Raw genomic sequence first — 54,591 nt, forward strand, 5'->3', positions numbered from 1 at the left:
TCGAGCTCGGTGTCGCCGGCCGCGGCCTCGCTCACCGAAGGCTCCTGAGGTTGCGCGGCCAGCAGCGCCACGGCCGCCTGCAGAAGCTGGCCCTGCTGCCCGGCAGTCCGTGCGTGCAGGCGCTCCAGGAGCGCGTACTGCTCTCGGTTCGCGTTGGTGATGACTTGCCGGACGAAACCGAAGGACCGATCCGCGCTGGAGACGCCGGACCGGGCATCTCCACGGGCCTGCCACCAGGCACGCCAACGCTCGCGCCTGGTCAGCGGCTCTTCCGGCGGCTGACTGCCCCGCTCCCTGCCGACGCTCATAGGCCCCACCCCAGGGTCTTGCGATCGAAGGAGAAAATCGTAGCTCAGAAAACAACGATGTCCAACTGGATCTTTACGAAGCTCTACATCTCTGTCAGACTGTGACCTGGCCCAGCCTGCAGGCTCACCCAAGGATCGGATCGAGGTGAACCGTGAACCCTGCTCAGGAGGGTCGCCTGGCTGCCATCGGTGCGGCAACAGCCGCGCTGCTGAGGCACACCGACTACCACGCGCTACGCGCAGAGGATGTCGCCGCCGAGGTACGGCTGGAGCCCGAGGCCGGCCGGAGCGCTCGAAAGGGCGGCCGGAGCGCCGTCTGGCTCTACAACGAGGTGCGCAGCCGCCGCACGCTCGTCGCGCTCGCGGCGTTCCAGGCCTGGCAGGACTTTCTCGAGAGCGTTGGACCGGCCGCCGCGCTGCCCGGCGCGCCCGTCGGATCCCTGCTGGAGGCTCAGGCACTGGTGGCCCGGGCGCTGCGCCTGGTCGCCGGCTTCCATCGGGCGGAGGGCACGCTGGTCGCCCAGATCCGTTCCGGCATCGGCGACATTGCGAGCTCGGAGAAGCGCCGCGACGTCGAGACCACGACACCGACCTGGCCAGAAGGTCCGTACGGCCGGGTCGCGGCCGCCGGGTTCGCCGGCCGGGTGAGTGCGTTCGCCGACTTCCTGCTGCCGGTCCTGAGCGCGGCCACCGCGAGCGTCACGTACGCACGCGACGACCAGCTCGCCGTGAGCGCGACGCTGCTGTCCGACCTGGCGTTTCGCGCGCTGGCCGAAGACACCAAGGGCCCGGTCGACCGGATCGCCGACGGGCTGGCGGCCTACTGGTTCGAACGCGACCTGCTGAGACGCGCCGGCAGCTGGGTCTCCGACCTGCTGACCGCGGAGCAAGGGCTCGCGACGGCCACCCGGCGGCGAGGCCACGAACGCGCCCGGGCCTGGGCGAACGAGACGCTGGTCTGGACCATGCTCAACAAGGGCGTGCTGCAGGAGCGGGCCGCCCGCGAGTGCGCCGCCCTCGTCACCCAGCTGCGCGAGCTCACCGACTGGTCCAGATCGCGCGAACGGGCCGAGCACACCGACCTGCGCATGCTGTGCGACGCCGCCGCACACCTCGGCGTACTCCTGATGCGTTACGGCGATGTCGACGCAGCGGCCGAGGCCGTCCGGCTGTCCGAAGAAGTGGCCACGCAAGGCATCGCGCGGTTCGACCCGGAGGAAGCGGAGTCGTTCCAGCTGCGTGCCGAACACAACCTCGGCGGGCTCGCCGGCATGTCCGGGCGCTTCGTGGAGGCCAGGGACCGGATCGCCGAGGTCCACCAGAGCCGGAAACGCCTGTGGGAGAAGGAGCGGGGTGGGTCCGGCGAGACCGCGGCCGGACCGGCATGGCGGCGGCTGAGCCAGACCGACGACGAGCTGACGTGGGCCACGTTCAGCTCGGGGCAGGTCGTGGTCGGCGTCCAGCGCGCCGAGCGGCTGGTCGCCGACCGGCGTACCCGCCTTGGAGGACAGAACGTCCAGGTGGCGTCCGCGCAGGTCCGGTTCGGTGAGGCGCTGCTCGCCGCCGGCCATCCGCTGGAGGCACGGCACCAGGTCGAGGAGGCACACCAGCTCCGCGGTGCCCGGCTGGTCGACACCGGGTGCTCGGTGCAGCAGGACCTCGTCCTACTGGCGCGGATCGGCTTGGAGCTCGGTGACGCCGCCACCGCGATCCGCCTGCTGTCGGACGCGCCGGTGACCACGCCATGGTTCAGCGACCGGGTCTCGTTCCGGATCGGGTTCGCCGCCCGCGCCACGCTGGCCGTCGCGCGGGCGACCGCGGAGCCGGGCCCGGAGCCGGTCGACGAGCTCTACGCCTTGCTGGACCAGCTCCCGAGCTACCCCATCTGCCGGCCGGAGGATCCACTGCGCAGCGGCATCCGCGCCGATCTCGCGGCCGCCCTGCTGAACCGCGGAGAGGCCGAGCAGGCCCGCAAGGTCATCCTCGACGAGCCCCAGCTGACGACTGCGAGCGGATCCGATCCGGCCGGCCTGGCCAGGAGCCTGCTGGTGCTCGGCCGGTGCGCCGATGCCGAGCGCGACGACAGGACGGCCGCCGACTCCTACCGCCGGATCGTCGAGCTGGCCGGCGGCGAGCACGCTGCACTCGACCTGACCCATCCGACGGTGCTCGCGAGCCGTTACGACGAGGCGGAGCGCTGCCTGGCTCGCGGCGACCTGGCCGGCGCGGGCAAGCTGCTCGCGATGGTCACCGACCGCGGCCCGCTCGAGCACGGCCGGCCCGCGCTCGGCGAGGGCCATCCGTTGCTGGCGGCCGCCCGCTCGCAGGCGGCCCGGCTCGGCGTGGAGTGGAGCGGCGAGCCGGCCGACGACGACCAGCTCTGGTAGCGATCAGGGGAGGAAGGGACACCAGATGTCGGAGCATGCCGTGTTGCGCGTCCTGGCCGAGCACTGGCCGGAGATCGTCGCGGCGGTGAGCCCGAACGCGGTGGAGCCGATCAGGGCACGGGCGTGGGCGTTGGCGTCGCCGAGCCCGGATCTGAGCGAACGCGACCGGGCCGAGATCTGCGACCAGATCGAGGAGTTGCTGATCGTAGAGCTGGCCGAGGACCACCCGGCCAGAGTGGCACTGCGCCGGCTCGACTCCTTGCTGTACAGCCACGGCGGGCAGGTCGATCCCGAGCTCGATCTGGAGGCCGCACTGAACGCGCGGCTGATCGCCGAGGCCGACGATCCGAACGAGCTGCTGCGTGAGGTGGAGCAGAGACTGCTCGCCGAGCCGGCGTTGTCGGCGGAAGACGTGCGCTCCGCCGAGGTGGATCCGGACCAGCCGAATCTGATCCGGCTGACCCGCCCGGACGGCACTGTGGTGCTGCCACGCTTCCAGTTCGACCTGATGGTGCAGCCGCATCCCATCGTGCTCGCGGTGAACGAGACGCTCAAGGCCGATGGCGATCCGTGGGGTGTAGCCAGCTGGTGGCTCGGCCGCCACTCCTGGCTCGACGCGAAGCCGGCGGATCTGCTGGACCAGGACCAGGACGCCAAGCTGCTCACCGCGGCCCGGGCAGAGCGGGAGGACTGACCATGCCGCTCGGCGCACCACCGCGAAACTACGACGCGCGCCCCAACCAGGAGCTCCTGCCCGCCGGCACGCGACTGTGGCGGGTCCACAGCCGGCGGTATCCGTCGACGCAGTTCCGCCCGCCGCCCGCCGACACCGAGCTGAGCCTCGCGTCCGGCGGCCGGTTCGACGCTACCTGCGAGGACCCGTTCCCCTTCCTGTACGGCGGTTTCGACGACACCACCGCGCTGGCCGAGGTGCTGCTGCGCAGCGTGTCGTTCGAGCGGGGCGGCGAGGTGCGGCAGCTCACCTACGAACGGATCAGCGGGCGTCGCCTGGTCGCGGTCAGCACCACCCGGGACATCCAGTTGGTCCGGCTGCTGAGCACACCCGACCTCGCGGCGGCCGGCCAGGACGACTGGGTGCTGCACGCCGAGCAGGACCACTATCCGTGGACGCGGGCGTGGGCCCGCTGGGTGCGAGAGAAGGCGAGCTGGGCGGACGGCATGGTCTGGCTGTCCAAGCGTGACCTACCGCAGCGTTCGGTCCTGTTGTTCGGCGACCGGTGCCCCGACGATGTCGTGGCCGAGCTTCCCGAGTCGGCGAGGGACCTCGACGACAAGGCCGGCGTCGACTGGCTGAACGCCGTGCTGAAGCCGTACCGCGTTTGCGTGCGCATGCCCAACCCTGGCAGCTAGAGCTGGCGCGCGAGCAGCTCGGCCGCGCGTACGCGAGCGCAGACCGCCTGCCAGCGTTGAAGAAGCGGACCGGTCAGATCATCGGGCAACGCGGGTCCGAGGGCGGCGCCGCCGAGGATGCGCAGAGGGCCGGTCAGGTACGCCCCAGCCAGCGCCGGAAGCAGCGCGAACTCGCTGACCTTCACCGCCGCCAGCTCCTCGTGCGTCGAGGAACGCGCGCCGGACGCCAGCAGGATCGACGAGATTCCTGGCGTTCGGCCGATTCGTTCGATCAGTCCGGTACGGAGCGTTCGCGCGGTGTCCAGCTCCCCGGCGGCCAGGCACTCGGCCGTTGCCAGCAGCTCGACCGCCATCGCGTACGCCTCGGTCACCTGCAGGCCGGCGCCGTACTCGATCGCGGCCGGCGCTCGATCGCCTTGCCTGGCGAGCGTTTCCAGGTGGTCGAGGTGGCTGCCGTCGTGCACGCCGCGCCAGATTCGCTGCGTGGCCGGATGCGCGTGCGCGCCGAGATCCGCGACCACGTTGACCGGCCCGGTCGCGCCTGGCAGCCGGTACCACGCGCGCCTCGCCAGCTGCCGGCCGAGCCGGCTCGGCAGTACCACGGGCCCCGTTGTTTCGTCGGCGGACGGGCGGAATCGGGCGCCCCAGCGCAGGTCCTCGGCGACCGACGTCAGCCGGCCGGCGGTTGGCGACGAGACCGGCCGGCCGAGTTGGTCCGAGCTGTCCTCGCAGAACGTCAACAGCAGGCAGGCCGCTCGATGCACCTCCGGCTCGGCACCGTGACTGGCCGGTGGCTGCTCACCCGTCGCCGGATAGAACGACGGAACCGGCCCGGCCGTCCGGCGAAGCCGCGAGAGCCTGGTCGCGAACGGTTCCACCGCCACCAGGCCGGCCTGCCGGACGAGGTCGTCGAAGGCTGCGAGCGCCGCGGGCTCGTCGAGCAACAGCGCACCCGCGGCCACTTCGCAGATCCCCCGCGACACCCAGGCATCGGCTTCGAGACCGATCGCGGGCACGGTGCGGGCGGCCGCGAAGGCTTCCCGCACCCAGCTGACGACCTGATGGACGTCGATCCTCACCACACCGCCCGCAGCCGTACACGCAGCATCAGCCGGTGCCGATCGGTGAACGCCGTGCGGCCGTGCAGGACCCGCCGGTTGTCGAGCACCATGAGGTCGCCTGGTTCGAGGTGAACGTATGCGGTATCCGGAGCCGAGGCCAGGCACTCGGCGAACTGCCCGGCGACGCGCATTCCGTCGGCACCGGGCGTTGCCGCCAGATTGTCGGCCCTCCAGCGGATCGAGCCGTCGCCACGCAGGACGCGCGTCGGCGTCGATGTGGCGTTCCCGCCGAAGACCGCGGGCACCTGCCACGACCAGCCGGGCTGGACCAGCCGCTCGAGGATCGCGGGCCCGTTCGGATGGTCGAGGACGGAGGTGATCGCTGCTTCGACCGGCAGCACGCACGACGTCCCGCCATCCGTCGCCGGCCGTACGGCGAACATGCAGATCAGATCTTCTGGTTCGTCGTGGTACTGCGAGTCGGTGTGGAGTGCGGCTTCGCCGTCCCGCACGGAGAACGTCGCATCGGCCTGTGACGTTACGGGGCGTACCGGCCAGACGGCCTTTCCCCCGTCCCGCGTGGACGGTTCGCCGAACAGCCTCGAAATCTCCAGCACCGCTTGCTGGTCAGGCTGTCCGTTGTCGAGGAAGGGGAGGTCGTGCGCGACAGTCCAACCCTGGAGCGCCAGCTCGTGCAGGCATTCCGGTGGGAGGTTGTACCCGGTTTTCCCTGTGTGGGTTGGATCCTCGGCGATGGTCTGCGTCGTTGACATCGTTCGACGACCTTTCTGCGTGCCGATGTTGCGTTGCGTGGTCCTTCCCTTCCAGGAAATAGGACGCAACGGTTGTCGTTCGGTCACAGAGAGGTCATGAGCCGGGCGATCCCCGGTTGTTCGCGGTTATCGGACGCGCGGCCGGTACACCCGAACCTGCAGAGTCGCAGAGAGCCAGTCGGCGGAGCTCGGGTCTTCGAGGTCGGTGAAATCACCGGATACGGGCTTGAGCACGTCATCCGGGCACCGGTCGGCGAACAGCACCAGGGCTCGCTCGGGCCGATCACGCAGCGACTCCCAGACGAATCCTTGCGCCCACGGATGCCGCCTTCGAAGGTAATGGCCCCAGTGCCGCGTGAGCGGATACGTCGTCGGGCCGTCCGCAGTCACCAGCCACTCGTCCTGGCAGATCGCCCTGAGGTCGTCGGCGGTGACCAGCGGGAGCAGCCGCAACCTCGATGTGACCTCGACCTTGGACAGCCGGCGGTTCTTCAGGCCAGCGCGCGGAAGGACCCGCGTGCCGGTCTCGGAGTAGGGCAGGCTGCGCAGATACCGCTCTGACAGGGCCGTCCTGGGCTGCGTGCCGAGATAGACATAGCCGTACTCGTCCTTCTCGGTGCTGTCGAACCTGCCGCCGCCGAAGAACAAGTGCGCGGGCACGGGGCTGAACACGGACGCGGGCCGCTTCTTGTTGTGCACGCGCCACAGCGCGGTCCCGGCTGGCAGCAGCTCCTGCTCGGGCCTGCCCGGGCAGTGCGTCGGAGGAATTCCGGCCGGCATCGCTGTCAGTCCTCCAGTTCCGCACGGGCGGCCGCGAGCAAGGTGTCCGGATAGTCGGGGTCGATCAGGTTCACAGGCCGGTCGCCGAGCCAGATGTTCTGTCCGAGCCACCAGTCGGCGACTCCCCAAGGATCGATGTCGGCATCCAGCAACCGGTTGATCTCGAGCACCAACGGCAATGGGTGCCGCTCGTTGTCGAACTGAAACGCCGGCAGCCGGATCGAGCCGTCTGGCGCCTCGAGCCGGATCAGGTCAGGCCGGGAGGGATCCACGCCTGCCCACTCGATCTGGTCGGGTCTGTACGCATCCACCTCCAGCAGCTGACTCTCCGACGCGCCCACGTTGAGATAGCGCCGGAGGCCGGCGGCGATCTGTGGCCAGGCTTCCTTCGACGAGGTGAACCGGACCGCCTGGTCGGCGTACATCGCGACGAAGATCGGGTGGTCGACCGGGAGGTGCTCAGCGAGAATGTCGAGCAACTGATCGGCGACAGGAGCCGCCACCGCCGAGGACTTCGCGGCGACCAGCTCGGCTGCGTGCCGCTCGAGGAGCTCGGAAGTCTCCGAATCGAGGCCGGCCAGGACCTCGTCCCAGCGTTCGGCGAGCACCAGGAGGGCTTCCGCGAGCGCCATGTGCTGATCCTAGTCAATCGTGGTGAAGTCAGCTACATTCGTTGAGGTCGGATCGACTTTACCTTCGACAAAATCGGGGACTCGGCGATGAGCGAGCTCGATCTTCAGATAGTCGACCAGCGGCTGGCACTGGGTGACCTGCTGTTCGAGAGGTATAACGACCGGCACGAGTCCGCGCAAGCCGATCCGGCCGACCTCCACGAAGCGATCCGGCAGGTCGAGCAGGCCCTGCCGCTCGTACCACCCGACTCCGAGATCAGGCAGCAGGCCCGCGAGTTGCTGTGCATGGCCTACACCGCCCGCGCTCACCTCACCGCCGACATCTCCCACGTCGAGGCCGCGCTCGGCCTGCTCCGCGAGCTGCTCGCCGACACCCCGGCAGACGCCGAGCTGCGCCCGCTCGTGCTCGCCGACCTTCTCGGAGTCTCCGACCTGCTCCCGGTTCCGGCCGACGGCAACGAACGGATCGCGGACCTCGACCTGCGAATCGGCTGGCTCGAGGAGCTGACCGGACGCCCGTCCGCCGATGACGACGACCCGGCACAACGGGCCTGGCTGCTCGGCTGGCTCGGGCTGAACCTCACCGAACGCGAGCTCAGGCGGCACGACGACGAGCTGGAGTCGCGCGCGCTCCGCGTCCTTGCAGACGCCGAACAGGTCCTGCCGTCCGACCTCGAGCTGAAGGGACGGGTGAGCCTGTCGCTGGGCGTCCTGCTCGCGTTCCGGTACATCCGATCCGACAGCTCCGAACGCAGCTTGCGAGACCGGGAACGTGCGATCGCCCGCTTGGAGCGGCCACCTGGCCCAGAACGTGACACGGAACCGCACGACCCGGACGACTTCCTGCGGAACGAGGCCGACTTCATGCTCGGCTTCCTGCTCTACTTCCGCGCCTGCCCGACGCCCGACGACGTCAGGTCGTGGGACGGGTCGCAGCTGCTCACACCTGGCGCGCGCGCCGACTTCGAACGCGCCGGGCAGCTCCTGAAAGCCGGGCTGGACCGCGGCGACGGTCCCGGCGAGTGGCGCGAGCTGGCCCGCGAGATGCTCGAATTCGCTGACCTGATCCGATCGGAGAAGGTGACCGATCGGGTCCTCAGCTTTCTGAGCGACAGTTCGTTCCTTGACGAGGCGCAGCAGACGCCGGGCATGCCGGACTTCGCCGTGCCGCTCGCTCGCGCTCTCGCGCTCGCCACGCGGGTCCAGCGAGGTGTCGTGGCCGAGACGTACGCCACCCCGCAGTTCAGGCAGGAGTGCGACCAGGCGATCCAGGCGCTGGACGAAGTGGCACCACTTGTCCAGCGGGAGTCCGACGACATGCGGGCAGCGCTGTCACACGGCCGGGCGATCGTACACAGCGTCAAGGGCCTCAGGTTCGGCTCGCCCGAGGATCTCGACGCCGCGATCGCGGCAGAGACCGAGGCACTGGAGCTGATGCCGCCCGGCCATCCTTCGCGAGTCGAAGCGCTGGCCCAGCTGGCGATCTGTGTTGGTGCCGCACGTGACCTGGGGCATCTCACCATCCCGCTCGATCGCGCGGTCACGGCGCTGTCCGAGGCACGTGACGATCCCGACGTTCCGGCGGCGCTCGGGCCGACCTTGGAGCTGGCGCTGGGGATGCTCGAGATCATGCGCTGGCGGGAGGCTCCGGGATCGGTCGACACCAGGACGGCGCTGAGCCACCTCAATCGCGCTCTGCAGCAGTCGGAGCCGGGCACCGACGGCCACCTGTCGGCGAGGCATCTCCTTGGCGTGGCGCTGATCGAGCGGTCCCGGATGCGCGGTGACAACCGTGACCTGGAGGCTGGATATCACGAGCTCAAGGCGGTGGAGGGCGAGCTCACCAGCCGTGCAGCCGGGCTGACCGCTGGGTGGAAGAACGTCCTGAATGACGTGAGGAGTGTCCTGGCGTGGGCCGAGATTCGCCGTTCCTCCATCGGCCTGGCCCCTGGAATCCCCTCTGAGCAGAGTGAGAACGCTTTCGTCCGGCTTCGTGCGACGCTCGCCGGACTCCCCTCCGACGATCCCAGGCGGCCGATGCTGCTGAGCATGCTGGGAATCACCTCCATCACTCTCGGCGTCCGGCAGGAGGAGCCGCGCAGGTTCGAGGAGGCGGTGGCCTACCTGTCCGCCGCGGTCGACGCGGCGACGCCTGGAACCGCGGTGCGGGCCCAACTGCAGGCCGAGGCCGGCAGAGCCATGGTCATGCACGGTGAGAGCAAAGTCGGCCGGAAGCTGATGGACCAGGGCATCGCGTTCCTCACCGAAGCGGTGGCGTTCGACGGATTCATGCCGGACGAGCGGAACCGCGCGATCTCGGCTCTGGGTGACGCACTGGTCCAGCGATATCAGCGCACCGGCGATCCGCGCGACCTCGACAGCGGCATCGGCTGGCTGGAGCAGGCCCGCGCGATGCGAGCCGGCACCCTGGGTGCGCCGACGACCGCTCACCAGCTCCGTAACCTCGCGATGGCGTACCGGCTCAAGGCCCACCGCACCCAACGGCCCAGCCGGCAGGCCGTCGACGCGGCTCGCGCGGCGCTGGCCGAGCAGGCACGCAACGTGCTCCTCCAGACCGGCGCGGAGCACGGGATCAGCGAGGTCAGGACGAGCCTGCACGACGTGTCGGAGTTCGCGTTCTGGTGCATCGACGACGGGCGGCCCGAGCTGGCGGTCGAACTGCTGGAGGTCGGCCGCGGGATGGTGCTGCACGCGGCCACCGCGGCGACGACCGTTCCCGCTCTGCTTCGCGAAGCGGGCAGTCCGGAGCTCGCGCAGGAGTGGGAGACGACGGCGGCGGAGTCGGACAGCGGGCAGGTCTACAACGACCTGCGCTACCGCGCGCTGGCACGGCTGGTCGGAAGCCCGGCCGACACCAGGCTGCAGGCTCCACCGCAGGTCGGAACGATCATCGACAACCTGCGGGCGGTCGGAGCGGACGCGCTGGTCTACCTCATGTCCGGCATCGACCAGCTGCCCGGCCGGGCGCTGCTGGTCACCGCGCAGGGCACGACTCCCACGCTCCGGTTGCCCAAGCTGCACGTCGAGCGGCACACCCAGGTGGCCAGGTACGCGCAGGCGCTCGGCGCCCGCGGGTCGGCGGGCGGAGCCGAGACCGGGCAGTGGCGGCAGGCGCTGGAGGACGTGTGCGACTGGGCGTGGCAGGCCGCGATGTCGGACCTGCTCGAGCTGGCCTCGACCTGGGAGCTGGGCAGGCCACCCCGGCTGATTCTCGTTCCGTGCGGACAGCTCGGCATCGTGCCGTGGCACGCCGCGCGTCATCGGGTCCGGAGGCAGCCGCGGTACGCCGTCCAGGATGCGGTCTTCTCCTACGCCGCATCAGCGCGTCAAATGGGGGACGCGCTGATGCGGCGGCCGCGTCCGTTCGGTGAGGCACCCGTCGTGGTGACGGGCTCCGACACCGGCCTGTCCGGCGTCCGGGTGGAGGCCGAGTTCCTGCGTTCCCGGATCTATCCCGGTTGTACGTTCCTCGACGGCGCGGCCGAGGCCGACGTACCCGACCAGATCCTGGCCCGCCTACCGGGCGGCACGGGACCGGCGGCGACCATGTTGCACATCGGCTGCCACGCACAAGGCGGCAGCACACCGGCGCACTCGCGGCTCACGCTGGACGAGCAGCAGCAGTTGCGGGTCGACCGGATCCTGCGGCAGGCCGAGGCGAGTGGCGGAGCAGGCGGAGGTCAGGAGGGTGCGCTGGTGGTGCTCGCGGCCTGCGTGAGCGACCTGGCCGAACACGACCACGACGAGGCGCTGACGTTGGCCACGGCGTTCCTGGCCGGCGGAGCGGCCAGCGTGGTGGGCACCCGCTGGTACACCGACGACGTGTCCACGTCGCTGCTGATGTGCATGTTCCACCACTACCTCCTTCGCCACGGCCGGCGGCCCGCCGACGCGTTGCGGTCTGCTCAGCTCTGGATGCTGGACCCGGACCGGGAGATGCTCGACGACCTTCCGCGGCGGATCACGGCGGCGCCGGCGTATCGCGACCTGACCGCGATCGAGTCGTGGGCGGCCGCCATCCATCACGGTTTGTAGGAAGGCTGTTCCGTGGCTCCGGACTCGAGCAGCGTGCGTACGATGACGGCCGTTCTGGACTCGCGCCTGGAGACGAAGTGGACGGTCCAGGTCGGGTCGGCCGCCAGTTCCTGCCGCACTGTCGACCAGATCCAGCCGAAGCTGACCTCGGGACCGAGGCCGCCACGTCCCGCACCCAGCAGGGGGAAGCAGATCGACCGCAGGGTGGGGTCGACGGCACGGCGTTCGCGGGCCGCGAGCTGGAACGTGTTGTGCGTGGCCCGCGCGATCGCCGCCGGGTCGACCTCGTACCCGCCTTGGAGCGGGACGACGACGGCCGCGTGGTAGATCCGCCGGATCGACCGCTCCGCCAGCTGTCCCGCCGACGTGGCCGCGACCGTGCCCGGCGCGACCGCCAGACCGGGACTGGCGTTGGCGTCGACCCAGGCACGCAGCTCCCGTTCGATCGTGTCCTCCTGGATCTCTCCACTCATGCCACTTCGTGCACCCGCTCGCCGGAGGGTCGCCGAAACCGAGGTGCGATAGGTCTTGGCCATCTCCAGGTAGACGTTCTCGGACGAGACCAGGATGTCGATGCCGCTCAGCAGGTCGATCGATGTGGTGTGCACGTGGAGCTCGACCTCGGCGTCTCCGAGCCGGAGCTGGAGCCGCCGGTCCGGCCGTGCCGCCGGGGCGGGTTCGCCGGCCGCCGCCGGCCCGGGCCGCGGTTCGCCGCAGAGGTTCAGGATCGCCTCCGCCACCTGGTTGACGACGGTGTGCTCCTGGGCCTTGCGGAACCGTTCGGTGCTGAGGCCGTAGATCTCCGCGGCCTTCCTGCGCCGGTCCTGTGCCGGCCAGTCCCTGGTTCCCTGCGCCAGGCAGAACGTGTATTGCGCGGCTTGCCCGAGTTGGCCGGTGCCGAGTCGCTCGACGGCCGTACGCAGCAACGCCTCGATCGCGGCCGGACGATGCCCGCTCGCGTTGGTAGCTCGCGCATGGATCTCGGCGGCCCGGCTCAGCGCGGGGAGCTCGAGCCAACGCAGCTGGACGAGGCCCCTCTCACGAAGCTGCCGAAGCTCCGACGTCAGATCGTCGTAGGTCGGCATCCCCGAGTCGCCTGCCACATTCGTCATCGTGCCCCAGGGTCGCCCGGCTGGCAACCGGCCCACGACCAGGTCCCGCACGAAGATGAGAACAGAACCCAGAGGAGGAGAAAGTGACATGGTTGAGTTCTCTGTTGTGGTCGGGCTCACGGTGGTCAGCTTCCTGGCCGGCCGGACCTGGCAATGGGTCGCTGACGCGCGCAAGGTCATGACGTTCCGCCGCAGGTCGCTCCTGTAGCGCCCGGCAGCTGGTCGAAACGCCTTGCTTCGTTGGGGTATCGCTCGTTCGTCTACCTGTCCAGGCCAGGGCTACGTAGACTGCGTCGCCTATGCTTACCGTCACCCCTCGTCCGGTCCGGATCGGTGTGCAGCTGGCACCGCAGCATGCCGACTACTCCGCGATCCGCCGCGCCGCCGCCCGGGCCGAGGAGCTCGGTGCGGACCTGCTCGTCAACTGGGACCACTTCTTTCCGCTCGGCAAGGTGCGGGACGGAAAGCACTTCGAGTGCTGGACGATGCTCGGCGCCTGGGCGGAGGCGACCTCACGGGTCGAGATCGGGCCGCTGGTGTCGTGCAACAGCTACCGCAACCCCGACCTGCTCGCCGACATGGCGCGGACGGTCGACCACATCAGCGGCGGCCGGCTGGTGCTTGGGATCGGTGCGGGTTTCAAGGAACGGGAGTTCCTCGAGTACGGCTACGAGTTCGGTACGCCGGGGGAACGGGTGGCCGGGCTGACCGCCGCGCTACCCCGGATCCGGCGGCGGCTGGATCAGCTGAACCCCGCACCGGTACGCCGGATTCCGATCCTGATCGCGGGCGGCGGGGAGAAGAAGTCGCTGCGGGTCGTGGCCGAGCATGCCGACATCTGGCACACGTTCGCCGAGGGTGAGGCGCACGCCCGCAAGGCCCGCGCGCTGGCCGAGCACTGCCAGGCGATCGGCCGCGACCCGGCCGAGATCGAGCACTCCGTGCACGTCGGCGGCGACCCGGTGGCGGTCGGTACGCCGTTGCGCGAGCTCGGCGTCTCCCTGTTCACCATCAGCACCAGTGGCCCCGACTACGACCTCGCCCCGGCCCGCGACTGGCTCGCCTGGCGCGACGAGCAGAACGCGAGCTAGACCTCAGCCGCGGCCGTCGTACCAGCGCAGCACGCGCAGGGCGCGCAGCGTGTTCCAGCGGCTCGGCTGTCCCTCGCCGTTGTCGATGGCGAAGTGCACCTCGCCGGGATGTGGGTTCTCCAGCGGCCAGCGCCCGTCCTCCGCCTGCTTCGAGCGAACGAGGGCGACGGCCTCCGACATCCGCTCGTCGGGTTCGACGCCGGCCGCGCGCAGGTGGTCGAGGCCGCGGAGGACGTCGTAGAGGTAGTACGTCGGGAACGAGAACCGCGTCCAGTCCTCGTCGATCGGCTCGCCCGTCGACAGGCGGCGGAGCAGCCGTCGATCGAGGAGATACTCCTGACCCGCCCGCCGGGCCGCGGCCAGCTCCGGTGTGTCGCCCGCGGCCCCGGCATACTCCAGGAGCCCTTCCAGCACACAGATCGTGGTGTGGAACGAGCCGCGCTTGGAGCCGCGTTCCTGGTCGCAGTTCCAGCCGCCGTCGGCCATCTGCTCGCCGAGCAGCCGGTCCACGATCGTCCGCACATCCTGGCCGAAGTACGCGCCGATCGCCACCGCCGTGCCGTTGATGCACGGTTCGATCTCGCCCTGGAAGAACGGCAGGTCGTCGCACTCCCATCGGGCGTTGGCGTCGACCAGGGCGACCGCGCGCCGGGCCGGGTCGCTCGCCGGGTCGAGGCCGAGGTCGCGCAGCAGTGTGAGCGTGTACGCCGTCGACGTCCACAGGGGAAAGTAGGTCCCGCCACCCCACCGGCCGTCCTCCGCCTGCAGGGCGAGGAGCCTCGCGCCCCAGCCCGAGGTCGTGACCTTCGAGCGTTCGGCCGCGACCACCTCCGCGGGCGTGTCGGTGAGGTCACGCATCACCTGCCAGCGGATCGACGGGTCCGAGTCGAGCAACCAGGCCAGCACGTTCTCGTTCATGAACCGCACGCTAGGCCAGGTTCCGGACGCTCGGCTTCCGGAATGCGACCAGCCGCTTCAGGAAACCGATCCGAGCCGCTCCGAGAGCTGAGCCGCAGCCTCCTTGGCGACCGGCACCAGCGCCAGCAGGTCGTCCCGGCCGGCGCGGACGGAGGGAATCGAGATGCTCAGCGCGGCCGCCACTCCACGGTGGTCGCGGACCGGTACGGCGAGCGCCACCACGCCCGGCACACGTTCCTCCAGCGAGAGCGCGAACTCCTGCTCGCGGATCAACGCCAGCTCGGCCGCGAACTCGGCCGCCGACAGCTCGCCACCGTCGTTGGCCTTGGGCAGCGGCCCGTCGAGCACGCGCTGCCGTACGTCGTCGTCCGCGAACGCGAGCAACAGCTTCCCCGGCGCGCCCTGGTGTGGCGGCCGGGGTGCGCCGAGGTCGGTGTAGGTGCGCCGGAGCGGACGCGGCGACTCGGCCTGCGCGATGGTCCGCCGGCTGGGCAGCCCGTCCATGATGTGCAGCCCGACGGTCTCGCCAGTACGGTCGCGCAGCCAGGCCATCACCGGCCCGGCCTGCCGGTCCAGCGACAGCTGCTGCCGGGCGACCTCGGCGAGCCCGAGCAGCCGCGGCCCGAGACTGTACGAAGCGCTGTCGGGCACCTTGGCCAGCAGCCCGTGCGAGACCAGCGCGGTCACCAGCCGATGCGTAGTGCCACGGCTCAGCCCGGTGGCCCGGGCCAGCTCGGTGACGCCGACCACCGGCCGGGACGTCGAGAAGACCGCGAGCAGCGAAACCGCGCGGTCGATCGACTGCACGCCCGGCAACCCCTGCCGTTCGCCGGCCTGGTCACCCACCTCGCTCGACATCACCGCGACCTCCGAATCGCAACAGTACTGGCGAGCCCGCCAGCGCCTTTCGCACTGGCCAGCGCCGGACGCCGGGCTTGTCCCGGTACGACCGGCCGCCATAGTCTGCCCGTATTGTAGGCAAGGAGCCCACATAGCGGGCACCAGCGAGGAGGCTGGAGCGTGGCGGTCAGCGACCAGCAGGAAGCGGAACACCCGAAGACTCAGACGACGAACCCGGAGCCGCAGGCGAGGTTCGACACCATCCGAGCCCGGGTCGGGCTCGTGGTCGGCCCGCTGGCGTTCGCCGCGATGGCGTTGCTGCCGACCGGCCTGAGCGGCCCGCAACGTTCGCTCGCGGCGGTGTTCGTGCTGGTGATCGTCTGGTGGATCACCGAAGCGGTCCCGCTCGCGGTGACCGCGCTGCTCGGCATCGTGCTCTGTGTCCTGCTCGGGGTGGGCGACGAGGACACCGTGTTCGGCGCGTTCGGCAGCGACACGATCTTCGTCTTCCTCGGCGGCTTCGTGATCGCCCGCGCGATGAGCGTGCACGGACTCGACCGGCGGCTGGCGTTCCGCATCCTGTCGATCCGGGGTGTCGCCCGGTCGCCGGTACGCATGGTGGTCGCGTTCGGCGCGATGACCGCGCTGGTGTCGGCGTTCATCTCGAACACCGCCACGGCGGCGATGGTGTTCCCGATCGGCCTCGGCATCATCGGTGCGGTCAGCGCGATCAGCACCACGACGACCGGCCGTGACCTGCGCCAGTCGCGGATCTCGATGGCGCTGATGCTGATGATCGCGTACGGCGCCAGCATCGGCGGCCTGTTCACGCCGATCGGCGCACCGCACCAGCTGATCGGCCGCGACCTGGTGGAGAAGCAGAGCGGCCGGACGATCGGTTTCCTCGAATGGGTCACGCTGTTCGCGCCGATCGTCATCGTGATGTTCGTCGTGCTCTGCGTCGTGCTGCTGTGGATGAACCGGCCCGAGGTGAAGCAGCTGACCGGCGCGGAGGAGTACATCGCGCGGGAACGCGCCAAGCTCGGCGGCCTGAGCCGCGGTGAACGCAACACGCTGGTGGCGTTCGTGCTGGCCGTCGTGCTGTGGACCGGCCCGGGCTTCCTGCAGCTGATCCTCGGCGAGGACAACGCGCTCGTGGAGTGGGTGCTCGAGCACGTGACCGAGGGCGTCGCCGCGATCCTGGCCGCGTCCGTACTCTTCCTGCTCCCGCTGGGCAAACCGGCCCAGGCAGGTGCACCGCGCAAGGCCACCCTCGGCTGGTCGGACGCCGCGCGAATCGACTGGGGCACGATCCTGTTGTTCGGTGCCGGCATCGTGCTCGGCAAGCTCAGCTCGGAGACCGGGCTGGCCAAGACGATCGGCAACGGGCTCGCCGATCTGCTGGGCGTGTCCGGACTGGTCGGTGTCACGATCCTGGCTGCGGTCACGGCGCTGCTGGTGTCGGAGACCACGAGCAACACAGCGAGCGCGGGCATCGTGGTGCCGATCGTCGTACCGATCGCGCAGGCGATCGGCGTCGACCCGCTGATCCCTGGTCTGGTGGCGACCGCCGCCGCGGGCTACGGCTTCATGCTGCCGGTGTCGACGCCGCCGAACGCGATCGTCTACGGATCCGGCCTCGTACCCATCACGCGGATGGTGCGCTCCGGCATCGTGTTCGACATCCTGGGCGTCACCGTCCTCGTCGCCGGGGTGCTCCTCCTGGCACCGATACTCGGCCTATGAACGAACGCACGCGTGTGGTCTACGACCAAGCCGCTCCCGAAGGTGTCCGCCTGGTTCGCGAACTTGCCCCTGCGCCGGGCGAAGGAGAGGTGCTGCTCGCCGTCCGGTACGCCGCGCTGAACGCGGCCGACCTGCACCGCCGCGACGAGCGCGGGCCTGGAATCGAGGTCGCCGGAACGGTCGTCGTCGGTGCTGGTGCCTTGCCGGGTGCGTGGTTGTTCGGGCTGGTGGATCGTGGTGGACTCAGCGACCTGGTGCTCGCGCGTACGGACCTGCTGACGCCTGTTCCGGTCGGGCTCGACGAGCAGGCGGCGGCCGCCGCGCCGGAGGCGTTCATCGTCGCCGTGGATGCGCTGGCCGACGAGGACAGCGGACCGGTGCTGGTCACCGGTGCGTCGAGCGGCGTGGGGCTGGCGTGCGTCCAGCTCGCCGTCGCCGCCGGGCTTCCGACGATTGCCGTGGCGCGGCATGCCGCCGGGCGCGAGCTCCTCACCGAGCTGGGCGCGGTGGCGGTCGACGGTCCGGAGGCCGCCGCTGCGGCTTGCGAACAACGTGGCGCGCCTCGCCGGCTGGTCGACTTCGCCGGCGGACCGGACCTGGCCCGGTACCTGGAGGTGCTGGCACCCGGCGCCGAAGTCGTGCTGATCGGCGCACTGGCCGGCCAGACCGTACCGCTGCACCTGCCCACAGTCATCGGCAAGCAGCTCCGGCTGCGCGGAGCCACCATGGGCCGGCGGGGTCACGAAGCTCGCCGGGCGGCAGTGGCCCGGTTCGCGGAAGCGGTGGTCCCGCAGCTGGCCGCGGGGACGGCACGCCCGCTGGTGCACGCGGTCATCCCCGCCACGAAACCCGAGACGGCGTTCGCCGAGATGAGGCGGTCCGGCAAGACCGGCAAGGTCCTCATCACCTTCGACTCCGACAACCCAGGAAGGCCTGCATGACGATCGACGCCCTCGCCGAGGCGCTCACGGCCGCGGCGGACAAGCCGCTCCCACCCGATGTGGAGGCTGCGGCCCGTCGCACGCTGCTGAACGTCGTCGCGACAGCGGTCGGTGCCAGCCGGCAGGTGGCCGTGGATGCCGTGGTGGGGATGTCTCTCGCCTCCGGCGGCGGGCTCGCATCGGTGCCGGGCCGATCCGAACGTGTCGCGCCGGCGGACGCCGCGCTGGCGACGGGCGTCGCCGCGCACCTGGACGACTTCGACGACACCCACCTGGCGACCGTGATCCATCCGGGCGCTGCCTGCCTCGGCGTACTCACGGCGCTCGCGCCAAAGATCGGCGCGCTGCCGGCTTCGGACGTCCTGCACGCGTTCGCCTGGGGCTGCGAGGTGCAGCTCCGGCTGGGGATGGCGGTGTCGCCGTCGCACTACGACCTCGGCTGGCACATCACCGGTACGTGCGGAACGATCGGCGCGGCCACGACCGCCGGGCTGTTGCTCGGGCTGCGCGGGCGTTCGCTCGCCGGCGCGATGGCCTGGGCGCTGGAGGGTGCGCTCGGTACGCGGGAGGGGTTCGGCTCGATGGCCAAGCCGTTCCATCCGGGCCGGGCCGCCGCTGCCGGGCTGGCGGCCGCGCGGCTCGCCGTCGCCGGCGCACCCAGCCCGCGCGATCCGCTCACCGGGCCGGACGGGTTCGTCGCGCGGCTGACCCGTGCGTACGAGCCCGACCAGTTGCTCGGTGAGCTGGGCGAGCGGTTCGAGCTGCGCCGCAACACGTTCAAGCCGTACCCGTGCGGGATCGTCACGCATCCGGTGATCGAGGCCGCCGAGCTGCTGTCCGGTGAGCTGCGGGATGCCGGCGGGGCCGAGGCCGTCACCGAGGTCGTCGTGCGGTGCCATCCGCTGGTGCCCGAGCTGACCGGCAACCTGCAGCCGAAAGACGGGCTGCAGGCCAGGTTCTCGACAGCGCACGGAGCCGCGGCCGGGCTGCTGCTCGGCACCGTGGACCTGCGGGCGTACGACGACGAGTTCGTTCAGTCGGCCGCGGCGTCCCGGATGCGCAGGCTGGTCCGGCTCGAGCCCGACGGTGGCTACGACCGGGCGGAGGCGACGGTGACGGTCAGGACGGCCTGCGGGTCGTACTCCCGGCACGTACCGGTGGCGCGCGGCAGCCTCGACCGGCCGCTCACCGACGAAGAGCTGTGGACCAAGGCGACCGGGCTGGTCGAGCCGGTCCTGCCCGGTCGTACCGACGCCGTGGTCGCTGCCGTCGCGGCCGACGGGCCGGGCTATCTCACGGCCGTCCTCGACGCGTGTACGCCGGCGGCCGGCGTCGCAGATGCCGCAGGTGTCCAGGCTCCGAGCGCTGTGCTCTCAGGTGATCTTCCTCCGGACGACCCGCGCGCCCGCGCGCTGGCGGCCGTGACCGGCGACGGCCTGCAGGCCGCGGTCGCCGCCGCGGTGTCGGCCGGCGGGGGTGCCGGAGGAGGTGCCGGAGGAGGTGACAGCCAAGGAGAGGACCCGGCCAGGGCAGTGGTGTTCGGCGTCGAGCAGGCCCGCCGGCTGGCGGACCGGCTCGGCGCGCCCCCCGACACCCTCGCCCTGGCCGGGTCGGCTGTCGCGGTCTCTGCCGCGCGTGGCCTCGATCCGGCAGCGAGCCTGCACGCACTCGGCCTCGCCGCCACCCAGTGCACCACCGTCCGTGGCACCCTCGACGGCCTGCCGGACGACGCCGCGGCCGAGGTCCGGGCCACCCGCACCAGGCTGGCCGCCGCAGCCGGAGTGGAGGCCGTCCTCCTTGCGGAGCGGGGATTCACCGGCCCGGCCGATCCGCTCGAGGGCAGGCGCGGCCTGATCGCCCTCCTGACAGCTTCGGGCTGAGCGGGGCTGGCCAACTCCCTTGTCCTGTGGGACATTGCGGCGGGGGCACCGACTTCAGGGAGGGTCGTGCCGATGTCGCTGCGGCGGATTGTGCTTGCCAGCTTGTCCCCTTTGCTCCTGCTGCCACTTTCGGCAGTGCCGGCCGTGGGAGAAATGTCCGGCGAAATCCGCGTACAGGAAGGGAGTCCGGAAGGCCCGGCCCGTCCTGGTGAGTGGAAGGCGCGGCAGGACACCTCGGGTGGTGCCGGTCTTCCCGCCCATGCGCTCACCGATGCCGCGAAGCAGGCGAAGCGGATCCCGTCCGTCGGGCCCGCCTGGCGGCTCGAAGGTCCGACCAACGTCGGTGGGCGGATCACGAGCCTGGCCGTCGATCCCACGCAGCCGGACACGGTGTACGCGGCGGCCGCGAGCGGTGGCGTGTGGAAGAGCACCGACCGCGCGACCACGTTCAGCTCGGTCTGGCCGCACGACTATCCGCAGGCGATCGGCGCGATCGCGGCCGCACCCGACGGCACGATCTACGCCGGCACCGGGGAGTCCAATCCGGGTGGCGGATCGATCACGTACGAAGGCGACGGGATCTACAAGTCCACCAACGGCGGCCGGACCTGGACCAACCTCGGCCTGCGCGACTCGTCCACGATCTCGCTGATCCAGCTGGATCCGGCAGACCCCAGCCGAATCTTCGTCGCGGTGACCGGCTCGCTGTTCCGGCCGGGTGGCGAGCGCGGTATCTACCGTTCGCTGAACGGCGGCAGGACCTGGCGTCGCGTGCTCGCCGGCACGACCTCCACCACCGGCGGCAACGTCGTCGCGATCGATCCGGCGAATCCCAACCGGGTCTGGGCGACGCTGTGGGATCGGCAGCGACTGCCGGACCTGCGCCGTTACGGCGGAACCGGATCCGGCGTCTACCGGTCGGCGGACGGTGGCGACACCTGGACGCGGCTGGAGAACGTGGTCACGCCCACGCCCGGCGACGACATCGGCCTGCGTCCCGACCCTCGGCTCGGCCGGATCGGGCTGGCGATCGCGCCCGGCAACCGGGTCTACGTGCTGACGTCTACCTACACCGCGTTCGGCGACCAGAAGGGCTTCTACGTCTCCGACGACGGCGGCGACACGTTCGACACCCGCACGCTTCCCGGCGGCGGAGCGCCGTACTGGTGGTTCGGCCACGTCTGGGTCGACCCGGCCGATCCGCTGCACCTGTTCGTGCCCGCGGTGCAGCTGCGCGAGTCGACCGACGGCGGCACCACCTGGACGACCAACGCGGGCATGCAGGCCGACAACCACGCCATCGCCTGGGATCCGAAGGTGCCGGGCCGGGTGTACGAGGGCAACGACGGCGGCGCGTACCGATCGGACACCAACGGCTCGAGCCGGAGCTGGGTCAAGGCGACCTACGAGCCGTACACGCAGTTCTACTCCGTCGCGGTGAGCGCGCAGGACGCCACCCGGATCGCCGGTGGCACCCAGGACAACGGATCCCTGCGTACGTGGGGCGGCGTGCGCTGGAACTCCTACGGCGGAGGCGACGGTGAGCAGAACCTCATCAACCCCGTCGACCAGGAGACCGTCTACAACTGCTCGCAGTTCGGCGCCTGCCGGCGTTCACTCGACGGCGGGACGACGTTCACAGGGCTGCAGGGTGCGGAGTCGGACCGGTGGAACTGGTTCAGCCCGCTGGAGTTCGCGCCGGACGACCCGCGGGTCGTGTACTTCGGCGGCAACCGGCTCAACCGCTCGACCGACGGCCTCACGTTCACGCCGATCAGTCCTGACCTGAGCGGCGGTCCCGGACAGGACCCGGCGTACCCGTTCGGCACGCTGACGACCGTGTGGTCGGCGAAGTCGCAGCCGTCCCGCATCCTCGCCGGCACCGACGACGGCCGGCTGTGGCGAACGGACGACACGGGCGCCACCTGGCAGTTGCTCCTCACCGGCCGGCCCTGGGTGACCCGGGTGAAGATCGACGACCGGCGGCCGAGCCAGGCCTACGTCACGCTGTCGGGCTACCGCGCCGGCACGGGCGACGGCCACGTGCTGTGGACGGTCGACGCGGGCCGGTCGTGGCGTGACATCACGGGAAACCTGCCGAACACTCCGGTCAACGACGTGGTGATCGGACCGTACGGTCTCCTGTTCATCGCGACCGATGTGGGCGTGTTCGCCGGTCCACCGGCGGGCAGGTTCTGGCTGCGGATCGGGCGCGACCTGCCGCTGGCTTCGGTGACCGACCTGGAGTACCACGCGGGCACCGGCCGGCTGTTCGCCGCGACCTTCGGCCGAGGGGTCTACAGCCTTCCACTCACCTCCCAGCTCACCGCGACCCTCCGAACGGCGGCCGGTGCCCACTAGCCACCACGGCGGCGCGGCCTGCCCACCGGATCGCGGACCGGGACACCTACCAGGCCGAGCTCGACGCACTGCGGATCAGGGAGAAGGCGCACACCCGCGAAGGCGACGCGATCGCCGCGGCGCGGAGGCGGCTGCCGCTGGTCGAGTGCGGGGGCTGCACGTTCTTCACCGGCCAGGTCCGTGAGCTGTCCTACCTGCACGCACGTGACGTCACCTACGCCACGTTCTGCCAGGGCCCGTACGAGGCGAGCGTCCGCTACCGCGACGTCATGGGCCGGGACCACCTGCCGTGGTACTCCGCCGAGCCGTCGCTCGGCACGCTGCTCGGCGGGCGCGGCCCGTTCGTCCTGGCCTGCTACCTCCGCGACGGCGACCGCGTCTTCGAGACGTACTGGACCACGGGCCGCGGCGTCGAGGTGATGGGCCCGGTCCTCGGCCTGCTGGACCGCTCGATCTACGGCCGCCAGGAGGCCTGGGAGGACTCACCCGAGGGCACGCCCCGGATCAACGGCGACTCCTGACGGATCGACGGGCGGCCGGCCGCTTAGTAGCAGCGGCTGGCCGCCGGTCACTCCGACGCGTAGTCGTACGCCGCGCGGGGCACCTGGGTCGCGTACTTGCCGCCGCTCACGTCGACGAGCGTTCCGGTGATGTACGCGGCCTGCTCCGACGCCAGGAAGCACACGAGGTTGGCGACGTCCTCGGTCGCGCCCCAACGGCGCAGCGTGAGCATGTCCAGCAGCTTCTCCTGCTGCTCCGGTGGCCGTTCGTCGAAGTGGTTCATCTGCGTGGGGATCATGCCGGGCGCGTAGGCGTTCACCGTGATCCCCCACGGACCCAGCTCGCCGGCCAGCACCCGGCTGAAGTGGGCCACGGCGGCCTTCGCCGAACCGTAGGCCGCACCACCGACCGTCGGCATGATCGCGGCGAACGAGGCGGCGTTGATGATGCGGCCCCAGCGGCGTTCCTTCATCACCGGCACGACCGCCTTCGACAGCAGGAACGTACCGGTCAGGTTGACGTCGTGGCAGCGCCGCCAGGCCTCCTCCGACAGCACGTCGACAGCACCACCTGCCGTGATGCCCGCGTTGTTGACCAGGATGTCGACCTGCCCGAACGCGGCGACCGCCGCCGCGACGCACTCGGCGGCGCGTGCGGAGTCGGTGACGTCACATTCGAACTGCAGCGAGGGCGGGCTCCCCGCGGCCGACAGCTCCGAGCCGAGGTCGGCCAGGCCCTCCTCGTTGACGTCGAGCGCGACCGTACGGACGCCCTCCTCGGCGAACCTCCGCACCAGATCCCGGCCGATCCCGCGGGCGGCTCCGGTGACGATGGCGACTCGTCCTTCCAAGTTGATGTGCATCCCTCCAACGTGTCAGAAGCTTCCGCCCCAGGTCACGGCCTGCTTCCCCACTCGGCCGACCGTTGTCGGCCCAGGGCCCGCCCAGGGCCGGCTCGGAGTCGACGGAGAAAAGTCAAAACTTCTGGAGGCGGGTGTAGAAATCGGCGCTTGGTCGTTCGACGGGGAGGTGAAAGCAAGCAGGCGAGAGCTACAGAGAGCTGGGAGACACAGATGAAGGTCATGGTTCTGATCAAGGGCACCGGCGCGGACGAGGACAAGATCGCCCCGAACCAGGAAATGATGGAGGCGATGGGCGCCTACAACGAGAAGCTGGTCAAGGCCGGCATCATGCTCGACGGCGGCGGGCTCAAGCCCAGCTCGGCAGGCGCCCAGGTCGTCTTCGAGAAGGGTACGACCTCCGTGGTGGACGGCCCGTTCACCGAGTCCAAGGAGATCATCGCGGGCTACTGGGTGTGGCAGGTCAGCACATTGGAGGAGGCTATCCAGTGGGTCAGGCAGTGCCCGACCGACCCTGACAGTGGCCTGCGCGAAACGATCGAGATCCGGCCCTACTACGAAGAGGCCGACTTCGAGAACCTTCCGGCTTCGGGCGCTCAGGGCGCCTGATGGACGTGCGGCGCACGGTCGAAGCGGTCTGGCGGATGGAGTCCGCGCAGCTCGTGGCCTACCTGGCCCGGCTGGTCCAGGATGTCGGGCTGGCCGAGGAGCTCGCGCAGGACACGTTCGCCGGCGCGCTCGAGCAGTGGCCGCGAGACGGGGTGCCCGACAACCCCGGCGCCTGGCTGACGACGACCGCCAGGCGCCGGGCGATCGACCTGATCCGGCGGGAACGGCTGCGTGACGACAAGTACGCCCAGCTCGCCGCCGACCAGGACGCGCACGCGCCGGCGGCGGGATCGAGTGAGGACCTGCTGTCGCTGGTGTTCGTCGCCTGCCATCCCATGCTGGCCCGCGAGGCCCGGGCCGCGCTGGCGCTGCGGATGGTCGCCGGGCTCAGCACCGAGGAGATCGCCCGCGCGTTCCTGGTGCCGACCGGCACGATGGCGCAGCGGATCACCCGGGCCAAGCGGACGCTCGCCGAGGCGGGCGTGCCGTTCCGGCAGCCCGACGCAGAGGAGCTGCCCGCCAGGCTCTCTGCCGTCCTCGAGGTCGTCTACCTCATCTTCAACGAGGGCTACACCGCCTCGGCGGGCAAGCAGTGGATCCGCCGCGAGCTGGCCGAGGACGCCATGCGGCTCGGCCGCGTGCTGGCCGGGCTGATGCCGGCCGAGCCCGAGGTGCTCGGGCTGGTCGCGCTGATGGAGTTGCAGGCCTCGCGGTTCGCGACCCGCGTCGACGCGCGCGGGGCAGCCGTACTCCTGGAGGACCAGGACCGCTCGCGCTGGGACCGCACGCTGATCGCACACGGGCTGGCGAGCCTGGCGCAGGCGAAGCGAGCCGGCCGGCCGCTTGGTCCGTACACCATCCAGGCGGCGATCACGGCCTGCCATGCCCGCGCGCCGAGCTTCGCCGGCACCGACTGGCAGGCGATCATCGCGCTCTACGACGCGCTCAGCCAGCTCGCGCCGTCGCCGATCGTCGAGTTGAACCGGGCTGTCGCGCTGCTGTACGCCGACGGGCCGGACGTCGCGCTGGCCGCCCTCGACCCGTTGCGCGACGACCCTCGCCTGGCCCGCTATCACCTGCTCGGCGCCGTCCGCGGCGACGTCCTCCTCCGGCTGGGCCGGCACGCCGAAGCGGCCGAGGAGCTGGAACGCGCGGCCGGCCTGGCTCCGACCCCGCACGAGCGCCACCTCCTGATGGGACGAGCGGCGGCCGTTGCTGCCAGATCAGCCGCTACTGATGAGTAGGAACCTCTTGACTTTTCGCCTCCGAGCGCTCACCAAGAGGAGGTAGCAGGTCCTCACAGGAGGTTCAGATGAGACAACGCAGTCGATTGCTGTCCTGCTCCACCGTCGTCGCACTCCTGCTGGCGGCCCTGGGAGCGACCTATTTCCTGGCCGGTGCGGGGGCGGCTGCCGCGGCCGCACCCGGTGACATCGTCTCCGCCCGGCAGATCGACGCACCAGGGTTCTTCTACGCCCGGGTCTGGCAGGTGCAGTACCTCTCGACCGACACCAACGGCAACTCCATGACGGTCAGCGGCACCATCATCGTGCCGCGCGCGAGCTACAACGGCCCGCGGCCGATCGTCGGGTACGCCCCCGGCACGCACGGGCTCGGCGACCAGTGCGCGCCGTCGCGCAAGCTCGAGGCCGGCAACGAGACCGAGGGCGCGCTGATCCATCAGTACGCGACGCGCGGTTTCGCGGTCGCGGTGACCGACTACCAAGGGCTCGGGACGCCGGGCGACCACACGTACATGGTGGCTCGCGCGGCCGGCGACGCCCTGCTGGACATCGTGCGGGCCGCCCGGCGACTGCCTGATGGCGGGTTGCCGGCGAACGGGCCGGTCGGGATCGCCGGCTACTCGCAGGGCGGGCACGCGGCGTCGTGGGCCGGGCAGCTCGCGAGCTCGTACGCGCCGGACCTGTCGGTCGACGCCGTGGCCAGCGGCGGTACCCCGGCGAACCTGCGCCAGGTGGCCGCGAACAACGAGGGAACGTCGAACTTCGGGCTGGTGCTGGCTGCCGGCATCGGCATGGACGCGGCGTACCCGGCGCTCGACCTCGAGTCGTACCTCAACGACGCCGGCCGCGCGGGTGTGGACACCTTGCGCAACAGCTGCGACTTCTCGCCGTACGCGGGCAAGCGGCTCAGCGACTACACGACGTCCAACCCGCTGGCCACGCAGCAGTGGCAGACCACACTGGACGCGCAGAACGTCGGCGGCATCCGGCCGAGCGCGCCCGTGCTGCTCTACCACTCCACCAGCGACGAGATCATCCCGTACTCCGGCGCCACGACATTGCGGCGGCAGTGGTGCGGGCAGGGCGCGAACGTGACGTTCCGGACGTACGTGCTGCTCGGGCACGCGGCGACGGCGGCGGTCGCGTCGCCCACGGTCACGTCGTGGATGGCTGACCGGCTGGCTGGGAGATCGACGAGCGGGAACTGCTGATCCCGGCTGTGCTTGCTGGGCCGTCCGGCTCGGCCTTCGCCAGCTTGCCGCTCCGGTGCAGGAGGAGCACGGCGACCGCGGCGGCGGCAGCGGCCAGGCCGAGCCCGGCGGAGCTCAACCAGGGAAGGGAGAACCGGCCACCGAGATCGTCCAGGAATCCCGTGACGGGGTTGCCGAGCGCGGTGGCGATGCCGGACGCCGTCATGGCCAGGCCGAGGTACGTCCCGGTGAGGCCGGGGCGGGCGAAGGTCGTGGCGGCGTCCAGCGCGAACGGCTGCGCCACGTCGAGTCCGACCGTGAGCAGGATGGCGGCGAGGAACACGAGTGCGGCGGCGACCAGTCCGTCGATGAACGACGCGCCTGCCGCCGGTTCGCCGACGAACGTCGCGGACAGGCCGAGCGGCACGAACGCGACCGCGGTGACGACCAGGCCGGCGCAGATCGCGGTGCCGGGCGCCAGGCGCTTGGACAGCCAGCCGACCATCCGTACCTGCGAGGCCAGCGTCACCACCGTCGACACCAGGAACACGCCACCGGTCGCGCCCGTCCAGCCGGTCACGCGGGCGGCTTCGAGCGGAAGCTGCAGGTAGAACTGGTTGTAGAGCAGGAAGCACACCGACGTCACCGCCGCGAACGCCAGGAACGAACGGTGCCCGAGCACCAGACGCAGCGAGGCCAGCGGTCTCGCCGCGGTGGGCTCGGCCTCGCGGGCCGGCAGCACGAACAGCTGCCAGATCGTCAGCCCGGCGAACACCACGGCCGCGACCCCCGCCGTCCAGCGGAAGTCGATCGCGACCAGCACGCTGCCGAGCAACGGGCCGGCGAGCGCGCCGGCGGTGCTGGCGACGTTGGAGAGCGCGAAGGCGTCCAGCTTCCGCTCACCCGACTCGACGGCGATGTAGGCGCGGGCGGCCGGACTGAACAGTGCGCCGGCGACACCCACCAGCATCGACGCCACGACCACGCCGGTCGCGTCGGTGAAGATCGCGAACATGCCGAACGCCACCGCCCGCAACGCACACCCCGCGATGATGATCGGCCGCGGCCCGAGCCGGTCGGCCGCGGTGCCACCGACCAGCGTCAGGCCCTGTTGACACAGCACGCGCAGGCCGAGCACGGCCCCGACGACGGCGGCCGCAAGATGGAGTTGCTGGCTCAGGTACGTTGCCAGGAAGGGGATCAGCAAGTAGAAGCCAAGGGCGATGCCGAACGTGTTGACCAGCAGAAGCTGGACCGACGAGGGCAGCGAGCGGGCCAGACGGAACGTTCTCATCGGCTTCGAGCGTATGCTGAGCTTCCGCTTGTTGCAAACCGTTGTCAATAAGCGGACGCAACGGCGAGTGGCAGGACGTCCCTAGAGCTCGTCGAGGCGGCGGGTGAGGTAGCGGCGTTCGGCTTCGGTGGGGGCGAGTTTCAGGGCTTGCTCGTACGCAGCACGCGCCTCGATCGGCTTGCCGGCCCGGCGCAGCAGGTCCGCGCGGGTGGCGGGCAGGAGGTAGTAGCCGCTCAGCCGGCCGGAGGCCTCGAGCTCGTCCACCAGACGCAGCCCGGCCGGTATGCCGGCCGCCATCGCGACCGCCACTGCCCGGTTGAGGTCGACCACCGGTGACGGCGAGACCTGTGCCAGCGAGCCGTACAGGCTCGCGATCCGCGCCCAGTCGGTGCTCGCCGCGTCCACAGCGGTCGCGTGGCAGGCGGCGATGGCGGCCTGCAGTTGGTACGGCCCCTCCCCTTCCGCGTCCAGCGCCGACTCCAGCACGCCGAGCCCTTCGGCGATCAACGAGCGGTCCCAGCGCGACCGGTCCTGCTGCTCGAGCGTCACCAGCACGCCGTCGTCGGAGGTACGGGTGGAACGCCGGGCCTCGTGCAGCAGCATCAGCGCCAGCAGTCCGCGCGGCTCCGGCTCGTCCGGCAGCAGCCGGATCAGCACTCGGGCCAGCCGGATCGCCTCGGCCGTCAGCGCGCGCCGCGCCCCCTCGCCTTCGTCGGCGTAGCCCTGGTTGAAGATCAGATAGAGCACCGCCAGCACGGCCGACAAACGCTCGGGCAGTAGGGACGCCGGCGGCACGCGGTAGGGGATGCCGGCCTCCTGGATCTTGCGCTTCGCCCGCACCAGCCGTTGCGCCAGCGTCGGCTCGGCGGTCAGCAACGCCCGCGCGATCTCGCCGGTGGACAGGCCGGCGAGTGTGCGCAACGTCAGCGCCACCCGCGCCGGAAACGGCAGTGCTGGGTGGCAGCAGGTGAAGATCAGCCGCAACCGCTCGTCCGGAATCTCCTCCGGCGGCGCCGGCTCCCCGGCACGCTCGGCCAGCACGGCGAGCTGCCGCAGCTTGGCCGCACCCGCCGCGTCACGGCGTACCCGGTCGGTCGCGCGGTTGCGGGCGGTGGTGGTGAGCCACGCACCCGGCCGCCGCGGGATACCGTCGCGCGGCCAGGTCGCCAGGGCAGCCGCGAACGCGTCTTGAGCGCAGTCCTCGGCCAGGTCCCAGTCGCCGGTCAGCCCGATCAGCGTCGCGACGACCTGGCCCCACTCCTCGCGGTAGGCCGCGTCGATCGCGGTCCGAACCTCTTCCTCGCTCATTCCCAGACCGGTCGGATCTCGATGCAGCCGAGCCGGGCGTACGGGTGCCCGGACGCGATCTCGATCGCCTCGTCGAGGTTCGCGCACTCGAGGATCACAACCCCACCCACGAAGTCCTTGGTCTCGGCGAACGGCCCGTCGGAGATCAGCGTCTCGCCCTCGCGCACGCGGACCGTGGTGGCGTCGACGACCGGTCGCAGCCGCGCGCCGGCGATCCTGGCCTGGCGGCGTTCGAGGTCGGCCACCCAGGCCTGGTGCGTCGGATCGGCGTCGAGCTCCTCGTTGCTCGGCGAGGCCGTTTCGTCGTCGCAGATCAACAGCACGTATTTCATGCCGTGGATTCTGCCCGACCCCGCCGACATCGGCACAAGCGCGCCGTTGGCCGAACGCGACCAGCGGCGCGCGCCACCCTCAGGACGGCAGGCCGACCGGCCGGGTGAAGTGCGGGCCGTAGAGCAGGACGTTCTTGCCCACGTCGTTGTCCCGGGTGCAAGGCGTCTCGGGTTCCTTGCAGCCCACGCCGTTCGTACTGAAGACCAGCATCGGGTTGGCCGTCGACGTTCCGGGGATGTCGTCGTGCAGACGGCCGCCGTAGAACATCCGCGACTGCGGGAACGTCACGTCCGGCGGCACGATGTTCACGGGCTTGCCGTCGCCGCCGAGCACCGGCTGCCACGGGCCGCTCGGACTGGTCGCCGTCCAGGCGTAGACCTGGGAGCCGAACACCCACAGGAAACCGGTCTTCGCCGTCGCCACGTAACGCCCACCTCGACGCACCGGCTGCGGCACATTGTCGCCGTCGTACGCCAACGGCCTGGCCAGGTTGACGTCCTGCGACCACGACGACCCGCCGGTCCAGTACTCCCACGGCCCACTGGTCAGCCGGCCCACCGGCACGCGCGCGAGGTGCGTCCCAGCGGCGAACGGCCCGCCCGCGGAGAAGCCGCCGCACTGGAAGCCGCCGCCCTTGCCGTACAGGTAGAGCCAGTCGCCGTCCCGGAACAGGCCGGTGCCGAACGTCGGCATGTTGGCCGCCGTGGGGTTGTACGGCACGGACTGCGAGCCCACCACCCGCAGGTCCGGCAGCGAGAGCGTGTGGATCCGCATGCCGCTGACCCGCCAGCCGAATCCACAGGTGGGCTCGCTGCGTACCGCGCTCGACACCAGCCGGACGACCGCCGGCCGCACGCTGGTGTCGATGTACCCGCCCGACGGCCAGAACCACTCGCCGCCGATCTCCGGCAGGTACGACGTCGCCCGGTCCGGCGTGCCGCCCATCACCGGAGTGAAGCAGGTGCCCGACTGCACGACGACGGTGTTACGCGGCATCCGCCAGCCGGGCAGCAAGGCGTTGTTCGCATCGATCTGGGCCGCGAACGTGTCGCCGAACAGCCACAGCACGCGCCCGTCCGGCAACCGGATCGGGATCGCGCCATCCGCGCCCGCCCAACCGCCGCTGCGATAGTCGAACGCCCGCTGGTAGTCGGCCGGTGTCGACGCCACGTGGCCCCAGCAACGCCCCTTCCACTGCGCGGGTGTGGTGTTGTCGACCGTGAACACCACGGCGGCCGAGGTCGCCGTCGTGCCGTCGACCGCGGTCGCCTTGCAGGTAAGGGAGTAGACGCCATCGGCGGACCGCGTGGAGTCCCAGCCCCAGGTCTGCCCGCCGTCCGGTGAGTAGAGCCAGCCGTACGCCGTCGGGAACGCCTGCCCGAGCGGTGCGCCGTTCAGGTAATAGTCGACCCGCGCCGCATCGGTAGCGGCCGCCGCCAGCGCGACCCGATTGCCGCGTGCCGGCTCCGTGCCCGTCGGCAGCCCGACCCGGCAGGTCGGTGCGGCCGCCTCGGCCCGCATCGCCGTGACCGCGAGACAGCCCGCCGGCAGTCCGGCCACCAGCATCAGACCCAGGATCGAACTCAGCGCTACGCGTCTTCGCCACATGACACCCTCCAGCCCGAAGGACGAGTCGTTTCCCGAACGACGCCAGCGTCGCGGCATCCGGCTTCACGGCGGTATCACGGCCCTCCCTGCCCCCGACCACCACCCCTGTCCTGAACCGGCCCAGCTCAGAGGCTTGCCAACCCACGTCGGCCTGGAGCTAAGGTGCACGTATATGCGTCATCGCATATCTACGCAGTCGGCGAGGAGAGTACGTGTCCGACACTGTGCGCGCGGTCTACGAGATCGAGACCGGCCTGCCCGTGGCGGAAGCCGCCGCGGTGATGGCCGGTGAGCAGTCGTGCGGAACGTTCGTCTCGGTCGCGCGCGAGACCGACGAGCTCAGGGCCAGGCATGCCGCGGTCGTCGCCGCCATCGAGGAGCTGCCGCCGAGCGGCCGCGCCCCACTGCCCGGTGCGGCCGGCGACTGGACAGCACCCCACCGGGCCAGGGTCAGCATCGACTTCCCGCTCCGCAACTTCGGCCCGTCGGTACCCAACCTGCTCGCCGCCGTCGCCGGCAACCTGTTCGAGCTGCGCGAGGTCGGCGCTCTCCGGCTGGTCGATCTCGAGCTGCCGAGGGCCTTCGCCGACGTTTACGCGGGTCCGCAGTTCGGCGTCCGTGGCACCCGGCGGCTGGCCGGCCGTCCGGCGGGCCCGCTGATCGGCACCATCGTCAAGCCCAGCATCGGTCTCTCGGCGGCCGAGCTGGGCGAGCTGGTGACCGAGCTGGCAACGGCCGGCATCGACTTCATCAAGGACGACGAACTGCAGGCCAACCCGCCGGGGCTCCCGCTGGCCGAGCGGGTCCGCACCACGATGGACGTGCTGAAGCGGGTCGCCGACCGCACCGGCCGGATGCCGATGTACGCGTTCAACATCACCGACGACATCTCGCGGCTCGCCCACAACCACGATCTCGTCCTGGCCGCGGGCGGCACGTGCGTCATGGTGTGTGTCAACACTGTCGGCCTGGCCGGAGTCCAGTACCTCCGCGAGCGCTGCCAGCTCCCGATCCACGGGCACCGCGCGATGTTCGGTGCGTACTCGAGGTCGCCACAGCTCGGCATCGAGTTCACCGTGTTCCAGCAGCTCGCCCGCCTGTGCGGTGTCGATCACCTGCACACCAACGGCATCTCGAACAAGTTCTACGAGACCGACGAGCAGGTGCTGGCGTCGATCGCGGCGGTCCGCAAGCCGCTGTTCGGCGGGTACGAGACGCTGCCTGTGCTGTCGTCGGGACAGTCGGCCGGGCTCGCCCACGCGACCTACGCCGCGGTCGGCACACAGGACCTCCTGGTGCTGGCCGGCGGTGGCGTCCACGGCCATCCGGGTGGAGCGGCGGCCGGTGTCCGCGCGATGCGGGAGGCCTGGGACTCCGCACTGGCCGGTGAAGCGCTCGACGACCGCGCGGCCCGCGTACCCGAGCTGGCCGCCGCGCTCGCGACGTTCGGGCGGCGCTGATGGTACGAGCGGCGTTCTACGGTGACGACTTCACCGGATCGGTGGACGCACTGCTGCAGTTCCGCCGCGCCGGGCTGTCGGGTGTCCTGGTCGCCGGCCCGGACCTCGCTGTGCCACCAGGCAGTTACGACGTGATCGGCATCGCGGGAGTCGCCCGATCCCTTCCCACCCAGGCGCTGGCGGACGAGGTGGTCCCGGCGCTCCGGCGGCTTCGCGACCTGCGGCCCGCCGTCGTTCAGTACAAGGTGTGCTCGACGGCCGACTCGTCGCCGGAGATCGGCAGTATCGGACGCGTCCTCGAGCTGGCGCGGGATCTGTTCCCACCCGCGCCGGTGCCGATCGTCTTCGCGCAGCCGGACTTCGGCCGGTACACGTTCTTCGGTCACCACTTCGCCCGCGACGGTGACGCTGTCTACCGGCTGGACCGGCAGCCGACCATGATGAGCCACCCGGTCACACCTGCCGGCGAATCCGACCTGCGGCTGCACGTCGCCCGCCAGACGGCGCTGCGGATCGGCGCGGTGCACTGGCCGCGCCTCGATCTGCTGAACGCAGCCGCGCTGAACGAGGTCGAAGCCGCGGCAGTCGTGTGCGACGCGTTCACCGACGAGCACCTCGACCGCATCGCCGCAGCGGTCCTGGCCGGCGAGCCGCGGCCGCGATTCGTCGTCGGTTCGGGTGGGCTGAGCGGTGCGCTCGGCCGGCTGCTGGATGTCGAGGATCGCGTGCCGCTGCCGGCCAGTGTCGCCGCGGCGGCGGGTCCGACGCTCGTACTCAACGGAAGCCGATCGGCCCTGACCCGCAGGCAGGTCGCGGCCGCCGGCGCGGACGTCGTGGTCCACTCCGACGGCTCGGCGAACCGCCTGGCCGAGCTGGCCGACGCCGGCCTGCGCCAGGATCCGAAGACCCGGCTGATTCTCTGCGGCGGTGACACCTCCGGCGCCGTCCTGCGGCAGCTCGGCGTACGGACGCTCGAAGTCGTCAGCGCGCCCTGGGGGAACGTCGTGCTCTGCCGCGCCTTCGCCGCGGAGCGGGGCGAGTTCGAGGTCGTCGTGAAGGGCGGTCAGATGGGGCATCCGGATCTCTTCGACGATGTGAAGCACGGGAGGCAGCGATGCTGACGGACACCAGTGCCAGCCCCTACGCCCGGATGACCTCGATGGCGCCCGGCTCGTGCCGGCTGTCCGGCGGCAGTCCCCTTGCCCTGCTGCGGAACCGGATGCTCCGGACGACGATCCCGACCATGGGCCAGATCATGTTCGACCCGGCCGTGTCGCACGCGTACGAGAACTTCCTGGTCGCCGCCGGCGACCGGCCGGGCCGGTACGAAGGCCCGCCGTTCATGGACGGCGATCTCTACAAGTGGCTGGAGGCCGCCACCGTCACGGTCGGCGAGACCGGCGATGCCGAGCTGTTCGACTACATCGCCAAGGCCGCCGTCGCGATCGAGCGCGCCCAGCAGCCGGACGGCTACCTCCACACCAAGACGACGATCGCCCAGCACGAGGGCAGGGACGTCCCGCCGCTGGCCGAGCGGATGGACTTCCAGACCTACAACTTCGGCCACCTGATGACGCTGGCCTGCGTTCATCACCGTACGACGGGGGACGACGCCTACCTCCGGGTCGCGACCCGGGTCGCCGACTACCTCATCACCGTCGTCCGCGACCGCCCGGAACGCCTGGCCGACTGCAACATCTGCCCCTCGCACTACATGGGCGTGGTCGAGCTCTACCGGACCACCAAGGAGCCCGCCTACCTCGACCTGGCGTACCGGCTGCTCGAGCTGCATGGCGGCAAGGGCGAGCTCGGCAGCGACGACAACCAAGACGTGCTGCCGGTACGTGAGCAACGGCAGGCGGTCGGGCACTCGGTCCGTGCCAACTATCTCTACGCCGGCATGACCGACTACGTTCTCGAAACCGGCGATCGCGAGCTCCGGAAGGCGATCGAGAGCATCTGGGCGGACCTCGTCGAGAAGAAGCTCTACGTCACAGGTGGTTGCGGCGCGTTGTACGACGGAGCCTCGCCCGACGCCGGACAGAACTACTTCGCCGTGACGCGCGTGCACCAGGCGTACGGCCGGCCGTACCAGCTGCCGAACACCACGGCCTACAACGAGTCCTGCGCGTCACTGGGGCTGGTGATGTGGTCGTGGCGCCTGCTGGCGTTGACCGGCGAGGCGCGCTACGCCGACGAGATCGAGCGTGTGCTCTACAACGCGCTGCCGGCGATGATCGGCGCCGACGGCAGGAGCTACTTCTACACCAACCCGCTGCGCCAGGTCCGCGACCTGCCCTACCCGCTCCGCCGGGCCGGCAACCCGAGAGACTCCGTGCCGCCGCCGTCGCACGAACGCGGCCGGCAGGAGTACATGACCGCCTGCTTCTGCTGCCCGCCGAACATCGCCCGGCACATCGCCGAGCTGCCGTACCTCGCCTACTCCCGCGGCCCGTCGGAGCTCTGGGTGCACCAGTTCGTGGCCGGCCGGACCACGACGGACTTCGATGGAGTCCCGGTCACGCTCGAGCAGGAGACCGCGTTCCCCGCCGACGGCAACGTCCGGATCCGGATGAGTGCCGACGCGCCGGCGCGTGGTGTGCTCCGGATCCGCGTACCCGGCTGGGCCGACCGGGTGACGGTCACCATCGACGGCGAGGTCGCCGACCGGGTGGAGAACGGTTACGTCGTCGTCGACCGGGAGTGGCGGAGCAACCTCGTCGAGGTCGAGATTCCCTTACGCACGAAGCTGATCGCCGCGCACACGTTCCTGGAGGAGGCGACCGGTCAGGTCTGTGTCGTACGCGGGCCGGTCGTCTACTGCGTCGAGAGCGCCGACCTGCCGGACGGCGTGGGCGTCGAGTCGGTCGCCATCCCGCGGGCGATCGAATGGATCGAGGAGCCGAGGAGTGAGATCTTCGCAGGCCACGTCCTGCTCCGTGGAACGGCCGCCCGGCTGCCCGCGCCGACCGAGCCCGGCAAGCTGTACGCCGAACTGAACCAGGCAGAGCCGACGCCACTCGACATCCGCCTCGTGCCGTACGCCTTGTGGGGAAACCGCGGCCACGGCGAGATGTCCGTATGGCTGCAACTGCTGCGCTAGCGCCAGAAGAAGGAGCACCACCAATGACCAGAGTCGCACTCCTGCACACCGCGCCCGTCGTCATCCCGGCGTTCACCGAGCTCGCGGCGATGCACCTGCCGGACGTGGACATCCAGCACCTGCTGGACGACCGGATCATCGCCGATCTGCGGCAGGGCGTGGACCACTCCCAGATCGCCGCCCGGCTCACCGCGCTGGGCCAGGCCGCGAAGGCCGCGGGCGCGTCCGCCGTCGTCTTCACCTGCTCGTCGATCTCGGGGCACGCCGCCGTCCTCGCCGAGCACCTCGACCTCCCGGTCTACCGCATCGACGAGGCGATGGCCGACGAGGCGGTCGGCACCGGCTCGCGGGTCAGCGTGATCGCCACGCTGGAGACGACGCTCGGGCCCACGACCGCCCTGCTGCGTGAACGGGCGGCGCTGCGCGGCACGCCGGTCGAGCTGACCGAGGTTGTGGTCGCCGGCGCGTTCGCCGCGAACGTGGCCGGTGACCGCGACCAGCACGACGCGCTCGTCGCGCAGGCCGTCACCGAACAGGCGGCCACGAGCGATGTCGTCGTACTCGCCCAGGCCTCGATGGCGAGCGCCGCGTCGAAGGTCGACGTCGACGTGCCGGTGCTGTCCAGCCCCGAGCTCGGCATGCGCCGGGTCGCCGCCGCCTTGGGACGGAACGAGACGTAGAGGGGATCCGGTCATGGCCGGTGCTTTCGAGTGAGCTCTTTCCAACCGACGGCTGGGCGGCTGACGCTGCTCGTCAAGGCCGCCCGGATGTACCACGAGGAGGGCATGCTGCAGCCGGAGATCGCCGACCGGCTGAGCATCACGCAGTCCCGGGTCTCGCGCCTGCTCAAGGAGGCGAGCCGGCTCGGCATCGTCCGGACGGTGGTGCTGACGCCGCCGGGGTTCTTCAGCGAGCTGGAGCAGTCGGTGCGCGACACGTTCGGCCTGCGCGACGTGGTGGTGGCCGAGGCCGCCTCCGACGACGACTCCGGCGTGCTGTCGGCGATCGGATCGGCGGCCGCGTCCTATCTCGAGAACACCTTGCAGCCGGGCGAGCGCCTGGGCATCTCCTCACGTTCGGCGTCGCTGCTCGCGATGGTCGAGGCGATGGGACCGATCACGACCGGCAGCGCCGAGTCGGTGGTCCAGACGCTCGGCGCGGTCGGCAACCCCGCGATGCGCGCGCAGGCGACGCGGCTGACCGACCGGCTCGCGCAGCTGACCGGCGGCGAGCCGATCTACCTCACGACGCCGGGCGTGGTCGCCAACCGTGCGGTGCGCGACGGGCTGCTGTCCGACCCGTACATCGCTTCCGCCGCGGCTGCGTGGAGCCGGCTGACCTCGGTCATCACCGGCATCGGCTCGACCCAGCCGTCGGCCGGCCGCTCGTGGGGACGGGCGTTGCCGGCGTCGGACCTGGAGCGGCTGGCGAAGCTCCAGGCGGTCGGCGACGTCTGCCTGAACTTCTTCGACAGCTCCGGCGCCCCGATCGACGGTGAGCTGCGCGACCGCGTGATCGGCATCGGCGTCGACGAGCTGCTCGCCGTCCCGCGCCGGATCGGCGTCGCGGGCGGCCGGCCGAAGGTCGCCGCGATCCGCGCGGCCGCCGCGGGATCGTGGATCAACGTTCTCGTGACCGACCAGTTCACCGCGCGGCGCCTGCTCGACTGATTCGTGGTGCCGCGGGCACCGATGAGTTTTCCCGCCGCCGGTGGTCTGCACCTGCAGCGGCCGGGATCGAGGCCCGCAGACCAGGAGGGTTCACTGATGAACGACAGCGCGTACCCCTTGCCCGAGATCGTCGATCGCGCGAGCTGGCAGGCCGAGCTCGACAAGCTGCTTGTACGTGAGAAGGCGCACACGCGCGAAGGCGACGCGATCGCGGCCGCCCGCCGGCGCCTGCCGATGGTCGAGGTGGACCCGCGGATTCAGCTGGTCGGCGCGAACGGCCCAGTGCCGCTCATCGACGTTTTCGAGGGCCGGCGGCAGCTCATCACCTACTTCCACATGTGGCACGACGGCAAGTCCGCGGCCGACCAGTGCGAGGGCTGCACGTTCTTCACCGCGCACGCGCGCGAGCTCGGCTACCTGCACCAGCGCTCGGTCACGTACGCGACGTTCTGCCAGGGCCCGTACGAGGAGAGCGCCCGCTATCGCGACTTCATGGGCTGGGAGATGCCGTGGTACTCCGCACGTGACAGCCTCGGCGCCCTGCTCGCCGGCCGCGACTTCGGTGGCTACTTCCTCTACCTGCGCGACGGCGACCGCGTCTTCGAGACGTACACGGCGGACAACCGAGGCGTCGAGGCCGGCGCCACGTCCTACCACCTGCTCGACCTCACGGTGTACGGCCGCCAGGAAAACTGGGAGGACTCACCGGAGGGCTGGCCACAGCAGTTCTCCGACCCTGGGCAGCAGTTCCGCCTCGACGGCCGCCCAACGTCGCAGTGGTCTCGCCTCGCCGCCGGCCGCTCCGACGACTTGTCGAGCTAGCACGAGGGCGGCTCGCCGGCCGGAGTGTGTGGCTTCGCCAACCTGTCTGCGCGGAGTCACACACCACCGTCTTCGGTCAGGGTGCCAGGAACTCCCGGAGGGCCTCGTCGGCTGTGTGGCCGTCGACGGAGAGTGGGAGCAGGTGCCAGCCTTCGTTCACGATCAGCAGCCGCGCGCCCGGGATGCTGTCGGCGGCGTGGCGGGCGTGCGCCGGGTCGGCGTCGGCGTCGTGGGAGCCGTGCAGGACGAGGGTCGGGCAGGTGACACCGGACGTCAGCGAGTCGTCGAGCAGGGCCCACTGCCTGAGGTCGTTCTCCAGGCCTGCCGCGCGATCCTCGTACGGCGTGAGCCCGGCCAGGATCGTCCGGACCAACCGGATCCGTTCGCCGTCGGCCAGGATCCAGTCGACGGCGGAGCGCCGAGCGAGGCTGGACAGGCTCGACTCCTCGCGTACGAAGTCCGCCACGACGGCCCGCGGCCACCGCGCGGCCAGCGTCGTGATCAGCCAGGTGCCGTACGGGTTGAGGTAGAGCCGCCTGGCCAGCGGTGAGATCGCCGGCGCGTAGTGCCCGCTGATCGCCGACTCGAGCACCAGCGCTTCCGTACGCGAAGGATGCCGGCGGGCGAACTCGATCGCCGCCGGTCCGCCGCCGCTGATGGCGTACGCGACCACGGTCCGCGAGCCCAGCTCGTCGAGCAGGGCGGCCGCGGCGTCGGCCTGCCCGGCGATCGTCCGGCCCACGTCGAGCGGCGTACGCAGATATCCCGGCCGCGACCAGCCCAGGACCCGAAAGCCCTGCCCGGCCAGGCGATCCAGTACGTGGACCTGGTCGTGCCCGCCGGGTGAGCCGTGGAAGTACAGCACCGTCCGGCCGGCGGCCGGCCCGATGACGGCGTACTCCACAGGCCCGGCGCTCGTCTCCGCCAGCGAGCTGCCGGCTCGCAGCTCGGCACGCCGGCGCTCGGCGAACCGCTGGTATCCGAAGGCCATCACCGCATCCCTCCCATCAAAAAACCGATCGGTGTTATCCTAGGGCAATCGCCCTGGACGATCGACCAGGACGACTGTACGAGAGGCGAGCCACAACATGGTGACGAACGCCGAACGCGGGCGTGAGGTCCGGCAGCGGCTGATGGCCGCGGCGATGGAGCTGGTCGCGGAACGCGGCTGGTCCGCGGTCAGCACCCGCGCGCTGGCCGAACGGGCCGGCGTCGTTCCGGGCGTGGTGCACTACCACTTCCCGTCGGTGCAGGCGTTGCTCCGCGAGGCCACGGTGGCCGCGATGCACGGGCTCATCCAGGAGTTCGGCGGCGCGCTCGACCATGCCGCCGACGCCGAGGGCGTCCTCGACCTGATCCTCCAGGGCCTGGAGCGCTACACCGGCACGGACCCGATGTCGTTGCTGTTCGTCGAGACCTACCTCGCCGCGACGCGCGACCAGGCTCTGCACGACGCCGTTCGAGGCGTACTCGACGCGTTCCGGAACGAGCTCGCGCGCACGCTCGCCGAGCGCGGCGTGGCCGCGCCCGAGGCGACCGCCGCCGTACTCGCCGCCGCCATCGACGGCGTCATGCTGCACCGCGCGCTCGACCCTGGCCTCGACGCGCAGGCCGTCGCCCCGGTGCTGCGCCGGACTCTCGTACCGACTGAGGCTCCGCCGCGGGCGAAGCGAAAGGGGAGACAGCCATGAAGGTCGTGATCTGCGGTGCGGGAATCGCCGGGCTGGCGCTGGCCGTACGACTGGACGCGCTCGGCGCCGAAGTCGTCGTGCTGGAGAAGGCGGCCGGGCCACGGACGCAGGGTTACATGATGGACTTCTTCGGTCCCGGCTACGACGCCGCCGAGGCGATCGGCATCCTGCCGAGGTTGCGGGAGGTCGCGTACGACATCGAGGAGGCGACGTACGTCGACGAGCGCGGCCGGAGGCGGGCCGCGGTCGACTACACCTCGTTCGCGAAGGCCGTGCAGGGCCGGCTGCTCAGCATCATGCGGCCCGATCTCGAGCGCGTGCTGCGGGAGCAGCTGTCCGGCCGGGTGGAGCTGCGCTTCGGCGCCCACCTGCTGAGCATCGGCAACGAGCCCGGCGGGGTACGGCTCGGCCTGGCCGACGGCACCACGCTGACCGCGGACCTCCTGGTGGGGGCCGACGGCATCCACTCGACGGTCCGGCGGCTGACGTTCGGCGGCGAGGAGCAGTTCGTCCGTCAGCTCGGCATGCACACGGCCGCGTACCTCTTCGACGATCCGGCCCTGCACGCCGAGATGGACGGCAGGTTCTGCCTGACCGACACGGTTGGCCAGCAGTTCGGCCTCTACGGTCTGCGCGACGGGCAGGTCGCGGTGTTCGCCGTCCACCGCACGGCCGATCGCGCGCTGCCCGCCGACCCGGCGGCCGCTGTGCGCCGCGAGTACGCCTCGATGGGCTGGCTCGTGCCGCGGGCGCTGGACCAGGCACCGGCGGGCGCCGAGATCTACTACGACGTGGTGGCGCAGGTCGAGCTGCCGCGCTGGAGCTCCGGCCGGGTCACGCTGGCCGGCGATGCCTGCCAGGCGTTGTCGCTGCTGGCCGGGCAGGGGGCGTCGGTGGGGCTCGCCGGCGCGTTCCTGCTGGCGGAGTACCTCGCCGGCGGCGACTCGATCGAGTCCGCGCTCGAACGCTACGAACGGGACTGGCGGCCGTTCGTCGCGGGCAAGCAGAAGACGGCCCGGAGCGGCGCCCGCTGGTTCCTGCCCGAGTCGCGCCGCCAGTTGCTCGTCCGCCGGGCAGCGTTGAGGGTGGCGGGGCTGCCCGGGCTCAACCGCTACGTCACCGGCGCGGTCCTCGGCAAGTCCACCGCGCTGATCGACGAGCTGGCAGCGGCCGCGCGGCAACGTGCCCGGAACACCGCCCCGGCTGGAGGGCCGCACTGATGGCCAGGCTGAATCCGTTCCTGCGCTGGGCGTTTCGGCTGCCGAACGTGCTGTACGACCACCACCTCGGATGGCTGCTGGGCCGGCGGCTGCTGCGGCTCACCCACGTGGGCAGGCGTTCGGGCCGCGAGTACCACACAGTGCTCGAGGTCGTCCGCGCCGACGAGCAGACCGGCGAGGTCAGCGTCGTGGCCGGCTTCGGCCCGGCCACCGACTGGTACCGCAACCTACGGGCCCATCCTGCCGTCCGCGTCGAGACCGGGCGGCGCGGCTTCCGGCCGGCCCACCGCGAGCTCGGTGAGGACGAGGCGTTCGCCGTCATCGCGGAGTACGAACACCGAAACCGTGCGATCCGGCCGGTCGTGAACAAGGGCCTCAGCTGGCTGGCCGGCTGGCCCTATGACGGCACCGACCAGGCCCGGCGCAAGCTGGTCGCGCAACTGCCGGTCGTCACGTTTCGGCCATCGTCATGAGATCGCAAAGCAATGGCACCGGCAGCCGCAACACGTGGTCGAAAGCATCGTGGCGGAGGAGCAGGAAGGAAGTGTTGTGGCCGCCACACCACACTCGCCGCCGGCTTGGCGAGCCGGCGTTCGATGAGCGCCGCGGCGAACCCTCGAACGCAGGTGCCGCGGCAGCACGGCGACTGCCTCCGGGACGCTGTTGGGGGCTGGCGGGTCTGCCTGACCTCGGGGCGAACCGGGATCACGGTGGCGGCCGCCGCGGCCGACCGGATCAGGGTGGTGCTGTGTCGGCCGGCGTCCGGCGGTAACCGGCCGAGCGTCGCCAGGCACGTACGGCTGGCCGCCGCGCGGCTGCTGTGGGCGGGCCTCAGCGTCTCCGACTCGCTCGACTCGCTGCGGGTCCTGCTCTCCAGGCGCGGCCAGCCGGACGGAGCCGTGCTCGTCGCCGTCGACCTGTTCGTCACCGGTCAGGTCGAGCTGGCCCGGTGGGGTTCCGCCGTCGTCCGCCAGGTCACCACCGAAGGCGAGGACAACGTGGTGGCCGGCCCGCTGAACGTCCTCGGCAAAGTAGCCGACCGCGACTGGCTCGCGGCCACGCCCGAGCCCGGCGAGCTCACCGGCGGCCTGCCGCGCGCCCTCGTCCAGGCGACCCATCCGTGCGAGGTACGCGACCGGCTCGTCCTGGCCGGCCTCGCCGGAACGAGCCACGACCACGCGCCGCCGCTCGTACTCGCCAACCGCGTCGCGAGAGCCGCGACACCAGCATGATCAGCCCGATTGGTCGCAGGAGGCGCCATGAGCGCTGAGGACTCGCAGGCCCACGACGCCCCGATCGTCCGCATCGGCGACGAGACCGTGATCGAGGGCCGGAACGGCCTGGACCGGCAGCTACGCACGCACCTCGCGACCGGTGCCCGTTTCGTCGTCGCCGACGTCAGCGCCGTCCGCCGGCTGTCGTCGACGGCCGTGGCCGCACTCCTCGGTGCACACCGCGTCTGCCGGGCCCGCGGCGGTTCGGTCGTGGTACGCAACGCCAACCGCCGGACCCGCGACGTCCTCAGCCGTTCCGGTCTGGCCGAGGTGTTCCGGATCGAAGTCCCGCCGGACCACCCAGCCCGATAACCACACCGGCCGTGCCAACCGTGCCGACCGCGTCAACCGCGCCTGGCGTGCTCCGCGTTCCAGTCGTCCATGTTCCAGGCTCGTCCCGGCTCGTCATGGATCCGGATGAACGCCTCGTCGACCGGCTCGCCACTCCCGTAGACCCCGTCGTCGACGAGCCGCCCGATCAGCCGCTCGGACAGCTCTCTGAGCACGCCGGCCCGCTCGAGGTACGCGGCAAGGTCGTGCCCGCCGGCCACCGCCGCCCCCAGGATCCGCTGCTCGAAACCCTCCGGCAGCCACGGCAGCCGCAGCACCGCCGACATCTCCCGGTTGCGCCATCCCCGCCACCGCCGGTTGTAGGCGAACAGTGCCTTCACGACGTACTCGTAGACCGCCTGCAGCCGGTCACCGGCCACCACCGGGCCCAGCGACTCCCAGGTCCGCATCAGGGTGTCCTCGACCAGGTGATCGGAGATCAACGGAATCGCGTCGTCGAGGATCCGCAGCCGCAGGTCGTCTGGATACGCCGTCCGCAAGGCGATCAGCCGCGCCACCTCACCGTCACGGTCGTACGCGAGCCACCCGCCGGCCAGCTCCGCCCGCGACGGCTCCGGCCACTCGAAACCGGGCGAGCTCCATTCCTCGAAGTCGACCCGGTGCAGGTCGAGCTGGATGCCTTCCTCGTCGAGCGTCGGGTCGTCGGAGAAGATCGTGTGGAACGTGTCGTCGCGCGGCCGCCAGACCGACTCAGCGGGTACGAGATAGGGGTCGAACGGCGACAGGAACACATACGCATCGATGTCGGATCCCGGTCGCGAGGTGCCCGTCGCGAGGCTGCCGATGGCGACCACGCCGCGGACGGCGGCGTGCGGCGCCAGCTTGCGTTCGACGAATCCCAACAGCTGCCGGCGTTTCAGCTCAGTCGCGGGCGTGTCCATGGCGTGCGCTCCTGCCCGGTGCCGCGATCGTCTGCCGCCGCACCAACGTCGTCTCGATGACCTGCCGCGCGTCGCCCGGCCGGCCTTGCCACCTGGAGCGGACACCGTGGAGCGATCCCCCGGGCGGCGAGCCCGGCGAGAATACCCTGCGCCAGCAGGTCGTCGAAAGCGATTACCGCGCGGTCGCACCCGACTCGAGGATCGCCTCCGCCCGGCTGCGTCCCGGCCTCGTAGGTCGCCCGGACAAGTCGACCTCCACACCCGGTGATGCCGTGACGTGGTTGATCGTCGGGCGCGCGCTCGCACCGGCCTTGACGTGCGACCTGTTGCACGGCACCGTAGCCCAAGAAACATCGAAACAGAAACATCGTGGACCGAAAGTCCGACGCCAACCGGAGGGAGACGTTCATGGGAGTACTCGACTGGTTGGTGGTCGGCGGCTACTTCGTCGTGATGGTCGTCATCGGCCTGTGGGCGAAGGCGCGCATCCACGACGCGAAGGACTTCTTCGCCGCGGGCGGCAAGATGCCGTGGTGGCTGTCGGGCATCTCGCACCACATGTCGGGCTACAGCTCGGCGGTGTTCGTCGGCTACGCCGCGATCGCGTACACCGAAGGCTTCGTCCTGTACGTCTGGTGGGCGATCGGCATCACGTTCGCGATGGTCGTGGGCGCCTTCGTCTTCGTGCCGAGATGGCCGCGCCTCCGCCGGCGGCTGAACGTGATCTCGCCGCTGGAATACCTCCGGATCCGCTACAACCTCCCGACGCAACAGCTGCTTGCCTGGAGCGGCACGGCCCTGAAGGTCTTCGACGTCGGCGCCAAGTGGACGGCGACCGCCCTGCTGCTGAACGTGTTCGCGGGCGTGCCGCTCATCTGGGGCATCCTGCTGACCGGCGGCGTCACGTTGGTCTACTCCACAATCGGTGGCCTGTGGGCCGACGCGCTCACCGACCTGGGCCAGTTCGTCATCCAGCTGATCGCGGGCTGCGTGCTGTTCGTGGCCGTGCTCGCCAAGCTGGGTGGCGTTTCGGCGATCTGGACGATGTGGGGCGACCTGCCCGAGGGCAACGCCGAGCCGTTCAGCGGGCAGTACACACCACTCTTCGTCCTCGTCTACCTGCTGATCAACACGCTGTCGTACAACGGCGGCACCTGGAACCTCGCGCAACGCTTCATCGCGTCGCCGACCGGCAGCACGGCCAGGCGGGCCGCGCTGTTCTCCGCCGGGCTCTACCTCGTCTGGCCGCTGGTGATGTTCTTCCCGATGTGGGCGGCTCCGCTGCTGCTGCCAGGCCTGAAGGAGCCGGACCAGTCGTACGCGCTGCTCACCCAGGAGCTGCTGCCGACCGGCCTGGTCGGGCTCGTCCTCGCCGGCTTGTTCTCGCACACGATGGCAATGACCGGATCGGACGCCAACGCCATCTCGGCTGTCGTCACGCGTGACATCCTGCCGGCGACCTGGAAGCGGGTGCGCGGCGTCACCGGCCGGCTGGAGCTGCGGATCGGGCGGATCAGCGTGTTCCTGTTCATCGCGCTCAGCATGGTCATCGCGCTCACCGCGGACAGCTTCGGCGGCGTGCTCGGGCTGATCATCTTGTGGTTCGGCGGTCTGGTCGGTCCGATCGCGATCCCGATGCTGCTCGGCCTGCTGCCCGCGTTCCGGCGGTGCGGTCCGGGCGCCGCGATCTCGTCGTGGGCGGCGGGCCTGCTGGTGTTCGTGATCACGCGGTACGTCGTCGACGGTCAGGTCGCCGCACTCGCGCCCGATCTGGTGACCGCCGTCCAGGTCGGCGGGCCGGTGGTGGTCTCGCTTCTGGTGTACGTCGTCGTCGGGCTGGTGCGGCCGTGGCGTAACGGTCGGTCGGACGAGCTGGTCGACGCGTTGAGCACCGACACCGACGAAGAGCTGGAGGTCTCCCGTGCCTGATCCTCGGCCGGACACCACCTGGGCACGCCGGCACCTGATCGACGACGTGCTCGGCTGGTGGCTTCGGCATGGGCCGGACGAGGAGCACGGCGGCGTCTTCACCTGTTGGAACAACGCCGGCACCGAGCGGGTGTCGACCGACAAGTACACCTGGTCGCAGGGCCGCTGGATCTGGCTGATGACGCAGGTCGCCTCGGCCGCCAACGGGGGGATCCTCGACGTCGACCCCGAGCCTTACCTCGCGCACGCGCAGCGGACCGCGGAGTTCGTCCGTCTGAACGCACTGCGTGGGGACGGAACGACCGTCTACGTGACCGACCGCGCCGGCCGGCCCACCGGAGACGAGGGGATGGCCAGCGTGTTCGCCGACCTGTTCGTCGCGCTCGGGTACGCCGGCATGGGCCGGATCTGGCCCGAGTCGGCGTGGGGCGAGCTGGCGGTGTGGATCCTGGTGCGCTCGGCAGAGCGGATCGAGGCGGGAACGTTCCAGTCCGAGCCCTACCCCGTGCCGGCCGGGCACGCCTCGTTCGCGCTGCCGATGATCCTGACCGGCGTCGGCGAGCAGGTCTACCGCGCGATCGGCGACGACCGGGCGCTGGCCGTCGTACGCGACGCCGTGGCGCGGATCTCGGCGCTGCATGTGTCCGGCGCGGACGTCGCGGAGATGCCGCCGCTGGTGGCCGCCCGTGACGACACCCTGCTGGCACGGCACCGGGCGCCTGGCCACGTACTCGAGGCGCTGTGGTTCCTGCGGCACGCCGCCGACCTGGCGCCGGGAACGCTCGCCGACCGTGCCGACGACCTGTGCGACATCGCGGTCCACGCGCTCGAGCTCGACTGGGACTCCGAATTCGGCGGCCTGCTGCGCTTCGTCGACCGCGACGGCGGCGAGCCGCGCGGCCGGCGTACCGACGACGGCTACGAGGCGCTCGTCGTCGGCACCTGGGACACCAAGCTGTGGTGGCCGCACGCCGAGGCGCTCTACACGACGGCGTTGCTGAGCGCGCAGACCGGCCGCGCCGACGTCGCCGAGTGGTACGAACGGCTGCGCACGTACACGCTGGCGACGTTCCCGAACGGCCCCGGCGAGGAGTGGACCCAGATCCGGCAACGAGACGGCAGCCCGCTGGAGGCCACCGTCGCCCTGCCCGTCAAGGATCCGTTTCACATCGCACGATCGCTGCTGTTGCTGGCCGAGCTGGACGAGCTGGACGAGCCGGCTGCTACTCCGGATCGGCCGTGATGCACGGGCACGAGCCGTCGAGGTGCTTCTGGTCGTAGTAGCGAGGGTGCCCGCAGTAACAGACACTGCGATCCAGGTTCGCGGGATCCGTACTCTGTGCGGCATCGGCGCCGCAGGCAGGACACGGCATCGCCGACTCGTTCCCGGCTTCCGGCACGAGTCTAGTGACCCTGGGCGGCGGTTACCGCCTTCGCGAGCTTGCCGGCGAGGTCGCCGTTCCTGGCCACCGAGACGTGGTCGAGCTCGAGCCAGCCGGCGAGCACCCGTAGCTCGTCCGCCAGCTCCAGCGCCACCGTGCCGGGGTCGGCCCCCGGCTCGGTGAACGCGCCGAGCACCCGCAGGATCCCCGCACCGCGGTCGCTCCTGACGTCGATCCGCGCCACCAGGCTGTCGCCGAGGAGGAACGGAAGCACGTAGTAACCGTGGACCCGCTTGGCGGCCGGCGTGTAGAGCTCGATCCGGTGGCGGAAGCCGAAGATCCGTTCGGTGCGCGGCCTCGACCAGACCAGCGAGTCGAACGGACTCAGCAGGGCGCGCGCCTCGCGCGCGGGCGTGGGGAGCCGTCGCGCCGGGAGGTAGGCAGGGGCGCTCCAGCCCTCGACCCGGGCCGGGGTGAGGGCGCCGGCCTCGACCAGCTCGGCCAGGCGCGCCTTGGAATCCTTCCGCGGCAGGCGGAAGTAGTCGCCGAGGTCGGGCTCGGTCGCGACGCCGAGGCGCGACGCCGAGGCGTGCCGCCGCGATGAGGAGCAGCTGACGCTGTGCCTCGTCCTCGGGCGGGGTCGGGGCGTCGAGAACGGCCGTGGGCAACACCCGCTCGGGAAGGTCGTACTGGCGCTCGAAGCGGACGCGGTGCGCGGCGCAGACGCGGCCGGCGAAGAAGAGGTAGTCGAGCGCGATCTTGGACTCGCTCCAGTTGTACCAGGGGTTTGCGGCCCTGCGCACCGGTGTGGCGAGCTCGGCGGCCCGGATCGGGCCTCGCTCGCCAAGTGTGCGCAGAACCGACTCCAGCAGCTCGGGCTTCTCCGCGGCCAGGAGACGGGCCGGTTTCTCGGCGAGCTTGTCCGCCCGCGCCATCCGCCAGCGCAGCAGTGGCTGCAGCTCGACGGGCAGCAGCGAAGCTTCGTGTCCCCAGTACTCGAACAGGCTCCGGTCGCGCCCGGCCCGCGTCGCGGGTCCGGCTGCGGTGTCAGCGTGCGAGGCCAGGCGGTCGAGGGTGGCCCGCGGGTAGGGGCCGATCCGGGAGAACAGCGCCAGGTAATGGGAGCGGCACAAGACGCTGACCGAGTCCCGCTGCAACAAGCCGACGTCGTCGATCGCACGCCGCAGGCGCCGGGCGTCGATCCGGCCGTTCGGCCGCCGGCCCATGCCCTGCGCGGCGAGTACGACGCCCCGCGCCTCCGCCGCGCTCAGCTCGATCTCGGCACCGGCGCTCACCGTCCCCATTCTGACGCCCACCCGGGCACCAACCACAATCCTCAGCGAATCAGCGTGTCGACGTACGCCGCGCCGATGCCGACCTTCTCGTAGTGGGCCTTGCACAGCTCGATGTAGTCGTAGGCGTCGAAGTAGCTCTCCGGCTCGCCGTTCTCGTCCAGCCAGACCAGCGGCCCGGTGACGTTGAAGTGCACGCGCATCGGATCCTCGTGCTCGTAGGCCACCAGCGTGTGCGCCTCACCCGGCGCCTCGTACACGAAGTCGCCGGCGGTGGCGATCCAGTCGTGCTCGAGATAGCCCCACTTGCCGGAGATCGTGTAGCCGAAGACCTGCTGCGGATGGTAGTGCCGGTTGACCAGCCCGGCCGAGCGAGCCATCAGCACGTCGCACCAGCGGTTCTGGCTCGGCATGATGAGCAACGGACGTGACCCGACCGTTTCGGTGAATGGAACGTAGTAGCGCTCGTCGTCGGTACTCGGCCGGTAGACCTCGGGCAACGCGTTCGGCCGGAAGACCTGGGTAACGGGTTGGATGTTGTGCCAGAACTCGGGTTTCGCCGCGTCAGTCACGGGTTTCTCCTTCCATGCGACCGACATGGAATTCGTCCTGTTCCTCAACGTAGCAAGTGCGGCGCCGGATCGGCGCCGCACTTGGAACGCGAGGCGAAGGGCTACGCGCGGTGGAAGAAGGCCCGCAGGTCCCCGACGAGCAGCTCCGGGCGTTCCATCGAGGCGAAGTGCCCGCCGTCGGGGAAGTTCGACCAGTGCACGATGTTGCTGTTGTCGCGCTCGGCGAAGGCGCGGATCGTCTTGAAGTCGTCGGCGAAGACCGCGACGCCGGTACGCGACGGGTTGACCGCCGGCTCCGTCCCGGCGTGCGCCTCCTCGAAGTGGTACCGCCCGGCCGTCGCCTGCGTGTTGGTGAACCAGTACAGCGACACCTGCGTGAGGATCTGGTCGCGTGTCACCAGGCTGGTGCCGTTGCCGAAGTTGTTGAACAGCTCGCTCCACGCCAGCTGCCCGACCGGCGAGTCGGCGATGCCCACGGCGACCGTCTGCGGGCGGGTCGCGTTGATCTGGTTGTAGCCGCCGACCGACTGGAACCACTTCAGGTGCTCCAGCGCCGCGTAGTCGGCGGGCGTGAGCTTCTCGAACTCCGCCGGATCGCCCGACGGGAACGAGAACAGCTGCAGCACGTGCAGCCCCAGGAAGCCGGACGGCTCCATCAGTCCGAGCTCCCGCGAGACCATCGCCCCGGCGTCGCTGCCGTGCGAGCCGTACGACGAGTAGCCCAGCCGCCGCATCAGCTTGTCGAACGTCTCGGCCACCCGCCGCATCGTCCAGCCGCGGCCGTCGAGCGGCAGGCTGTAGCCGAAGCCCGGGATCGACGGCACCACGACCGAGAACGCCTCCGAAGCGTCGCCGCCGTACGCCTCCGGATCGGTGAGCGGCCCGATCAGGTCGAGGTAGTCCACGAACGAGCCGGGATAGGTGTGCACGAGCAGCAGCGGCTTCGCGTTCTCGACCTTGGACGGAACGTGGATGAAGTGCACGGTCTGGCCGTCGATCTCGGTGAGGTAGTGCGGGAACTCGTTCATCCGCGCCTCCTGGGCGCGCCAGTCGAACGTCGTCCGCCAGGCCTCCACGGTCTCGGCGAGGTAGCTGTTCGGGGTGCCGTACTCCCAGTCGTCGGTCGGCGCGGGCTGGGGCAGCCGGGTCCGGGCGAGGCGCTCCCGGAGGTCCGTCAGCTCGGCGTCGGAGATCTCGATGCGGAAGGGGCGGATGTCGGCGGTGTCGGCCGTGGCCTGCGTGTTCGTCGTCATGAAGAGAACGTTAGGAGCCGTATAGGAAGATTTGATTCCTATACGTGAGATGATTTGCCACGTGCTCGAAACGTCCTCCCGGCTGCTCGCGTTGCTGGCTCTGCTGCAGTCCCGTCCCGACTGGCCGGGGTCGGAGCTCGCCGAGCGGCTCGGCGTCACCACGCGGACGATCCGCAACGACGTCGACCGGCTGCGCGAGCTCGGCTATCCCGTCGATGCCGCGCGCGGGCCGCTGGGTCACTACCGCCTCGGCGCCGGCGCCAAGCTGCCGCCGCTGCTGCTCGACGACGAGGAAGCCGTCGCCGTCGCGATCGGCCTGCGCGCCGGCCGCGGTGTGGCAGGCATCGAGGAGAGCAGCACGCAGGCGCTGGCCAAGCTCGAGCAGGTGCTCCCGCACCGGCTGCGCCGCCAGGTGGCTGCCCTGCACGCCGCCACCGACTCCGGGCCGGAGAACACCGGCACCAACGTCCCCGATCCCGTGATCGACTCGGCCGTGCTGGCCAGGATCGCCGCCGCGATCCGCGACGAGGAGCTGCTGCGCTTCGACTACGCCCGGCCCGGCCGCGAAGCCGGCGACACCCCGCAGCGCAACGACGCCTCCGCTCCGTTCAGCGACTGGCCCGTGCTCGTCGAGCCGTACCGTCTGGTCAGCTGGGAACGGCACTGGTACCTCGTCGCGCGCGGCCCGGAGACCGGCGACTGGAACACCTATCGCGTCGACTGGATGACGCTGCGGATGGAGACCGGCCGCCGGTTCCGGCCGACCGTGCTACCAGCGTCCCAGGGCGGTGACTACACGAGCTTCGTGCTGCGCGATGTCGCCGCCGCGGGGTGGAAGGTGCACGCCCGGATCACGGTGGCCGCGCCGGCCGAGGCCGTGCTGGCCCGGATCAACCCGACGGTCGGCGTCGTCGAGGCTGTCGACGAGTCGACGTCCGTGCTGGTCACAGGCGCTGACAGCTTCGAGGTGATGGCGGTCTACGTCGGCATGCTCGGCCTCGACTTCCACGTCACCGAGCCGTCGGCCCTGGTCGAGCACGTCCGCGCGCTCGGCGAGCGCTACCTTCGGGCGGCCGGTTCCTAGTTCGATCGTGTACCAATGCAACGTTGGAGCGTCTGTCGACGTCAGGAACGGATGAGGGCTCGTTCGGTGCGAGAGGGATGGGTGGATGGCGGAGGGGTACGGAGGACCTCGCGGCTCATATTGGAGCCCTGACGACGAGGATCAGGACCGCGATGTCCGATGGCCGGGCGCCGCGGCGTACTCCGGTGCCGACGACTGGCCGCCGGCTGCTCCGGCCGACGACAGCTGGTCGCCGCCTGCGCAGCCCGGTGCCGGCGAGCCGTGGGCCGCGCGCTCGGTGACCACGCACAGCCCCGAAAGTCCCCGGACCCGATCGGCGCCTCCGCCCGAGCCACCCCCGCAGGCGCCGCCGACCGCACACAACCGTTCGTACGCCGCCGCTTTGGGCTGGACCATTGCCGGCGCGCTGTTGCCGGGGCTTGGTTTGCTGGTGGCGGGTCGCCGCCGGATCGGTGCCGCGGTGCTTGGCGGGTTCGTGCTGCTGGTCGGGGTGCTGGCATTCCTGGGGGCGTACGACCGGAGTGACTTGTTGCATCTGGCGGTGAACGGGTCGGCGCTGGTGTGGCTGCGGGCTTCGTTGTGGGTGCTGGGCCTGGGCTGGGTCGTGGTGATCGTGGCCACGCATCGTTGCCTGCGGCCGCGGCGGGTGTCTGCGCCGGCGCGCGGGCTGGGGTCGGTGCTGGTCACGCTGCTCGCGGTGGTCGTGCTGCTGCCGGTCGGGTTCGGCGCACACCTGGCCGAGGTGCAGGGCGACCTGCTCGACACGGTGTTCAAGCCGCAGGACAAGATCCGTTCCGAGACCGCGCCGAAGAACGTCACCGCCGAGGATCCGTGGCCCGGCCGTGACCGGGTGAACGTGCTGCTGCTCGGCGGCGACGGCGGAGCCGACCGCCAGGGTGTGCGTCCCGACTCGATCCAGGTCGCGAGCATCGACACTCGTACGGGCAACACGGTGCTGATCGCGTTGCCGAGAAACCTGGAGCAGGTGCCGTTCCCGGCCGGCTCGAAACTGGCCGCTGCGTACCCCAACGGCGTCTTCGATCCCGGCCGGCGCTACTACAGCAGCCTCGAAGAGCAGGAGTGGCTGCTGAACGCGATCTACCGCAACGTTCCGGCGCAGCATCCCGGCCTGCTGCAGTCGGACAATCCGGGTGCGGACGCCACCAAGCTCGCGGTGAGCGGCGCGCTGGGCATCCAGATCGACTACTACCTGCTGATCAACCTGGACGGCTTCAAGCAGCTGATCGACGCGCTCGGCGGGATCACCGTCAACATCAACGAGAAGGTCGCGATCGGCGGTGACCACCAGAAGGGGACGCTGCCGTCCGGCTATCTGCAGCCCGGCAAGGACGTTCACCTGGACGGCTTCAACGCGCTGTGGTTCGCGCGCGGCCGGTGGAACAGCAGCGACTACGACAGGATGCGCCGCCAGCGCTGCACGATGAACGCGATCATCCAGCAGGCCGACCCGGCGAAGGTGCTCTCGCGGTACGAAGCGATCGCCGACGCGTCCAAGCAGATCGTGCGTACCGACATCCCGAGCTCGTTGCTGCCGGCGTTCGTCGACCTGGCGATGAAGGTCAAGGGTGCGAAGCTTTCCAGCCTGGTCTTCGACGACAGCCTGATCCGGCCGGCGCACGCCGACTTCGACCTGATCCACGAGAAGACGGCCGCCACCATCGCCAAGAGCGAGCAGAGCGCGGCGTCCGGCACGTCGACGGTCAAGCCGACCGCGCCGGCCACGACACCCAGCGACCAGCAGTCCCCGTCGCAGTCTCCGACCGGCAAGCCGACCAAGCAGGCGAGCGACACCGAGTCGGTCGACCAGATGTGCGCCTACCACCCAGGTCAGGACGAGTAGCCGCACCGGACCGGTCAGGACGGGTGCGACTCTCGTAAACCACCCGGACAGCTGTGGCGTCATCCAGTACGTACGGACGTCGAGCACAGCAGAGGAGCACCACCGTGTCCGGAGTGTCCCGCCGCACCCTGCTCACCGCTGGAGTCGCGGCCGCTGCCGCCGCCCCGATCGCCGCCGGCGCCGGGCAGGCGTATGCGCAGTCTCCCGTCGAGTCAGCTCCCGGGGCCGAGACGACGCCGTCGACGGCCGTCAGGCCGCCCGCTCTGAAAGCCGGCGACCTCGTACGCGTCGTCTCGCCGGCCAGCAAGCCGACCGAGAGCCTGGTCGCCCGTGGCGTGGAGATCCTGGAGAGCTGGGGGCTTCGGGTCGAGCTCGGCGACCACGTGTTCGACAAGCTGAGCTACCTCGCGGGCACCGACGCCGACCGGCTCGCCGACCTGAACGCCGCCCTGCGTGACCCCGAAGTCAAAGCGGTGTTCGCCAGCCGGGGTGGCGCCGGCGCCACCCGCATCGTCGAAGGCATGGACTTCGCGGCCGTGCGCGCCGATCCCAAGCCGCTGATCGGGTTCAGCGACATCACGGTGCTGCAGCTGGCGCTGTGGGCTCGCTGCCGGGTCAGCACCATCCACGGCCCGATGATGAACTGGGACGACTCGCGTACGGGACCGGAGTCCGCCGAGGCCCTGCGCGCGGCATTGATGACCACTGCGCCGGTGACGCTGAAGCGCAGCGACGACCAGGTCACCGCGCCGGTCGAAGTGCCCGGTCGCGCGTCCGGCCTGCTGCTCGGCGGCAACCTGTCGATGATCGCCGCGGCAGTGGGGAGCTCGTACTTCCCGAGCCTGCGTGGCGCGATCCTGGTGATCGAGGACACCGGCGAGCCGCCGTACCACGTCGACCGGTTCCTCACCCAGATCGACCAGAACCAAGGGCTGCGGAACCTCGCCGGTGTCGCGGTCGGCCAGTTCATCGGCAGTACCGGCAACCCGGGTGACTGGACGATCGTCGACCTGCTGCGCGACAAGCTCGGCAACCTGGGCATCCCGGTGCTCGGTGGCTTGCTGATCGGGCACGGGAGTGGCCAACTGACCGTCCCGTTCGGCACCCACGCGACCCTCGACACCCAGGCCGGAACCCTCACCGCGGAGTCCGGCGTGCGCTGACGAGTGGTTGAAGGAGGGGCCGATTTGACCCGCTCGCGAGGCACCGGCTAACGTACAACCACTCGCTGAGAACGCGGGACGCGACAGCCGGAAGGTTGGCGCGGCCGGACCAGCGGGATCCCCAATCAGGCCAGCAACGGTCGACGGCTTACGCCCAGACCGGCACTGAACTGCGTGGGGAGGCAGGCCCCGAACCAGCCAGTTTGACCGGCTGAAACGGACCTGCTAAGTTAGAAGGGTTGCCCCGAGGGATGGCCGTGAGGTCTGATGCGGTGTGCGTCCGATTCTTGAGAACTCAACAGCGTGCTAATAGTCAATGCACAAACGCCCCCTGGTGGTGCACGTGTGTGGCTGACCGTTTGGTTGGTTGTGCCGTGTGT

The 54,591-nt window shown here is 70.7% G+C and carries 47 protein-coding genes and 1 pseudogene (1 of these 48 cut by a window edge); 29 read left to right on the plus strand and 19 right to left on the minus strand.

Annotated elements, in window-relative coordinates:
- Positions 1–308, minus strand: the start of a protein-coding gene (locus tag ACYVF6_RS10435; RefSeq protein ID WP_460519250.1) for a hypothetical protein. It extends 367 nt beyond the left edge of the window; 308 of the gene's 675 nt are visible here — the first part of the coding sequence; its start codon is at positions 306–308; the stop codon falls past the left edge of the window.
- 152 nt (positions 309–460) lie between these two features.
- On the opposite strand from ACYVF6_RS10435, the gene ACYVF6_RS10440 reads away from it, so the two are divergent.
- From ACYVF6_RS10440 to ACYVF6_RS10450, 3 genes are read left to right on the plus strand one after another with little or no spacing between them, the layout of a single operon-like run.
- A complete protein-coding gene (locus ACYVF6_RS10440; protein WP_460519253.1) occupies positions 461–2,695 on the plus strand; it encodes a hypothetical protein in 2,235 nt (744 codons plus the stop codon).
- Positions 2,696–2,720: 25 nt separating this feature from the next.
- A complete protein-coding gene (locus ACYVF6_RS10445; RefSeq protein ID WP_460519256.1) occupies positions 2,721–3,389 on the plus strand; it encodes a hypothetical protein in 669 nt (222 codons plus the stop codon).
- A 2-nt stretch (positions 3,390–3,391) separates the two neighbouring features.
- Entirely contained in the window at positions 3,392–4,066 is a 675-nt protein-coding gene (locus ACYVF6_RS10450) for an RES family NAD+ phosphorylase (protein ID WP_460519259.1), read from the plus strand.
- Here ACYVF6_RS10450 and ACYVF6_RS10455 read toward each other — a convergent pair.
- The 4 genes from ACYVF6_RS10455 to ACYVF6_RS10470 all read right to left on the minus strand — a co-directional run bounded on the left by ACYVF6_RS10455 (position 4,063) and on the right by ACYVF6_RS10470 (position 7,312).
- Complete coding sequence (locus ACYVF6_RS10455; RefSeq protein ID WP_460519262.1) at positions 4,063–5,145, minus strand: hypothetical protein; 1,083 nt, start codon at positions 5,143–5,145, stop codon at positions 4,063–4,065. The genes ACYVF6_RS10450 and ACYVF6_RS10455 overlap by 4 nt on opposite strands.
- Complete coding sequence (locus ACYVF6_RS10460; RefSeq protein WP_460519265.1) at positions 5,142–5,900, minus strand: Fe(II)-2OG oxygenase family protein; 759 nt, start codon at positions 5,898–5,900, stop codon at positions 5,142–5,144. The genes ACYVF6_RS10455 and ACYVF6_RS10460 overlap by 4 nt, the downstream gene beginning before the upstream one ends.
- A 126-nt stretch (positions 5,901–6,026) precedes the next feature.
- Complete coding sequence (locus ACYVF6_RS10465; RefSeq protein ID WP_460519268.1) at positions 6,027–6,680, minus strand: RES family NAD+ phosphorylase; 654 nt, start codon at positions 6,678–6,680, stop codon at positions 6,027–6,029.
- A 5-nt stretch (positions 6,681–6,685) separates the two neighbouring features.
- Positions 6,686–7,312 carry a hypothetical protein gene (locus ACYVF6_RS10470; RefSeq protein ID WP_460519271.1) on the minus strand — a complete coding sequence of 209 codons (627 nt, stop codon included), beginning with the start codon at positions 7,310–7,312 and terminating at the stop codon, positions 6,686–6,688.
- Between the two features lie 87 nt (positions 7,313–7,399).
- Between ACYVF6_RS10470 and ACYVF6_RS10475 the strand changes: the two genes are divergently transcribed.
- Positions 7,400–11,368, plus strand: coding sequence for a CHAT domain-containing protein (locus tag ACYVF6_RS10475; protein WP_460519274.1), 3,969 nt, complete (start codon positions 7,400–7,402; stop codon positions 11,366–11,368).
- Here the strand turns inward: ACYVF6_RS10475 and ACYVF6_RS10480 are convergent.
- On the minus strand, positions 11,356–12,480 hold the full coding sequence (locus ACYVF6_RS10480; RefSeq protein WP_460519277.1) for a macro domain-containing protein: 1,125 nt from the start codon (positions 12,478–12,480) through the stop codon (positions 11,356–11,358). The genes ACYVF6_RS10475 and ACYVF6_RS10480 overlap by 13 nt on opposite strands.
- 299 nt (positions 12,481–12,779) lie before the next feature.
- Between ACYVF6_RS10480 and ACYVF6_RS10485 the strand changes: the two genes are divergently transcribed.
- Complete coding sequence (locus ACYVF6_RS10485; protein WP_460519280.1) at positions 12,780–13,571, plus strand: LLM class oxidoreductase; 792 nt, start codon at positions 12,780–12,782, stop codon at positions 13,569–13,571.
- A 3-nt stretch (positions 13,572–13,574) separates the two neighbouring features.
- Here ACYVF6_RS10485 and ACYVF6_RS10490 read toward each other — a convergent pair whose 3' ends face one another.
- Together ACYVF6_RS10490 and ACYVF6_RS10495 are read right to left on the minus strand one after the other, a co-directional pair.
- Complete coding sequence (locus tag ACYVF6_RS10490; protein ID WP_460519283.1) at positions 13,575–14,489, minus strand: prenyltransferase/squalene oxidase repeat-containing protein; 915 nt, start codon at positions 14,487–14,489, stop codon at positions 13,575–13,577.
- A 57-nt stretch (positions 14,490–14,546) separates the two neighbouring features.
- Positions 14,547–15,347 (minus strand): IclR family transcriptional regulator, encoded by an 801-nt coding sequence (locus tag ACYVF6_RS10495; protein WP_460519286.1) that lies wholly within the window; start codon positions 15,345–15,347, stop codon positions 14,547–14,549.
- Positions 15,348–15,509: 162 nt separating this feature from the next.
- On the opposite strand from ACYVF6_RS10495, the gene ACYVF6_RS10500 reads away from it, so the two are divergent.
- The 5 genes from ACYVF6_RS10500 (at position 15,510) to ACYVF6_RS10520 (ending at position 22,778) form a co-directional block, all read left to right on the plus strand.
- Entirely contained in the window at positions 15,510–17,075 is a 1,566-nt protein-coding gene (locus ACYVF6_RS10500) for an SLC13 family permease (RefSeq protein ID WP_460519289.1), read from the plus strand.
- Positions 17,072–18,016 (plus strand): quinone oxidoreductase family protein, encoded by a 945-nt coding sequence (locus ACYVF6_RS10505; RefSeq protein WP_460519292.1) that lies wholly within the window; start codon positions 17,072–17,074, stop codon positions 18,014–18,016. The genes ACYVF6_RS10500 and ACYVF6_RS10505 overlap by 4 nt, the downstream gene beginning before the upstream one ends.
- On the plus strand, positions 18,013–19,896 hold the full coding sequence (locus tag ACYVF6_RS10510; RefSeq protein ID WP_460519295.1) for an MmgE/PrpD family protein: 1,884 nt from the start codon (positions 18,013–18,015) through the stop codon (positions 19,894–19,896). The genes ACYVF6_RS10505 and ACYVF6_RS10510 overlap by 4 nt, the downstream gene beginning before the upstream one ends.
- Positions 19,897–20,049: 153 nt before the next feature.
- A complete protein-coding gene (locus ACYVF6_RS10515; RefSeq protein ID WP_460519298.1) occupies positions 20,050–22,257 on the plus strand; it encodes a beta propeller repeat protein in 2,208 nt (735 codons plus the stop codon).
- Positions 22,258–22,286: 29 nt separating this feature from the next.
- Positions 22,287–22,778, plus strand: a complete 492-nt coding sequence (locus tag ACYVF6_RS10520; protein ID WP_460519428.1) for a DUF899 family protein — start codon at positions 22,287–22,289, stop codon at positions 22,776–22,778.
- Between the two features lie 47 nt (positions 22,779–22,825).
- On the opposite strand, the gene ACYVF6_RS10525 is transcribed toward ACYVF6_RS10520, so the two are convergent.
- Entirely contained in the window at positions 22,826–23,620 is a 795-nt protein-coding gene (locus ACYVF6_RS10525; protein ID WP_460519301.1) for an SDR family oxidoreductase, read from the minus strand.
- Positions 23,621–23,830: 210 nt separating this feature from the next.
- On the opposite strand from ACYVF6_RS10525, the gene ACYVF6_RS10530 reads away from it, so the two are divergent.
- The 3 genes from ACYVF6_RS10530 to ACYVF6_RS10540 all read left to right on the plus strand — a co-directional run bounded on the left by ACYVF6_RS10530 (position 23,831) and on the right by ACYVF6_RS10540 (position 26,681).
- A complete protein-coding gene (locus tag ACYVF6_RS10530; RefSeq protein WP_460519304.1) occupies positions 23,831–24,226 on the plus strand; it encodes a YciI family protein in 396 nt (131 codons plus the stop codon).
- Positions 24,226–25,470, plus strand: a complete 1,245-nt coding sequence (locus tag ACYVF6_RS10535; protein WP_460519307.1) for an RNA polymerase sigma factor — start codon at positions 24,226–24,228, stop codon at positions 25,468–25,470. Before ACYVF6_RS10530 ends, ACYVF6_RS10535 begins: the two co-directional genes overlap by 1 nt.
- A 68-nt stretch (positions 25,471–25,538) precedes the next feature.
- Positions 25,539–26,681, plus strand: coding sequence for an alpha/beta hydrolase family protein (locus ACYVF6_RS10540; RefSeq protein ID WP_460519310.1), 1,143 nt, complete (start codon positions 25,539–25,541; stop codon positions 26,679–26,681).
- On the opposite strand, the gene ACYVF6_RS10545 is transcribed toward ACYVF6_RS10540, so the two are convergent.
- The 4 genes from ACYVF6_RS10545 to ACYVF6_RS10560 form a co-directional block, all read right to left on the minus strand.
- Positions 26,626–27,954, minus strand: a complete 1,329-nt coding sequence (locus ACYVF6_RS10545; protein WP_460519313.1) for an MFS transporter — start codon at positions 27,952–27,954, stop codon at positions 26,626–26,628. The two genes, ACYVF6_RS10540 and ACYVF6_RS10545, sit on opposite strands and share 56 nt — an antisense overlap.
- 81 nt (positions 27,955–28,035) lie before the next feature.
- Positions 28,036–29,262, minus strand: a complete 1,227-nt coding sequence (locus ACYVF6_RS10550) for an RNA polymerase sigma factor (protein WP_460519316.1) — start codon at positions 29,260–29,262, stop codon at positions 28,036–28,038.
- Positions 29,259–29,594: a YciI family protein gene (locus tag ACYVF6_RS10555; RefSeq protein WP_460519319.1), complete on the minus strand. Its 336-nt coding sequence runs from the start codon at positions 29,592–29,594 to the stop codon at positions 29,259–29,261. Before ACYVF6_RS10555 ends, ACYVF6_RS10550 begins: the two co-directional genes overlap by 4 nt.
- Before the next feature lie 79 nt (positions 29,595–29,673).
- Positions 29,674–31,203 (minus strand): hypothetical protein, encoded by a 1,530-nt coding sequence (locus ACYVF6_RS10560; protein ID WP_460519322.1) that lies wholly within the window; start codon positions 31,201–31,203, stop codon positions 29,674–29,676.
- Between the two features lie 212 nt (positions 31,204–31,415).
- Between ACYVF6_RS10560 and ACYVF6_RS10565 the strand changes: the two genes are divergently transcribed.
- From ACYVF6_RS10565 to ACYVF6_RS10590, 6 genes are all read left to right on the plus strand, one after another.
- Positions 31,416–32,663, plus strand: a complete 1,248-nt coding sequence (locus tag ACYVF6_RS10565) for a RuBisCO large subunit C-terminal-like domain-containing protein (RefSeq protein ID WP_460519325.1) — start codon at positions 31,416–31,418, stop codon at positions 32,661–32,663.
- A complete protein-coding gene (locus tag ACYVF6_RS10570) occupies positions 32,663–33,784 on the plus strand; it encodes a four-carbon acid sugar kinase family protein (RefSeq protein ID WP_460519327.1) in 1,122 nt (373 codons plus the stop codon). Before ACYVF6_RS10565 ends, ACYVF6_RS10570 begins: the two co-directional genes overlap by 1 nt.
- Positions 33,778–35,766, plus strand: coding sequence for a glycoside hydrolase family 127 protein (locus ACYVF6_RS10575; protein WP_460519330.1), 1,989 nt, complete (start codon positions 33,778–33,780; stop codon positions 35,764–35,766). Before ACYVF6_RS10570 ends, ACYVF6_RS10575 begins: the two co-directional genes overlap by 7 nt.
- A gap of 23 nt (positions 35,767–35,789) precedes the next feature.
- Positions 35,790–36,446, plus strand: a complete 657-nt coding sequence (locus ACYVF6_RS10580) for an aspartate/glutamate racemase family protein (RefSeq protein WP_460519333.1) — start codon at positions 35,790–35,792, stop codon at positions 36,444–36,446.
- Between the two features lie 30 nt (positions 36,447–36,476).
- The gene (locus tag ACYVF6_RS10585) at positions 36,477–37,436 is read left to right on the plus strand and encodes a sugar-binding transcriptional regulator (protein ID WP_460519335.1); all 960 of its coding nucleotides are present in this window, start codon (positions 36,477–36,479) and stop codon (positions 37,434–37,436) included.
- A 96-nt stretch (positions 37,437–37,532) separates the two neighbouring features.
- On the plus strand, positions 37,533–38,258 hold the full coding sequence (locus tag ACYVF6_RS10590) for a thioredoxin domain-containing protein (RefSeq protein ID WP_460519338.1): 726 nt from the start codon (positions 37,533–37,535) through the stop codon (positions 38,256–38,258).
- A 76-nt stretch (positions 38,259–38,334) separates the two neighbouring features.
- Here ACYVF6_RS10590 and ACYVF6_RS10595 read toward each other — a convergent pair whose 3' ends face one another.
- Positions 38,335–39,249, minus strand: coding sequence for an alpha/beta fold hydrolase (locus tag ACYVF6_RS10595; RefSeq protein WP_460519341.1), 915 nt, complete (start codon positions 39,247–39,249; stop codon positions 38,335–38,337).
- 97 nt (positions 39,250–39,346) lie between these two features.
- On the opposite strand from ACYVF6_RS10595, the gene ACYVF6_RS10600 reads away from it, so the two are divergent.
- The 5 genes from ACYVF6_RS10600 to ACYVF6_RS10620 all read left to right on the plus strand — a co-directional run bounded on the left by ACYVF6_RS10600 (position 39,347) and on the right by ACYVF6_RS10620 (position 42,755).
- Complete coding sequence (locus ACYVF6_RS10600) at positions 39,347–39,949, plus strand: TetR/AcrR family transcriptional regulator (RefSeq protein ID WP_460519344.1); 603 nt, start codon at positions 39,347–39,349, stop codon at positions 39,947–39,949.
- Positions 39,946–41,169 (plus strand): Rossmann-fold NAD(P)-binding domain-containing protein, encoded by a 1,224-nt coding sequence (locus tag ACYVF6_RS10605; RefSeq protein ID WP_460519347.1) that lies wholly within the window; start codon positions 39,946–39,948, stop codon positions 41,167–41,169. The genes ACYVF6_RS10600 and ACYVF6_RS10605 overlap by 4 nt, the downstream gene beginning before the upstream one ends.
- Entirely contained in the window at positions 41,169–41,642 is a 474-nt protein-coding gene (locus tag ACYVF6_RS10610; RefSeq protein ID WP_460519350.1) for a PNPOx family protein, read from the plus strand. The genes ACYVF6_RS10605 and ACYVF6_RS10610 overlap by 1 nt, the downstream gene beginning before the upstream one ends.
- Positions 41,643–41,765: 123 nt before the next feature.
- On the plus strand, positions 41,766–42,401 hold the full coding sequence (locus ACYVF6_RS10615; protein ID WP_460519353.1) for a hypothetical protein: 636 nt from the start codon (positions 41,766–41,768) through the stop codon (positions 42,399–42,401).
- 27 nt (positions 42,402–42,428) lie between these two features.
- Positions 42,429–42,755: an STAS domain-containing protein gene (locus tag ACYVF6_RS10620; RefSeq protein ID WP_460519356.1), complete on the plus strand. Its 327-nt coding sequence runs from the start codon at positions 42,429–42,431 to the stop codon at positions 42,753–42,755.
- A gap of 32 nt (positions 42,756–42,787) precedes the next feature.
- Here the strand turns inward: ACYVF6_RS10620 and ACYVF6_RS10625 are convergent, their stop codons facing one another.
- Positions 42,788–43,675: a nucleotidyltransferase domain-containing protein gene (locus tag ACYVF6_RS10625; RefSeq protein ID WP_460519359.1), complete on the minus strand. Its 888-nt coding sequence runs from the start codon at positions 43,673–43,675 to the stop codon at positions 42,788–42,790.
- Positions 43,676–44,083: 408 nt separating this feature from the next.
- On the opposite strand from ACYVF6_RS10625, the gene ACYVF6_RS10630 reads away from it, so the two are divergent.
- Both ACYVF6_RS10630 and ACYVF6_RS10635 read left to right on the plus strand, forming a co-directional pair.
- On the plus strand, positions 44,084–45,604 hold the full coding sequence (locus ACYVF6_RS10630; RefSeq protein ID WP_460519362.1) for a sodium:solute symporter family protein: 1,521 nt from the start codon (positions 44,084–44,086) through the stop codon (positions 45,602–45,604).
- Positions 45,597–46,847 carry an AGE family epimerase/isomerase gene (locus ACYVF6_RS10635; protein WP_460519365.1) on the plus strand — a complete coding sequence of 417 codons (1,251 nt, stop codon included), beginning with the start codon at positions 45,597–45,599 and terminating at the stop codon, positions 46,845–46,847. Before ACYVF6_RS10630 ends, ACYVF6_RS10635 begins: the two co-directional genes overlap by 8 nt.
- A 161-nt stretch (positions 46,848–47,008) precedes the next feature.
- Here ACYVF6_RS10635 and ACYVF6_RS10640 read toward each other — a convergent pair whose 3' ends face one another.
- The 4 genes and pseudogenes from ACYVF6_RS10640 to ACYVF6_RS10655 form a co-directional block, all read right to left on the minus strand.
- Positions 47,009–47,518, minus strand: coding sequence for a DNA glycosylase AlkZ-like family protein (locus tag ACYVF6_RS10640; RefSeq protein ID WP_460519431.1), 510 nt, complete (start codon positions 47,516–47,518; stop codon positions 47,009–47,011).
- 97 nt (positions 47,519–47,615) lie between these two features.
- Positions 47,616–48,290 (minus strand): annotated as a pseudogene (locus ACYVF6_RS10645) (DNA glycosylase AlkZ-like family protein); the annotation flags it as partial.
- A gap of 32 nt (positions 48,291–48,322) precedes the next feature.
- Positions 48,323–48,850 carry a 2,4'-dihydroxyacetophenone dioxygenase family protein gene (locus ACYVF6_RS10650; RefSeq protein ID WP_460519368.1) on the minus strand — a complete coding sequence of 176 codons (528 nt, stop codon included), beginning with the start codon at positions 48,848–48,850 and terminating at the stop codon, positions 48,323–48,325.
- Between the two features lie 101 nt (positions 48,851–48,951).
- Entirely contained in the window at positions 48,952–50,103 is a 1,152-nt protein-coding gene (locus ACYVF6_RS10655; protein ID WP_460519371.1) for an epoxide hydrolase family protein, read from the minus strand.
- 61 nt (positions 50,104–50,164) lie between these two features.
- Between ACYVF6_RS10655 and ACYVF6_RS10660 the strand changes: the two genes are divergently transcribed.
- From ACYVF6_RS10660 to ACYVF6_RS10670, 3 genes are all read left to right on the plus strand, one after another.
- Positions 50,165–51,187, plus strand: coding sequence for a helix-turn-helix transcriptional regulator (locus tag ACYVF6_RS10660; protein ID WP_460519375.1), 1,023 nt, complete (start codon positions 50,165–50,167; stop codon positions 51,185–51,187).
- Between the two features lie 85 nt (positions 51,188–51,272).
- The gene (locus tag ACYVF6_RS10665) at positions 51,273–53,048 is read left to right on the plus strand and encodes an LCP family protein (protein WP_460519378.1); all 1,776 of its coding nucleotides are present in this window, start codon (positions 51,273–51,275) and stop codon (positions 53,046–53,048) included.
- A 104-nt stretch (positions 53,049–53,152) separates the two neighbouring features.
- The gene (locus ACYVF6_RS10670; RefSeq protein ID WP_460519381.1) at positions 53,153–54,211 is read left to right on the plus strand and encodes a S66 peptidase family protein; all 1,059 of its coding nucleotides are present in this window, start codon (positions 53,153–53,155) and stop codon (positions 54,209–54,211) included.
- Positions 54,212–54,591: the final 380 nt, after the last annotated feature.

Source organism: Flindersiella endophytica (assembly GCF_054779015.1).

Bases quoted from the DNA above. Each gene is read 5' to 3' on its own strand.
- ACYVF6_RS10445 (WP_460519256.1), top strand. From the start codon at position 2,721: ATGTCGGAGCATGCCGTGTTGCGCGTCCTGGCCGAGCACTGGCCGGAG.
- ACYVF6_RS10450 (WP_460519259.1), top strand. From the start codon at position 3,392: ATGCCGCTCGGCGCACCACCGCGAAACTACGACGCGCGCCCCAACCAG.
- ACYVF6_RS10460 (WP_460519265.1), bottom strand. From the start codon at position 5,900: ATGTCAACGACGCAGACCATCGCCGAGGATCCAACCCACACAGGGAAA.
- ACYVF6_RS10465 (WP_460519268.1), bottom strand. From the start codon at position 6,680: ATGCCGGCCGGAATTCCTCCGACGCACTGCCCGGGCAGGCCCGAGCAG.
- ACYVF6_RS10470 (WP_460519271.1), bottom strand. From the start codon at position 7,312: ATGGCGCTCGCGGAAGCCCTCCTGGTGCTCGCCGAACGCTGGGACGAG.
- ACYVF6_RS10475 (WP_460519274.1), top strand. From the start codon at position 7,400: ATGAGCGAGCTCGATCTTCAGATAGTCGACCAGCGGCTGGCACTGGGT.
- ACYVF6_RS10480 (WP_460519277.1), bottom strand. From the start codon at position 12,480: ATGACGAATGTGGCAGGCGACTCGGGGATGCCGACCTACGACGATCTG.
- ACYVF6_RS10485 (WP_460519280.1), top strand. From the start codon at position 12,780: ATGCTTACCGTCACCCCTCGTCCGGTCCGGATCGGTGTGCAGCTGGCA.
- ACYVF6_RS10490 (WP_460519283.1), bottom strand. From the start codon at position 14,489: ATGAACGAGAACGTGCTGGCCTGGTTGCTCGACTCGGACCCGTCGATC.
- ACYVF6_RS10495 (WP_460519286.1), bottom strand. From the start codon at position 15,347: ATGTCGAGCGAGGTGGGTGACCAGGCCGGCGAACGGCAGGGGTTGCCG.
- ACYVF6_RS10505 (WP_460519292.1), top strand. From the start codon at position 17,072: ATGAACGAACGCACGCGTGTGGTCTACGACCAAGCCGCTCCCGAAGGT.
- ACYVF6_RS10510 (WP_460519295.1), top strand. From the start codon at position 18,013: ATGACGATCGACGCCCTCGCCGAGGCGCTCACGGCCGCGGCGGACAAG.
- ACYVF6_RS10515 (WP_460519298.1), top strand. From the start codon at position 20,050: ATGTCCGGCGAAATCCGCGTACAGGAAGGGAGTCCGGAAGGCCCGGCC.
- ACYVF6_RS10525 (WP_460519301.1), bottom strand. From the start codon at position 23,620: ATGCACATCAACTTGGAAGGACGAGTCGCCATCGTCACCGGAGCCGCC.
- ACYVF6_RS10530 (WP_460519304.1), top strand. From the start codon at position 23,831: ATGAAGGTCATGGTTCTGATCAAGGGCACCGGCGCGGACGAGGACAAG.
- ACYVF6_RS10535 (WP_460519307.1), top strand. From the start codon at position 24,226: ATGGACGTGCGGCGCACGGTCGAAGCGGTCTGGCGGATGGAGTCCGCG.
- ACYVF6_RS10540 (WP_460519310.1), top strand. From the start codon at position 25,539: ATGAGACAACGCAGTCGATTGCTGTCCTGCTCCACCGTCGTCGCACTC.
- ACYVF6_RS10545 (WP_460519313.1), bottom strand. From the start codon at position 27,954: ATGAGAACGTTCCGTCTGGCCCGCTCGCTGCCCTCGTCGGTCCAGCTT.
- ACYVF6_RS10550 (WP_460519316.1), bottom strand. From the start codon at position 29,262: ATGAGCGAGGAAGAGGTTCGGACCGCGATCGACGCGGCCTACCGCGAG.
- ACYVF6_RS10555 (WP_460519319.1), bottom strand. From the start codon at position 29,594: ATGAAATACGTGCTGTTGATCTGCGACGACGAAACGGCCTCGCCGAGC.
- ACYVF6_RS10560 (WP_460519322.1), bottom strand. From the start codon at position 31,203: ATGTGGCGAAGACGCGTAGCGCTGAGTTCGATCCTGGGTCTGATGCTG.
- ACYVF6_RS10570 (WP_460519327.1), top strand. From the start codon at position 32,663: ATGGTACGAGCGGCGTTCTACGGTGACGACTTCACCGGATCGGTGGAC.
- ACYVF6_RS10575 (WP_460519330.1), top strand. From the start codon at position 33,778: ATGCTGACGGACACCAGTGCCAGCCCCTACGCCCGGATGACCTCGATG.
- ACYVF6_RS10580 (WP_460519333.1), top strand. From the start codon at position 35,790: ATGACCAGAGTCGCACTCCTGCACACCGCGCCCGTCGTCATCCCGGCG.
- ACYVF6_RS10590 (WP_460519338.1), top strand. From the start codon at position 37,533: ATGAACGACAGCGCGTACCCCTTGCCCGAGATCGTCGATCGCGCGAGC.
- ACYVF6_RS10595 (WP_460519341.1), bottom strand. From the start codon at position 39,249: ATGGCCTTCGGATACCAGCGGTTCGCCGAGCGCCGGCGTGCCGAGCTG.
- ACYVF6_RS10600 (WP_460519344.1), top strand. From the start codon at position 39,347: ATGGTGACGAACGCCGAACGCGGGCGTGAGGTCCGGCAGCGGCTGATG.
- ACYVF6_RS10605 (WP_460519347.1), top strand. From the start codon at position 39,946: ATGAAGGTCGTGATCTGCGGTGCGGGAATCGCCGGGCTGGCGCTGGCC.
- ACYVF6_RS10610 (WP_460519350.1), top strand. From the start codon at position 41,169: ATGGCCAGGCTGAATCCGTTCCTGCGCTGGGCGTTTCGGCTGCCGAAC.
- ACYVF6_RS10615 (WP_460519353.1), top strand. From the start codon at position 41,766: ATGAGCGCCGCGGCGAACCCTCGAACGCAGGTGCCGCGGCAGCACGGC.
- ACYVF6_RS10620 (WP_460519356.1), top strand. From the start codon at position 42,429: ATGAGCGCTGAGGACTCGCAGGCCCACGACGCCCCGATCGTCCGCATC.
- ACYVF6_RS10625 (WP_460519359.1), bottom strand. From the start codon at position 43,675: ATGGACACGCCCGCGACTGAGCTGAAACGCCGGCAGCTGTTGGGATTC.
- ACYVF6_RS10630 (WP_460519362.1), top strand. From the start codon at position 44,084: ATGGGAGTACTCGACTGGTTGGTGGTCGGCGGCTACTTCGTCGTGATG.
- ACYVF6_RS10655 (WP_460519371.1), bottom strand. From the start codon at position 50,103: ATGACGACGAACACGCAGGCCACGGCCGACACCGCCGACATCCGCCCC.
- ACYVF6_RS10665 (WP_460519378.1), top strand. From the start codon at position 51,273: ATGGCGGAGGGGTACGGAGGACCTCGCGGCTCATATTGGAGCCCTGAC.